This window comes from Methanobrevibacter sp., assembly GCF_017409525.1.
Classification (GTDB): domain Archaea; phylum Methanobacteriota; class Methanobacteria; order Methanobacteriales; family Methanobacteriaceae; genus Methanocatella.
This window is the reverse complement of the sequence record NZ_JAFQSO010000003.1, coordinates 57672-114427: the sequence shown is the minus strand read 5'-3', so window position 1 is coordinate 114427 and position 56756 is coordinate 57672. Positions and strand designations below refer to the sequence as shown.

Genomic DNA, 56756 nt, shown 5'->3' with positions numbered 1-56756 from the left:
AATGGAGGATAATCTTATATTTTTTAAAAATTCAGGTTTAGATTTAGTGTTCTAGCAGTGTTTAGAGACAATCATATTAGAGAATATCAAAGTCAAAAAAAAGAAATTAAAAGCTATTAAAAAAAGGGTAAATGAGAGAATGAACTCTCATTGTTTTTTAGTCTTTTTATCCTGCAGCCGCAATGTCAGAATAAATACAATTCCCATCAGGATAGCCGTTACCTGCATTACGAATGCCATGGCATCCTGAATGATGGTATCTACAATTTCCACAACAGTATGGTTCGCTTGAGCATCGTTTATATTGCCCACTTCTTGAAAGTGTTCATAGACTTCCAGCTGGAATGTTTCATTTCCTGAATAATCAGGGGCATATATATCGACAGCATGAGAGATACCTCCAAATACTCCAAGAATTAGAATCACACCAATGATTGCTGTACCCATAGATTCACCTAATGACTGGCCTGTTGAAGTGAGACCTGAAGCGTTATTTTGACCTTCAGGAGGAATATTGATCAATGCAACATCCACACTTAAAGCCATTGCAAAACCAAGTCCTGCTCCCATTATGAACATTCCAGGCAGCAGATCCATCATTGTTGTATCCATCTTGAACTGATAGCTTAACATCAGACATCCGATGATTGCTATTATACATCCTATTGCCATGAGTTTCTTATGGCCAAGTTTTGCAGATAAGCTTGGGGCTGCCACTGCAAAAATAAGCAGACCTACAGTCAATGGAAGTGTGGTCAAACCTGTATTGAATGCATTTAACTGCAATACGCTTTGCAAGAACAGGGAAACTGCAAACAGTGCCCCACCCATTGAAAGATAAGCCAATAACATGATGATAGTTCCAACACGCAGATTTCTGTCTTTTAACAATTCAACATCAAACAATGGCACTTTGCCTTTCCCTTTTCTTTTGAGTTCAAACCATGCAAATCCTGCTAAGGCAATTATGCCCGCAATTATTACGGCTATGCTGGTGTTGAAATCTTTTGTCAGTGACAAAATACCGAATACTAACAAGATAAGACCTATAAATGAAATTATAGCACCTGTAATGTCCAAATCGCTTTTGGATTCTGTAGGTGAGAAATTAGGTATTTTACCTTGAAGTACTAAAATAAGGATAACGACTATTAATTCACATGCAAATCCATATCTCCAACTGAGAAATGTTGTCATGACTCCACCGAAGAGCGGACCGATAGCGGCTGCAATTGCGCCCATGACACCAACGATTGCCAAAGCGACTGTACGTTTTTCGCCGGAATATGTTCCGCTTATAATGGAAACGGTAGCAGGCATCATCAATGCTCCAGCAATACCTTCTATTACTGCCCATCCGATAAATAATATTTCAGCACTTGGACTTATTGCTGCAGTGAATGTACCGACACCATAAAGTGCAGTACCAATTAAAAACAACTTCTTTTTACCGACTATATCCTGAAGCTTGGCGCTCAGCAGCATGAATGCGGCCGTGATGAGAGTATAAAACGACATGGTCGCTTGAATGGTACTAACATCAGTATGCAAATCGGCAACAACCTGAGCAATACTCACATTCATGAATGTAGCGTCCAAAGCTATAATAAAGGAAGCCAAGGCCACAATTATCAGTGGAATCCATGACTGTTCCTTAACTGTTTCATTCATTATTATTAATCCTCCAAATATTGTTAATTTTAAGTAGCGTATTAGTAAAAAAACTAATAGGGCATATCTAAAAATTTAATATACTTAATATTATTTTTTCTTCTTGTTGTTTTATATAGTTTGTGACTTCTATGGGATTTAATATAAAATTATCAACATGAAAAAAGCCAATTCAGCTAAATTCTATTTTAATAACTTGAAAATGTTTTCAATCACTTCATTGGCATCATATTGGCAACTTTCCGGTGTATCTCTCTAGTTCATTTTTTAAATCATCCAGATCGAATCCTGTCTTTTCTTCCACATCGGATATGACGTTGCTTAAGTTGGTGTCGTTTACATAATCTTCTGCTCTTGACAGCAGATCTCCAGTCATATTTTCTGCAGAGGAAATGGTGCTGATCTTGTACTCCACTGATTTGGCCATGTGAAGTGCAATGTCCCTGTCGTTGCAGCAGATTATGATATTGTCGTGAGTGGTTTCATTATATAATGGAATGCAATAGAATTTGCCGTTATAGTTCACTTTAATGATGTCAAATATATGGATTTCAAGTAATTCGTCAGCATTTATCACGTAACATGTGAAGCCGTCAATCTCCTGCTTTTCTCCATTTTTAATCAGATCGTTTAGGGTGCTGAAGCCCACTTCAGACACATTGATGATGCTTCCGTCCTCATGACTGTTGTATGTAACCAGGATTCCATTGTCCCAATTCCAAATCTTAACTCCCGCAAGTTCCCCATCAAATTTAGTTTTATTGGCCGGAACTTCCATGGTTGTCCCGTTCGGAGTTATTTCAATTCTCTCATAGCTAACTGAAGTTAACATCACTAGAATAATGACAACTGCAATGATAAGAATTATTATTCCGATTATAGCTATTTTCCTATTCATCCATGAATCACGCCTTCATCTTTATCCAATATGTGCAAGAGCGCCCCGGCATCTTCAAGCCTATTCTGAACTGCACAAAAAAGTGCGGGCATGATTGCTTTCCATGCCCTTACTATTCTTTAATATATTGCAGTTAGTTAATAATTGTTATTATTCTGCAGTTGGCAAACAAGTCTATTATTGGCATTGAAAATTTAGCTTTTGTTGGGTCTTTTTCAAAGGGCACCGTTTAATTACATTCTTTTAAAAAAAAAATAGTCAAATTTATATAATATTTTAATAATAATGATTATACAAGAGAGTTACTTTAAAGTAAACCTCTATGGAGATGTAAAACATCGATAAATTTTAATGTCTAATGCTGATTGTAGAGATTTTTTCTCTGCAATAGACATTAAATTTGACTTTTTTTATATTAAGAATTCTACTGATTTTCGGATATTTATTAAACAATAATTATAATTTTAACACTAACAAATTATGTGGCAATATTAAAAAAAAGGTTTATAATTTAATAAAAATATAATTTAGTTATATGAAAATGCGCACACAGTTTGCGGCATTGCTTTTGGTGGTTTTTATGAGGAATATTATTATTGTTCAATGCATGTCAACAGGTAAAAATTATGTTCAGGACATTATCGATAGGAATTGCAATCCTATCGTATTGGAAATGAAACCATTCGGCGATTCAGATGATGCAATGGATTATCAAGAGGAAGTTAAACACGAATATGATCTAATCGAAAATGAATTTGACTTGATATATGAAAGGGATACCTATGAGGATACCCTTGAAATGGTTAGAAAATACGACCCTCTGCTGATTGTTCCCGGAACTGAAGATGGAGTGATACTGGCCACAAAACTGGCAAATGACTTGAATCTGTTATGCAACCCTATTGAAAACATCGATGCAATGACATTGAAAAATGAAATGCAAAACAGATTGGCCGAAAATAATCTTCGTTCAATCAAGGGACAGGTTATCAGGTCTTTGGATGAAGCCATCATATATTATGACTCTGAAAATCTAAAGGAAGTTGTTGTAAAGCCGGTGTATAGCGCCGCATCAGTTGGCGTGAGACTATGTTCAAACAAACAGGAAATGATTGATGCGGTTAATGAAGTGTTTAACTTGACTGGAGTTTATGGAAATGAACTGACTGAACTCGTAATTCAAGAGCGCATAAAAGGACAGGAATATGTTGTAAACACCGTTTCATGCAATGGGACTCATCGTGTGACAACAATCTGGAAATACAACAAGATCAAAACCTCTGAAGGAGGCAATATTTATGATAATGATGAAATCGTTTATGAATTGGGAATTGGCGATTCTGAAATTGTAGAATATGCATATGATGTTGCGGATGCATTGGGAATAAAATACGGCCCTGTTCATGGGGAGTACATGGTTGACGAAAAAGGCCCTGTTCTAATAGAAGTCAATTGCCGCCCACATGGAGGAAATATGGATGCTAGATATCTGGACTTGATTTCCGGTCAGCATGAAACAGACAGTTCCTTGGATTCCTATTTGAATCCTGAAAAATTCCATCTTGAACGTAAAAAAGGTTATCATCAAATTGCATATGGATGTATTAAAGAAATCAATGTTCCAAAAGACCTGATTGCAAAATCCTCTCCAATGGAATCCATAGGGGTTAATTTAAAAAGTTACTTTAAAACAAACATAAGTCCAATTGAAACTCCTCAAAAGTTTTCTAAAACTCAAGATCTGGAAAGCAGCGCAGGAACCGTGTATCTTGTTAATGAAGACCCCCACCAGCTTCAAAAGGATGTTGAATTTTTAAGAAGCATTGAAAAACGCGCTTTTCAACTGGTCCTTAGTGAAGATTTGCATGATGACGGAAATATTGAAGAGGATAAAATTTCTAGCGAAATCGAGTCTTTGATAAATGACATCAAAGCTTATGGGAATTGCCTTTTAGTTACCGAAAGCATATTTGATAATTTAGAGATATCCCAGGTTTTAGTTGAAAATCTCGATGACATCAAAGGGAAATTCGATTGCGTGGTGGTGAATTTAAACAGAAGCATTTCAAATAAAAAAGACGATGAAACTGTCAAGTTACTTTTAAATATATTTGATTTAGTAAAAAAGAGTGGATTGATTTTCATTCCTCAAACAACCTATGATTTCATGCCTAACTCAAGATTAGGTGCTGAAGCATTACTGACTTTACTGGATTTTAAAATCGAATTGCCGATACATAAATTGAATAGAATGGTTATTGCATCTAAAGGATAGTATTTGGATATCATGACATATGAGCGAAACTTTGATTTATTGAACAGCAAGTTCAGGGAATTGTTTTTCCCAACATTAATGGCTTCAATAGCAGGCAATTTTGCCATTCTTGTAGATGCATTCTTCATCAGCATGTTCTTGGGTTCCACATTTTTGTCTGTAGTTCAAAGCATTGAACCTTTCGTTGCTTTCATCAATGTTATCTACTGGCTGATTGGTTTGGGCGGAAGCATCCTATGCACCATGGCCCGAGCGGAGTTCAATAATCAAAAGGGAAACGCTTATTTCACGATTTCACTAATCGCAATCATAATTATCGGGCTGATCATTACCCTTTCAGCCATAATCTTTCAGGACCCCTATGTTGAATTGCTATGCAATTCCGCTCAACTGAAACCGCTTGTCGCCCAGTATTTCTTTTTCTATGCTCTGGGCATTGTTTTTGAATGTTATATGGTGTGTTTGGCATATTTCATAAAAACCGATGGTTTCATCAATATGCAGTTCAGGGCATTTCTGCTTTGCAATGTCGTCAATATTGTTTTTGATGTCATCTTAATGAAATTTTTCAATATGGGGATTTCCGGTGCTGCAATCGCAACAACCATTGGCCATATTGTATCTGCAATATACATCACATTCTATTTTGTAAAATCAGAGAGGACATTAAGATTCATAAAGATCAAATCTTCAAGAATAATCGGCTATTTTTCAGAAATCTGCAAGGCCGGATTTTCCGGTTCTTCAATCCCATTGTATACCACAATCAGACTGATACTTTTAAATGCTTTAATTGCTGGAATTTTAGGGGAACTGGGATTATCTGCATATAATATGTGTTACAATGCATTGTATTTAGTGGATATCTTTATTTTAGGTACTGTTCAATCAATCCTGCCGATTTCTGCAGTATATTATAAGGAAGAGGATTTCCATGGTGTGGACTATGTAACCAAAAGGTCTCTCAAAATTGTAGTCGGTTTTGGTCTGTTCTTTTCTGTTCTGTTTGTTATGTTCCCTCAGGCGGTATTGTTCCTATTTAATGTCAATAACCCTTCAGACATTCCTCTAATCATGAATATCATAAGAATATTCTCCATCAGTTTCATTGCATTTGCAGTCAACAGTCTGTATATGTTTTATGCCGAGTCCGTGCAGTACAATAAATTGGCAAATGCGATTACCCTTCTTCAGGGGCTTATTTTCCCAGTATTGTTCGCATATCTATTTACCTCATTATGGGGAGCTGACGGATTTTGGATTTCACTTGTAGTCTCTCAATTTGCAACACTGCTGTTCATTTTCCTGTATTCAAAAGTCATTGCCCGCAGAAGCGATGGCGAATATTCAGGATTTTTCCTAAACAGAAGACATGAGGGAGTATCATTATTTGAATATACGATTACAGGCAATGTTAAGGATGCCGTTAACCTGTCTGAAAATATTCAAAAACAATTCAATGACGAAAGGCTATCCATAATGGTCAGCATGGCAATCGAGGACATGATTGTCCAAATTATCAATATCAATGATGAGATAGTAGATTTGATTGACATAATCATCAAGGACAATGAGGATTACATTCTTATTTCTATTAAATATTCCGGAATCTGCATAAATATAACGGAAGATGAGGATATGGAATCAAATATTGCAATTTTAAGAAACGTTTCAGAAAAAATCGACTATTCTCAAATATTGGGTTTGAACAATGTTACAATTACAATCAAATGATGTTTTTTTAACAGTCCAGGTTTCTAAAAACATCTAATTGAATTCACTAATTTCTAAAAAAAAGATCATCGGGAATAGCTTCTGAATTTCTCCAGAAAATAATTCAGCTCCTCTTCAATTTGAACCAATGTGACAATTGGCCTGTAGGTCACAAGGGAATTTAAAGCTATCAAAAGCGGAATTGCCTCACCCACATTGACGCCGTCAAATGCGATGTCCTGATAGATGATCCTAAAGTGATTTTCATCAATCTCTTCTATCTTAAGACCTGCCGGTATGAAACCAATCTGCTCTTTTTCAATAAGCTCCTCCAAAACCTTTGTGCCTTCCAGAATGTCCTTGAATTCGACATTTTCCTTATCCAGAAGGGGATTTATGAACTCAAAGCTGATGTCATAGTCATACTTTGACCTGTTAGAGCGAAAATAGCTGTCTACAATCAGGTAGTTGATGAACAGCTCATGGTCTACAATCGAATATCTCTTGTTGTTGAGGACGAACTCCATAATTAATAGTTGTAAAAAAAAGTATAAAAAAATAATCCCCTAGGGATTATTCTTTTTGTGGCTCATATTTTTTAATTGAAATCTGCTTGAATTTCCTTATGAAGAATTTTGCCCAAAGGTATCCCAGTGTTCCTCCAACGAAACATCCGACTAAAATTCCTACATAGATTCCTGTAACTCCCCATCCGAACATGAAGCAGAATATGTATGCAAATACGCTTTCAAGGATGAGTGACCTTGCCAATGTAATTATAAGTGAGTATGTTCCTTTACCCACTCCCTGAAACATCATTGATGACATCATACCGTGAGGGACTGCAAGCACAAAGAGTGTCAGGACTGACAGCGCTGTTGCGATTTCAGGCGCAAGGGATGCACTGGCTGAGGTGTATGCAAACACTGATGCAATCTGCGGTGCGAATATATACATCACCGCTCCAAGAGCGATTGATATTGCAAATCCTACTTTGATTGAATAGGAATGTGCAGTCTTCAAGTTATTATAGTTGTGTGCGCCGTATGCAACGCCTGCCACAGTAAGGACTGCTGTTCCAAGACCTATCAACGGTATCATGCACATCTGCACAATCCTCATTGATGCAGTGTAGACTGCCACTGCCATGGTCCCTGAGGCAAGCACCAGCATGCCGTTGATGATTATTGCCAGGGCTGAAAACACTATGTTTTCCAGTGTTGAAGGTATTGCAACCTGCAGTGTGTCAATCATCATTCTTGACGAATAGCTGAAGTTTTTAAATGACAGGTCAAGGTAGAGGTCCTTTTTGCCCCACATCCAGTAGCTCATTACCGCACATGAGAGTGTTGCCGAAAGCACTGTCGCCCAAGCTGCCCCTGCAATTCCAAAATTCAAAATGTAAATGAATATCGGATCCAGGACAATGTTCATGATTGCAGTTACCGCAATTGCAATTGTTGCACGCCTCATGTCTCCTTCAGACCTGAATATAGCTGAAGCGACACCGGAGTATACGAAGACCAACAGGAATCCGAATATGATGTAGCTGTAGTCCATCGCATATCCTATTGTTTCGCTTGCACCCATGAACTGAAGGATAGGAACCATGAACGCCTCAATCAACACTGTGAATACCACTGACACGATAACTGACAATACGATACCGTGCAATGCGGCATTGTTTGCACCAGCATGATTTTTTGCGCCGATGTTTCTTGCAATAAGTGAGTTTGCGCCAGCGCCTATACCGTTTCCAAGCCCTATCAGCACCATGAACAATGGAGTGATGAATCCTATTGCCGCTAAAGCATCTGAGCCTAGTCCCGCTACCCATATACTGTCTGCAAGATTATATAGCATGATTAAAAGCATTGAAAGCATCATTGGAAGGGCCAATTTGATTATGGCCTTTTTAGGATCTCCTGTAATCATTTCTATGTTTTTGCTTTTTGCCATTTTAGTACTCCTCCTGATTCATTTCCATTGTCTTTACGGCTATTTCCTTTAGGATTTTCTTGAGCAAATCCCTTTCGATGTAACCCTTATCAAGGATTACCTCATCTTCCCATCTGTTCAGTATTTTGCTTGCCTCCTTTAATGTCTCATCACCCTTTTTTGTAAGTGAAACCTTGTTCTGGCGGCGGTTGTTCTGGTCGATTTGCCTTACGACCAATCCCTTATCTTCCAATTTCTTTATCGAACGTGCGACAGCTCCCTTGTTGATATTGCATCTGGAAGCTATCTTCTCCTGATTAATACAGCTTTGATTTGATATCTCAAAAAGCAGGTGAAGCTGTGTCGCATTTATGTCATATCCCTCAAGGTGGTGGTTGACATAAACCGTATGCCCCCTCGATATCATAGATATTAGCCCTCCAACCGGAAGGGAAGATGCATCAACGTTTTTGAAATCTTCCAGGGACATCTTAATCAATAAATGAGTCCAATTCAAAATCGTCCTTTTTGACTTGCTTGGTTGTCAAGGCCAAAGTCGCAAGGGGCTTTTTGGTGTTCTTTTCAAGCTGCTTTAAGGTGGAATCGAATCCTGTGCCTCCGGCGGTTATGAAGAACTTGACCTCATTGAAATTGCCTTCGTTTTGCTTGACATAGGAAAGCAATGGGGTCGCTACCTTTCCTGCCCATACCGGACATCCAAGATAGACCACCTCATAATCCTGAGGGTTGAATTTCAGCTCTTCCAGGTCTATCACCTTTTCCTGAAAAGCGTGCTTACCACCTCTGGCATAGCCTAGCTTTCCCTGATAGTTTACCTTAGGCACGATTTCCTCAACATCCGCATTGACCTTGCCTGCGATTTCATCCGCAAGCTTTTTTGTAATGTTTGTTCTTGAATAATAAGCTACTAATGATTTCATTATTATACTTAATATCTGATAGTATATAAATGTTGCCATGACAACTATTGCAAAGACAACAATTACGTTTCCTGAAAATAATACGATAACCAAAAAGAATTATTAACAATAAGATAAATAATTAACTTTATGTCAAATGTGAAAGCAAGAATAAACAAATATGATAATCTAAAAGGTCTGGCTATTTTCTTCATAGTATTATGGCATTTGGATGTTGTAAGAAGCGTGAATCCTGTCATGTACAAATTCATTTACTTCGCATCCCTGCCAGTGTTTTTCTTCGTTTCCGGATACTTCTCAAAAATAGGACCTGACCAGCCGTTGAAAAGCTTTAGAAGACTGATTATTCCCTACATAATATTTACAATAATCACAACACTATATTGTCATTTCTTTATGGGAGACCCGCTCATTCCCAAAAACATGTTCCTGACCGGAACCTCCATACTGTGGTTTCTGGTAGCGCTGTTCTTCATGAAGATGATGCTTCCTATCGTCGACAAGTTCAGATACCCGCTAATAATCTCCATAATAGCCGCATTGCTTATCGGATTCATCAATATGGAAAACAACATCCTAGGAATCGTTCGCGGTGTTGGATGCTTCCCATTGTTCTTGCTCGGTTTCTACTACAACGACTACAAGCACAAGCTGGAAACAGAATACGGAAGATATGTCGAACTGTTCAAGAAACACTCAAAATTGATTTCAATACTTGCCATCCTATTCATGTTGGTCATTGCATTCACCATAACCGATGCAAGGTTCTATCTCTTCAGGGTGGGATACAAGGGCAACCTGCTTTATGAGATGATCAAAAGGGTGCTGATACTGATATGCGAATTTTTGGCTGTCCTTCTCTTGAACAGGTACATGACAAACTCAAAGAACCTGCTCACCACCTTCGGTATAAACTCAATGGCAGTGTATGTACTGCACTATTACGTAAGGCTGATAATCAAGCCAACAGTCATGAAAGTATTCGGCCACAGCTCATGGGTTTACTTCCCGATCGTGCTGGTATTGGCTTTCATCGTGACATTTGTGCTTTCAAGAGACATAGTAACCAAATACTTCAATAAGTTTACGGATAGTTTTTATTATCTCCTTGTCAGGAGGAGCGAGACCTGACTATCCCTCACCTTATTTTTTTTCTAATTTTAAATCCGCCATCCATTTCAAAATACTTATTAATTCAAATGAACCATACATAACAACATGGACAAAGTAAAAATAGCCAAGGCAATATCCACAATAACAAACCCTCCGATAATTACAATCCCACTATTTCTGATAATATGCTTAGCGCTTTCCTTTGAAAACGGAGCGTTTGACTTAAACAAGTTCATTGTCTTGGAGCTGATTTCACTTATATTCGCTTCAATCCTGCCGTTGGTGATCATACTGTTCTGGGCCAAGAAGCTGAATACCGACAAGGACATATCCAATCGGGAGGACCGTTACATGCCGCTGATTGTCGGAATCATCTCCTACCTCATAGGATTTTTCATATCACTTGCGCTCAACATCGACAACTTCCTGACACTGCTTCTTTTATGCTACAGCGTGAACACCGGCGTTGTCCTGCTGATCACTACAAGATGGAAAATAAGCGTTCACACAACCGGATTGAGCGGACCTGTCGGAGCCCTCATCTTACTTTTAGGCCCTTGGGGAGCGTCTTTCGGAGTCCTGTATCCTCTGATAATCTGGTCAAGGGTGCTTTTGGAAAAGCATACTCTCTCCCAGGCAATCTGCGGAGGCGTTCAGGGATTCTTCCTGACAGTTATTGAGATATACCTGTTCATGTTCCTCTTGAACATGCCGGTTATGGGAATAATTTCCCTTAGAGCTTCCATACTCTATATCCTGGCCATCATAGCCACCCCGGTAATACTGGGCATATTGAGCTATTACGAATTTGAAAATCAGATACTGGCATTTTTTGCCCTGGAAATAGTGGCTTTTTCAATGCTTTTGGTTTTCGGCTATGAAAACATATTAAAAATATTTCTCTTCATCACAATTGTTTGCGTTTTAATCGCATATCTTGCCGGTGAAGATTTCATCTGGAATAAAATATTTAAAAATCAGGACCCCAAGAAATCATAATCGAAAATCCAGTTGACTGTTTCGTTGTCCTCAAATTCATCGCGATTATCCTGGAAATTTTTTTGAATATTTATCCAATGGTATGGCCTATAATTATTTTGACGCCAACCTTTCTTCTCTTTGCCGGTTTTTAAGTAATCCAGATTATGTTTTATTAATTTTAGTCTGTCCTCATCTACATTAAAACCATATTCATTTGGATCTTCACCCATGCTTATCAATCCAAATATTGATCTGGCGCATTTTTCACAGATACTGCAGTTAGACCCATCCCTAGATGTGAAGCAAACCCTTAATTTCAAAGTTTCATGAGATCTTGAAAAATCAACAATATTCTCCAATTTATCTATTCTTCGATATTCATAACCGTCATGGACAATTTTACAACTTGCAAATTTAAATTGGTTATCTATTATTGGTGATGAAGCGCATCGAACATAATCAAGGCCTAATGAATTTGCATAAGATTCAGAATGAGAACTTGCAATGTAAATGCATTTTGATTTTTTCAGATATGCCATTACAACAGCATGGCTCAAAATGCCTATTCCATGTTGCAGTTGATGCCACCAGCTATCTATCATTGGTTCAGGCAATGATTTATCTAACACCTGATAATTCATGCATCTTCTAAAATTAGACCTGATGAAGGAGTTTTCACAATTATACTTTAATGCAAACTCATCAATTTGTCTTGAAAGATAATCAAACCCTTCTGTTTTATCCAACGGAATGTCCGATCCATGTATTGTTGTTAAATGCAAGTTTTCATCAATGTGATTTACAAAGGAATTTAAAGAATCTAGACCTTGCGAAAACAATAATATGGAATTATCTTGAGAATCATATGAATAATCAATAATGTTTTTTACAACAATTTTTCCATTAAAATCAACGAACGGATACATTTGCTGATATCCTTTTTTTATCTCATCAATGCTTTCATAAAAATTTTTATCCAATTCGTCAACAATCAACTTTAAGTCAAAAAACCACACAATAGGAAGAAGATTTGAAACTGCGGGGATGACACAAACGCCATCAGGACAATTTCTCAAATCAAAATCAAATTTCAGATACTCAATGAAATGATACTTTTCTTTTAAAAATCGATTAATATCCTCTGAAGTTTTAAATTTAACGTCTAGAATATTTTCCGTTTTGATGATGTCAGTGATTTCAATGAAAGAATCCTTAGAAAAATATTTTGATATTAATTTGAACTTTTTAAACATAATTATTTATATATTCTTAATTAATTTAATAACTTTTTGTATTCCTGAAAATCGCTTGCCTTAAGGACATCACTAAAAAATTTTTTCTTTTTAGGACCCATATTATCCATATAATCATGATAATATTCACTCGATTTAATTGATTCATAGTCCTTTTTAATTAATATGAATAACTTCTCTTTGCATTTTTCTTCAATGCCCATTAAAGCATATCGAGGTCCATTGATTTTAAAGGCAATCAAATCAAAAAGATACATATCATACCATTCATTTTCAATGAAAATGTCCATCAGAATCTGGCCTGCCCTGACAGTGTCTAGGAACTTGCTGTCGACAGACTCCGTGATGGACCCATGGTGCTTGCGCCTAACATAGAGATACTCTTTTATAATTGAAACCCTTTTGGCATTAAGAAATGTGTAAAAGAAAAAAGGCATATCTTCAAAATAAATTCCTTCCGGAAATCCTGCATTGATTTCAGCTAAAAATTCCCTTTTGAAAATCTTTTGAGGAACGCTTACCGATATGTCAAAAAGGAAATCTCTGCACTCATGAGGGTTGAAAACGCGATTTTCAAATTCTTTGGGAAAATTGCTTAAGCTGAACCAGTCGTTCTTGCTGTACTTGCCCTGATAATATTTAATTATTTGAAAAATGGAAATGTCCGTGTCGTTTTCATTTGCTTGATTGTAAGCTATCCTTAAAGCATCAGGACAATACCAGTCATCACTGTCCAAAAACATCACGTATTCACCGGAAACAACCTTTAGGGCATTGTTTCTGGAAGCTCCAGGACCCTGATTGGATTGGTTAATAACTTTAATTCTTGAGTCGGAAAAGCCGTTTATGATATCCGATGTGGCGTCAGTTGAGCCGTCATTTACAACAATCAGCTCAAAATCCGATAACGACTGTGACAGGACGCTTTCAATGGCTTTCGCTATGAATTTCTCCCCATTGAAAACTGGAAGAATAACAGACACTTTCATGTTAACCGATTAAATGGTTTTGATGACATCCATATATGCGTTCATGGTCTTTTCAACGCTCGCAAGCTGTTTCACGTCTTCTTGAGCATTGCACCTTATCTTGTAGAGCTCTTCTGGAGACATGCCAACAACCTCTTTTATCTTATCAGCCAACACCTCGGGATTTTCAGGCTCGACCACAAATCCATTGACGCCATCGGTTATGATTTCAGGAATTGCTGAAACTGATGTTGTGATTACCGGAAGCCCTACTGCCATTGATTCAAAAAGCACTGTAGGAATGCCGTCCATGTCACCGCTTTCGGCAACCTTGCAAGGAGCTATCAATAACTCTGATTCCTTGAGCTTATCTTCAACTTCCTCGGGAGTAAGCTCGCCTTTAATTGAAATGTTTTTGCAATCCAAATCACTAATTTGGCTTTCCAAATCATCCTGCAAAGTCCCGAATCCATAGATTTCAAAGACAAGATTCTCATCTTCGAGAAGCTTGGCTGCGTCAATCAAAACGTCAAGGCCCTTCTTTTCGACGAATCTTGAAATGGCTACAACATTGCTGATCTTTTCGTCGTTTTGGCTGAATTCGGAAAGCTCATAGCTTGCGGCCTGCTTTGTTATGACGATCTTGTCCTCATTCACACCGTGCTCGATGAGATAGTTCTTGTGGAACTCGCTCAAGGTATAGATTGCAAGGCACAGCTCGCAGTTGCTTATCTCTGCAATGTTGTTGTTTTCAATGCTTTCCTTTTTGAATATGTCAAATGCATGGGCAAAAACCGTGAATGGGATATTCAGCTTTTCGGAAAGGGGATAGGTGTATTTTGTTGAGATTGGAAATGCGAAGTGTGTGTGCATGAAATCTATTTCATAGTCAACCAGAAGCGCCTCAAGCTGGCGTTCGTTCTTAAATAGGACATATTCGATGTCAAAATCAGGCTCTATGGGATTGAAAGCCTCCCTTCTGTGGAATACATAAACGTTGAAACCGTTTTCCTTAAGCCATCTGAGCTCGCTTAGGATGAATGTTTCTGAATGCTCCGGAAATCCGCTCAACACGTAAGCGATATTAAGGTCCTTGATGTCCTTTTCATCCCTTTCTAATTTGGCATATTGCTTTTCAAAAGCGGCGGTTATATCCCTGTACTCCTCAAGCTCCCTTTCATTTTTGGAGTTGACCTTTTTAAGGTCAATAAGTTCCCTTTTCAAGTCACTGATAAGCTGGGCTTTTGCTTCCATCTCTTCGAGCTTTTTTTTGATGAATGCGTCCTTGCTTTCAATTATGTGGTTTTTGGACTTGATTATCTCCATCTTGTTCATGTTCTTTTCATGGGAGTCCTCGTATTTCTTCTTGTACTCCTCATAACCGTTCTTGTAAAAATTATAGGTATCGCTTTTGCTTAACATTTTTTCCGAAAAAGACATGTCAATCCCCTGATTAATGTAATTGTGATTAAATATTTGCCGTTCATTCTATATAAAAATGGAAGTCATTACTTTTTGAAGGAATTTTTGACCTTCCTTAGAGGTGAGGTCATCTTCCAAGAATTGGAATCTGTTAACTTCTCCATCTGCTTTTCCTGCTTTTCGATTAGCTTTTTCTGCTTTTTGATTTCCTCTTTTTGGGTTTCTATTATGTCATCCCTTCTTTTGATTTGCCTGTCCTTCTTGTCCATTATCTTCTTGTCCTGGATTCTCAAATCCTTATATAATTGAAGGACATCCCTGAAGTATTGCCTTGTCTCGATTGCATTTCTTGAAAGTATCAGAGAGCTTTCATCAACCTGCTGATTGTATGTGACGTTCGAGTAGCATGAGTCGTTGACGCATCCTGTGAAATCCTCGCATTTCCTGATTAAATCCTTTCTGATTTTAAGGTATTCATTTGAGTTCTCGGGAGGATTGTCTACATCAAACATGCTATAGTGCTTTTGATATTCTTCGAAACTGGACTCCAGAAGGAGATTGGAAATCCCGTCAAACCTTTCCTTCATGTTCCTTTCATTGAAAAGCATTACCGGAGTCTTGAATGCAAGGCAGGGCAGTGCGCAATGAAGCCTGTCTGTGATTACGCATGAGGCGTTCTCATATATCCTCAGCAGGTTTTCTGCCATGAAGAATTTCTCCTGCGATGTGTATTGGGAGGTCAGGTTATACAGCCACTTCGGCATTTCGCCCGGAAACGCCTTTTTAAAGGATGGCATCATGTTCTGATATATCCTGTAGATTTTTTTGTCTGTTTTTTGCCTTAAAAATGAAATTATTTCATCAGCTTCTTCCATATTAACAACAATGTAGTCATTGCCATCATCTAAAGGAGGCTTTTGGGAACCTGAATCGAGCGTCAATGTCAGGCATCCTGTGAAATAGGCATCAATGTCATTGTCGTTTAGAAATTCGACAGTGTGCATGTCCCTGCATCCTACCTTTCCGTGTTGGGCAAAATACTGCTTGCTCTCATCGGAGAGGATTGCATCTATCCTTTCCTGTTTTGTGGATGTGTTGAAGTGCATTGAGATAAGAAGCGGATCGATTTTATCTGACGGAGGCCATGCAGTCGGGCAATCGACATACCAGCCGTTCATGATTGTCTTCACATTATCATCGCAATCGAAACTGTCAAGCTTCTCATGCTCGATATAGCAGTCGACCTGAGGAAGGAAGCGCCTGGCGGCAATGCTTTGAATCTCATTGCCCAAGTTTGTAGTATAATCATAACTTATTAAACCGTATTTCATGCTATCACTAAAATGAGTTAATTAACTATATTGAATTCATTGCATTTAAAGATTTAAAAAAAAGAAAAAAAAAGAAGTGAAATGATTAAAATGTTTGAGTTCCACTGTTTGCAGAAAGATAAACGGTCTGTGTATCCAGAAGATTGCCGCTTGTATCATACAGATTGATTACTGCAGTATCCGGATAATATGCAAATGCGTTTGCACTTCTCACATGGATATAACCGCTGGAATCGACAGTTTTAGGAACCATATTTCCATTGTTGAGTGTGTCGCCGTCATTATAGTACCATATCTGTATCTTGACATCCTGGCCTGAATACTGTGAACCTACGTAAATCGAAGCGTAGGTCCGATCCGACAGCGAAGAGCCAGTTTGAAAACTTCCACCTAAAATCTGCATGGACGATGCCGAAGGCTGTGACGGAGAGGCCGTGGACGGGGATGAATCATCAGGAGTTACATCATCGGTGTCTGCATCCACAACATTAACATCAGAATCATCACCGGAATCGCCATTTAACCACAGGTACACGAATGCACCGGCCAATACAATGGCAATGACAGCCAATGCAATGATAATGATTTTAGTGGTATTGTTATTCGAACTGTCGGCCTCATTCATAGAATTGATCATGGTCTCATGATTGATGACCTTTTTTGCCAGAGGCGCTCCGCATTTCTTACAGAATTTAGCGGAATCCGAATTATCAACTTGACATTTAGGACATTTCATTATCAACACCAAAATTGTATTTCGTTAATAATATTATATCCACAATGTTTAATATATTTAATTGAAAAAAAAATAGAAAAAAATGAGGAAATTAATCGTAGAACTTACCCAAGAAGTCCTTCATCCTTTGGTTATCGGAAGAGAACACTTCCTCAGGAGTTCCTTCCTCAACAATTACTCCATCATCCATGAAAATGACTGAATCAGCCACATTACGTGCAAAAGCCATTTCGTGGGTGACGATAACCATGGTCATGTTGTTTTCAGCCAGCTCCCTGATTACTTCCAGAATCTCGCCTGTCAATTCAGGGTCAAGTGCGGAAGTCGGCTCGTCGAAAAACAGAATGTCGGGATTCATCGCCAGCGCTCTTGCGATTGAAACCCTTTGCTGCTGACCTCCTGAAAGTTCACAAGGGTAAGCGTCCTCCTTGTCTTCAAGGCCCATCTGCTTTAAGAGACTTCGAGCATGGTCAAAAACCTCTTCTTTCTTTCTCTTTTGAACACGGATAGGAGCATTTGTAATGTTTTTCATTACGGAGTGATGCGGGAACAGGTTGAAATTCTGGAACACCAGACCAAAGGTTCCCTCAAAATCTATTATTCCGCCGTCCTGATGGTCCAGGCCTGTTATGCATCTCAGCAATGTGGACTTGCCTGATCCGGAAGGGCCAATGATGGCCAGCACTTCCCCTCTTTCAACATCAAGAGAAATATCCTTCAGGACTACATTGTCACCAAAACTCTTTTTAAGATTTTTAATTTCAAGCAAACTCATAAATACTCCTCCCTATTCATAATAATCCAATCTTTTCTCGAGACGTGCCATTACAAATGCAACAAGTATGTTGAATACATAGTAGAATACACCAGCCACCAGCAAAGCGGCAATTGATGAATCAGCAGCTGCAATCTGTTTGGCCACTGTAAACATTTCCGGAATTGCAATTACAAATGAAAGAGAAGTATCCTTTACAAGAGTAATCACTTCATTAGTTACAGAAGGAAGAATTATCTTGGTTACCTGAGGCATGATGATTATGAAAAATGTTTCGATTCTACTATAACCCAATACCTGAGCAGCCTCATATTGTCCGCTGTTTATTGATTCAATTCCGCCCCTATAAATTTCAGCAAAGTATGCCGCATAATTTATAGTGAATGCGATGATTACCGCAATGAACCTGTAGTCCGGAGAAAGACTCCATCCCAGCACATAATACGGTGCGAAGAATACAACAATCAGCTGCAGCATCAATGGAGTACCTCTCATTATTGAAATATACAATTTTGAAATCCACCTGAGCGGTGCAAACTTACTCATCCTTCCCCCGGCTACAAGTAAACCGAGAGGAAGGGCGAATAAAAGAGTAAGCAGGAATATCTCAACGGAGGTAACCATACCGCCAAGCAACTGTTCAATAACATTACTCAATATCATATAGCTAATTCTCCCCTCTCAATCTAATCATGTTTATGGATGGATTAATGCGTCTTCAGAGATACCGTACCTTTGAGCGATTTCAGCTACAGTACCGTCTTCAAACATTTCATTTAAAGTTTTTTGAACTTGGTCTCTTAAGTCTTGATTGCCTAATTTGAATCCAATACCATATTTTTCAGTGGTGATTGACTGATTCAATATTTTGAAGTCATCGGAGTTGTTCTTGTTTTTAATGTCGTATTCTGCAACACCAATATCCATAGCTACAGCATCACATGCGCCTGATTCCAAGTCCATGAATGCAGTGTTATAGTCAGCAACTTGGTTTAGAGCTGCGAATGTGTCTGCAATGGTCTTGTTGTCTCCTTCAAGAGCTGCTAATGCAGATGAGTCTTTTTGTGTTTCTACTGTTTTGTTTGCTAAATCAGAAATGGAATTGATTCCAGAATCGGATTTTACAACAAATATCTGTTTGTTGTCGAAGTAAGGGTCGGACCAGAGGTAGTCGTTTTCCCTTCCGTCAATTGTGAATCCGTTCCAGATGCAGTCAATTGAACCGGAATCCAATTCAGCATCCTTTGCATCCCAATCGATTGGTTGTGCCTTGAATGTCCAATTGTTTCTTTCACAAACTTCTTTTGCTAAGTCTAAGTCGAAACCAGTGTAGTTTCCACTATCGTCTTTGTATCCGTATGGAGGGAATTCTGCATCAAAACCGACAACGAGTGTTTCATTGTCATTTGCGGTTTGATTGGAATCGCTGCTTCCTCCAAACATGTCAAATAAACCTGCGCTTGCGGTACCTACCATCATTAAAGATACGAGGACCAAAGCTAAAATTAAACCTATCTTTTTATTCATTTTAAAACACCAAATAGTTATAACTATATTAAATCTAGTAGAACATTTTCTACAATAATAGTATATAATTTTTAACTTATTTATTTGTTTATATTATAGGTTGAAAATGAGTGGGAAATCTGAATAAATAATAAAAATTAAATGAAAATTATTAAAAAAATATAAAAAATGGATTAGCATCCGATTTGATACAGTTCAAATCCTCTGTTGCGGATTTTCCTGTCATAGATGTTTCTTCCATCAAAAATAACGTTCTGATTCATCTTTTCTGAAAGCAAGTCATAGTCAGGGTTTCTGAATTCCTTCCATTCGGTAATCAGTATCAGCGCATCAGCATCGTCTAGAGCTTCGTACCTGTTTGCCTTAAACTCGATTGAAGGCAGGCATTCATCATCGATTGCCCTGGTGAATTCCTCGGTTGCCTGTGAATCGTAAGCCTTGATTTTGGCTCCTCTCTTGATGAGCTCGGATATCACGACAAGTGATGTCGCTTCCCTCACGTCATCGGTGCCCGGCTTGAATGCAAGTCCCCAGACTGCAAATGTCAGACCTGTCAAGTCCTCGCCGAACCTGTCCACGACCTTGTTTACCAGAACCATTTTCTGGTTCTTGTTGACAAGCTCCACATTTGAGAGAATCTTAGGCTCGTAGCCGTTTTCCTGTGCGGTGTTGATCAATGCCTGAACGTCCTTTGGAAAGCAGCTTCCCCCATATCCGCATCCTGCATAAATGAAGTCGTATCCAATCCTTCTGTCGGACCCGATACCCAGACGCACGCTTTGAACGTCGGCTCCTGTGACCTCGCAGATGTTTGCAATCTCGTTCATGAAGGATATCTTTGTTGCAAGCATTGAATTTGCAACGTACTTTGTCATCTCGGAACTCTTGATGTCCATGAGAACGAACCTGTCGTGATTCAGGACGAATGTGGCATACAAATCCTTCAGGGTTTCGAAGACTTCCTCGTCTTCAGCGCCGATTACCACCCTGTCAGGGTGAAGGCAGTCCTCAATTGCATGGCCTTCCTTTAGAAATTCAGGATTTGAAGCTATCTTGATGGTCACGTCACTATCCCTTTCATCAAGTATGGCGTTGATATGGTCCCTTACCTTGAATCCTGTTCCGACAGGGACGGTTGACTTTATCACGACAAGGGAATCCCTGGTGATGTTGTTAGCTATGTCAGAAGCCGCCGAGAATATATAATCCAGGTTTGCGCTTCCGTCTTCCGCCATCGGGGTTCCGACGGCAATGAAAATGATGTCGGTGTTGTCAAGCGCTTCCTTGATGTCAGTTGTGAAAATCAGATCCCCCTTTTCCTGGCTGGTCCTTACCACCGTGCCCAGATGGGGTTCGAAAATAGGTAAAATATTATTCTTAAGTCCTTGTATCTTTTCCTCTACAATGTCTACGCAATATACCTTGTTTCCCATTTTAGAAAAACAGGCGCCTGTTACAAGGCCTACATATCCAGTTCCAATAACAGTAATGTTCATATTCTTTTTCTCCGAATTCTTAAAATATGATTAACATATATCAAAACTAGTATAAAAAGCTATTTTTTGAATGTCCTCAAAACCTTCCTGACCCCTTTCTTGAAAATATTGGGATTGTTTGCCTTGGACATTTTCAAATCGAATTCGGAAACATTGTTTGATGATATGCAGTTTTCGAAAATCGCCCTGTTTTTCCAGTTGAGAGCTGAGATGAACTCTCCGTATCTCTCATGGCCAAGCATTTTCGAGAAGTCCTCCTTCATTTTTCCAAAGAAGAATTCCTTGTATTGCTCCTGGATGTTTTCATATCTCATGTGAATCCAGAAGACCTTCTTGTTGTAGAGGATGTCCTTGAAGCGCTCGAACTGATTGTATTTCATGAAAATGGACACGTTAATATTTATGATGGTTATGATGTTTGCAAAGCGCTTGTCTCCGGCCTTTGTCGATGATGTCGAGTGCCTTCTTCTTGTGTATAGGAACTCATCGAGAAAATAGAGTCTTTTGGAGTTGAAAAGCACTTCCCAAAAAAACGGGTTGTCGTGAAATATCATGCCTTCAGCAAACTGGGCCCCTGAATCCTTTACGAACTGGAGGTTATAAAACTTGCTCCACGGGGTGACAGTGATGTTGAAAATCAGGTCTCCCAAATCCTCAAAACTGAAAACGTTTCCTTTTGAGAACTCGGCAAGCTTTTCCATCGAATAGTCAGGAGTCTCATAATACCTGCCTGTGTCATCCTCATAGTTGATTGCCTTAAAAATAGTGAAATCTAGGCTTTTCTCTTCGCATAAGCCATATAGCCTCTCAAGGGCATCGAGTTCCAGCATGTCATCGGCATCCATGCAGTAGAGATACTTTCCAGTTGCATGAGTTATGGCCACGTTTCTTGCGGCCCCTCCGCCCCTGTTTTCCTGATGAAACACCTTGACACGGCTGTCCTTTTCAGCGTAACCGTTCAATATATCCAGTGACGAATCCACAGACCCGTCATCGACGCAGATTAGCTCCAAATCCTTTAAGGATTGGTTTAGGATGCAGTCGATTGACTGGCAAAGATAGTCCTCACCATTGTAGACCGGCATTATAACGGAGACCTTACACATTCATTAAACCTCTAAAAAAAACGATAATTATTTGAATTTCCTCAAGACCTTTTTGACTTTGGACTTTAAGGATTTTTTATTTTTGGAATTGCCCTTTCGGTTATATCTCTTTTCAAAGTCCTTGAAATCCCTTGACTTGACGACATCATTGAACCTTTTTATGTTGTGGTCATAGGCAAGCTCCATGAACTCGTCATATACGCTGGCGTCAAGCAGCTTGGAGAAGTCCTCCTTCATGGCATCGTAGAAATCCGGCTTGTACTGGTCCTGAACCTCGCCGTACCTTCTGTAAATCAGGCTGATTTTCCTGTTGTAGAGATGCTGCTTGTACCTGTCGAACTGGTTGTTGTCTATGAACCTTTGAATGATCATGTTGTTTATCGTGATTGTGCTGATGTATCTCTTGTCTCCTGCACCAGTTGATGATGCGATGTGCCTTCTTCTTATGTATAGGAATTTCCTTAGGAAATACATCCTCTTGGCCTTGAATATCAAGTCCCAATAGAATATGTTGTCATGGAAAATCAGGCCTTCGGCAAACTTGGCGTCAGCGTCCTTGACGAACTTTGTTCTGTAGAACTTGCACCATGGGGTCACTGATATCTTGAATATGTAATCGTCCAAATCATCAAAGCCGAACACCTCATTGCCAACGAAATCGGCCAGCTCCTCCATGTCATAGTAAACATTGTGGTAATACTTGTCGAGCTTGTCGTCGTAGTTTATTGCCTGGAATATCACCATGTCCAAATCCTTTTCGGCTGACAAATCGTATAGGATTTCCAACGCATCAAGCTCAATCATGTCGTCGGCATCCATGCAGTAGATGTACTCACCGACAGCATGCTCTATGGCCACATTCCTTGCGGCCCCACCTCCACGGTTTTCCTGATGAAAGACCTTGACACGACTGTCCTTTTCAGCATAATCGTTCAGCATCTCCAGTGACGAATCCACAGACCCGTCATCAACGCAGATGAGCTCCAAATCATCCAGTGTCTGATTGAGAATGCAGTCTATTGACTCAGCTAGAAAGTCTTCAGCATTGTATACCGGCATTATTACAGAAACCTTAACCATGTCCACACCTTATTTAAAAATCTTTTTGAACGCTTTTTTGAATATGCCCGGATTGTCCTGTTTTTTGGGCATGGTCTCGCCCATTAGCTCATCGAATTCCTCATGATTAGTGGCCTTAAGCGTATTTAAAAAAATGTCCTTGCTTTTCTTAGATATTTCAGGAACGAAATTATCGCAAAACTCCTTGTCTTCAGCTATCTTCTCATAGTCTTCCTTCATCGCCTGGAAGTATTCCTCCTTGAGGTCCTCCTGAATCCTGTCATACCAATGGAGCACCTTGTCAAACTTTCTCATTCCCAGGCCCTTCCTGTAATTGTCGAACTGGCCGTATCTGAAGAATATGTCCCATATCATGTTGGATATCGGAATCGCATCAAGATAGCGCCTGTCTCCGGCTCCGGTCGATGACTTTGAGTGATTGTTCCTTGTATACAGGTATTTCCTGTAGAAGTAAATCCTCTCACCGTTCAAAAGTATTTCCCACCAGAATATGTTGTCATGGAAAATGAGCCCTTCTGCAAACTGAGCACCTGTTCTTTTGACGAAATCGAGATTGTAGAACTTGCACCATGGGGTTGAGGACGTATCGAAAATCAGATCGCCCAAATCGCGATAGCTGAATATGCTTTCGCCGACCTTATCGGCAATGTTGTCCATCCTGAATATCCTGAAGTTGTTGTATGTGTCTGTGTCGACGTCATAGTTGTTTGCCTGGAAAATTATGAAATCCAAATCCTTTTGGGTGGCTATCTCATAGCACTCCTCGAGGGCATATGGCTCAATCGAGTCATCGGCATCCATGCAGTAGAGATACTCTCCAGTCGTATGGGTCAATGCGACGTTTCTTGCAGCTCCTCCGCCCCTGTTTTCCTGGTGATAAACTTTTATTCGACTGTCATTTGAGGCGAACTCATTCAAAATCTCCAATGAGCTGTCCGCAGACCCGTCATCCACGCAAATCAATTCCCAGTCATCCAATGTCTGATTTAGAATGCCTCCAATAGCATCCTCCAGATAGTCTTCGGCATTGTAGACCGGCATTATAACTGACACCTTAACCATAAACCTAACGCACCTTAAAAAACTGTATTAAATTCAATCACTAATGAAACCCGTCATCAATGTTTATTGAAGATGAGATTTTTGATGCATGATTGAACAATGTTCCATTATAATTGCAATGGATGGTGTAATTTCCATTTTCAAAAGTCATCAATTCGACTGTGGCTATTCCGTCCTCATTTGTCACAGCCTGATACTTATGAGCCCATCCGGAATCATCAAGAATCTTGACGTCAATTGTCTCATTAGGATATGTGTTCCTGTAATCGTCTGTGAGCTTTATCTCCACCAGATCCCCGTTTTGCAATGTGGAATTGCTTATTATCTCAAGCTTTGTGTCATGGCCGTTTGCGGAAATGAATGAAAATGAGACAACGGCAAGAATGACCACTGCAATCGCTGCTACAATCACTGCTCTTTTCTTATCCATGATGAACACCCTTAGCTGTTATGCACAAGAAGCACGTCGATATCGGCAGTTTTGAGAACCTCTTCGGTCACGCTGCCTAGGATGAACCTGTGCAGTCCGCTTTTACCTGAAGCGGATATCACTATCAGCTCAACGCCTTCCTCAGCTGCAACCTCATTGATGGTTTCAGCGGCAAATCCTGTCCTCACTATCTTTTTGACGTTAAGTGATGAGTCGAATTTATCTGCCATATGCTCAACGGCGTCTTTAGCTTCCTTCAATAATCTTTCATTCATTTTCCTGACTTTCCTTCCGCTTTGAAAAGCACTGGAAGTCAGTTTTCCTGCAACTGACAAGACGATTATTTCGCCTCCATCAGCTATCAGTCGGGAGACTCTTTCAACTTCCTGCTCCGCATAGTCGGATCCGTCGGTGGGCAATAAGATTTTTTTATACATAACTACACCTTTAATATCAAGTTATATTTTTGGATTTAATAGTTAATAATGTTTTCAGATTTCAGCTAAAAAAAGTGATGAAAATTAAAAAAAAAAATAAAATTAAAGGAGGTCTTCGATGGCCTGCCTCACGTCATCCAAATCTTCAGTGGGCTCAAACCTCCTAACCACATTGCCGTTGCGGTCAACTAGAAACTTGGTGAAGTTCCATTTGATGTCATCATTGTCCTTGTAGTGCCTGTCAACAGCTTTCAGGACAAGCTTCAGTTTGGTTGAGCCTTTTCCTGTGATGCCCCTGAAAGGTTGCTGGGATTTCAGATACTCATATAGTGGAGAGGCATTCTCGCCGTTTACATCAATCTTTTCAAAGATTGTATACGGAACTAGCCATTTTGAACGGCATACTTCTGTTATCTCCTCTGTTGTGCCGGGAGCCTGGCTGCCGAACTGGTTGCATGGGAAATCCAAGATTTCAAAGCCCTGATTGTTGAATTCCGTATAAATTTCGTTTAATTGTGTGTATTGTGGTGTGAATCCACATTTGGTCGCTGAGTTAACGATTAAAAGCACCTTGTCCTTGTATTGGCCAAGAGAAACTGGGTTTCCTTCGCCGTCATTTACTTCAAAATCATATATTGACATTTTATTGCCTCCATGAGTTAATAATATAATAATATTGTTAAAGTATTTAAATTTTAGTAAAAATTCATTCAATAATATTATATAATTGCTAAAAATAATATAATATCATGACAAGACAGGCAAGAATCGTTAAAACAAGCATAATCGGAATCGTCGTAAATCTTATTCTGGTCGCCTTCAAGGCCACAATAGGAATACTAGTGAATTCAATAGCAATCACATTGGATGCAGTGAACAACCTGACCGATGCATTATCATCAATAATAACAATAATCGGGACAAAACTGGCCGGAAAGGCACCTGACAAGGAACACCCATATGGTTATGGTAGGATAGAATACTTCGCCTCAATCATAATTGCGGCAATCGTTCTTTGGGCGGGAATAACTGCGCTCATGGAATCCTGGCCGAAGATATTGAATCCCGACGTCACAAGCTACACTACCGTGTCACTCGTGATCATTGCCGTTGCGGTCGTCGTCAAGTTCATGCTCGGAAGATACGTGAAAGGGGTTGGCGAGGAGATCAACTCCCCTGCCCTTGTAGCATCCGGAAGCGACGCCTATTTCGATGCGATACTGTCGTTTTCCACACTGGTGGCAGCAATAATCTCAATATTCTGGCACATATCCCTTGAGGGAATACTCGGTGTGATAATATCAATCGTAATCATCAAGGCAAGCCTTGAGATGATAAAGGAGACTGTCGACAGCATGCTCGGAGAGAGGGTTGACAGGGCCCTTGCAAAAAAGCTCAAGAAATCAATAATGGAAGTTCCAGGAGTCTATGGGGTTTATGACCTCTTTATCCACAACTACGGGCCTGAAAACATTCAGGGATCTGTCCACATCAAGGTCGACGACAGCCTGACCGCAGTCGAGATACAGAAGCTGACAAGAATCATATCGACAAAGATATATGAGGAATATTCCCTCATCATGACCGCCATCGGAATATATGCAAAGCATGACCAGCACAAGGACATCCAGGATGACCTTGCTGAAATCACATCAAAATATCCTGGAATCCTTGAAACACATGGATTCATAGTCTATGAGGAGGAAAACCTCATCACGTTCGACATGATCGTTGATTTCAAAGAGAACCGTGAAGAAATAAAAAGCAAGGTGCTTGATGAAATCAAGGAAAGGCATCCCCAATACAATTTCATGATAATAGATGACTATGACACAAGTGATATCAATATATAATAGAATTGACAAACATTAACTACGGTGATATAATGGATAACAAAAATATCATATTGATTGCTATTGTCATATTGGTTGTTGCCCTTGCAGGCGTTGCGGCATACATCATGACTTCCAACAGCAATGCCAACACCAACACAACAGCAAACGACACAGTCCAAAGCAATGATACAAACGTGACCGTTGTCGGCGACAATTCAACCCTAGACAATAACACTAACGATACAAATCAAACATATAAGGTATACAACCCTCAATCAGACTCATATGTAGAGGTAATCGGCGAAGCATACGATTCAGACGTGAACAGATGGTATACATATGACGCTGACGGAGTAAGATACTACAACACAAGAATTAATCATTAAATTAATTCTTTTTTCTTTTTTTAATTTTAAATAATAGTTTTAACATAATATAGAACAGATTATGGAGATATAGATATGAAAATCAGTGTTTTAATGTTGACATACAATGCACCCAAATACGTCCTGAAATCTATTCGAGGGGTTCACAAAACAAAAAAAACACACAAATCTCGAGCTCGTTGTTCTAGACAATGATTCAAAAACACCAACAAAACTGCTTTTAAGAATACTTAAAAAACTCAATTTCATCGATACATTAATCCTGAACCCTCAAAATGACCTTTTCGCTCGTGGAAACAACCTTGCAAGCTACAAGGCAAGTAAGGATTCGACACATTACCTGCTTTTGAATTCAGACATCAAGGTCAATGACCCTAACTGCTTCAACAGGCTGCTTGAGATACATCCCGAAAATGGAGGGATTTCATCATTCGGAGCTGTGCTTTCTGACCCCATCAGGGCAGACGGCTTCTGCATGCTGATTGACAGGGACCTGTATGACAAGTACAAATTGGATGAGGACTTCGAATGGTGGTGGGGAGTTACAAAAATCCAAAGCCAGGTCCTGAGGGAAGGCCTCAAGATACGTGCGGTAAAAAATCATGAGAAATACATTCACCATTACGGCGGAAAGTCAGGGGACGCATTCAAGAATGCAAAAGGAATGAAAACAAAAAGGAAAGATGTTGTCGCATGGTTTGACGACAAAAAAGAAAGCGTTGAGATAATTGAAAATGCGGATGATGCCTAATTTTTTAAAAAAACCTCATTGATGAGGTTATCCCTGTAGGTGGTTTCGTCCTTCAGGCTTTCGATTGCATGGATGACGTTAAGCTTCAAGTCCTCTAATTTTATTCTTGTTTCAATGTCATTGAAATCCACTTCAAAGAAAAACAGGTATTTAACATCCATTTCGTAGGTGTATATAACCCAACTGGGGCCGTTGATGTCAAGTAGCCTGATTGACCACTGTGACATGATATCTATTATCCGTGAGGACACCTCCTCAACGTCAAAGTCAGAAGATATGAATATTTCCTTCATTGATAGAAGTCCTCTGGTTCAGTTTTTGGCAGAATAAGTTCAATCTCTTCACGGTTGAAAATGCCGAACATGGTTATCTCGCTTTTTCTGATTGACATCATCTGGGCAATGTTTTCATCCTCAATTGAAACCATTGCCACATTGATCCATTCCTCATCTTCTGCCAAATACCTGCATGGCTCGAAAAGCTGGTATTTTGTTATTATCGTTAGCAATACGTCTTCAATTTCGATAGTCTCGTTTGTAAATTGCTGGTTCAGCTCTATAATTCTTTGTTTGATGTTCATTTTTTCATCTCTTTAGCGTAATCTTTCAAGGTGTCAACGTTTCCCATGGAACTTGAAAATCCATCGACCAGAATCATTTTTATGGCTTGAATCATTCCTGTATCGTTCAAAAGCCTGCAGTTTTCCAGATAAAGATTTTTGTAGTCGGGCTCATCCAGGACATCATTTCTGAACTGCTCCTTTATGTCCTCAAGCAGGTCGTCATCGATGAACGATTCAAGGATGTCCTTGATTAGGGTCGCAAAGCTATTTCCTATAGTCTTGATCATCTCTATTTCTTCTTCAGGAGCGTCGATTGTCTTTTCTATGCTCAGATACGATGAGTAGTCCTGATATCCGAAAAGCGTGAATCGTCCCTCAACAGTATGGGCGCAATACTCATCAATCAACCTGTTTACTGGCGAGGATGATAGGATGAATATTGCAATAGCCTCGATTTCAGCCGTCTTGGTGCAGTCAAGGATTTCGCATATGATATGTGTTAAAATCTCCTTTATCAGAAAATGAGACAGCTCATGGAGTATCGTGGTTATTTGAAGTCCCTGAAGCTGCCTGTCATCAACATAAATCCTGTCGAATTCAAAGTATCCAAGCTCATAGCCGTATGATTTGTATTCAATCCTTGCAAATGATTTGGCAAAAAGTGTGATCTTGTCGAGGACGCTCAGCGAACCTAAAAATATCTCATTTTCTTTGATGGTGTTGTCAAGCCTTGTAAATGCAATCCTCTTGATATTTTTCAGTATTCCCGTCAGCTGCGGGTATGTGAAATCGAATTCAACTATCTTATCCAGATTGTCATCTGTGAGGATTTCCTCAAAGCTATCCGGATTATTGGATTTTGCAACTTCAAAGACAGGGTCCATTTCAATTTCCCTTACATTGACCTCTTTTAAATCCTTAAGAGACACTAGGCAATCAAAGCAGAAATTCTCCCTATCAGGATACCTGCGTCCGCATTCCGGACAGTACTTGCTTAAGGGAATCTTATCATACAACACCTCAGGTTCGACAGAATAATCTGAATAATCCAGGGAATCGCATTTCAAAGACACTGCACTTGCCTCTAGAACTTCCCTGATTAAAAGCAGTTTCTGCCTGTCTTCATATGCATATTTGGATAGGTCTTCAAAGCTCATTTTAATACATCAAAACCAATATTATGAATAAGATCTCAATCACGAAAAAGATCAATCCTACGCTCATCACGACAATTCCATATGTTTCGTTTTTAGGATTGAACTGCCTTTTGGAGTATACGTAAGCTCCGATAATCATTCCCACAATCGGACCTATGACTGCAATGATGATTGATAGGATAATTCCGACTATAATCCATACTGTATAATCTTTTTGAGCCATTTGAGCCATGTATGGATTTTGGCCAGCGAAAGTCTGCTGAGCCTGTGCCGCATTCGGGTTTTGGGCCGCAAATGTCTGCTGTGTCTTAGCCACATTCGGGTTTATTGGAATAGGCTCTATCAGGTGGCTTACGTCACATCCGCAGTTCTTGCAGAATTTGTTGTTGCCTATGACGGCCGCACCGCAGTCCGGGCAAAATCTTGTCATGTTGTTACACCTCTTTGAATAGTTTTTCGATTAATTGCTCTTCAGTCTTGTAGAAATCAAGCTTAAGGACTTTCATCAATATGTCCGGAGCCCCGACGAGCTGTGTCATCGAACTCCATGGAAGATATACGTTTTTGGCCTTTTGCTGGTAGCACACCCTCAGCGTTTCGGGCAAGTTTGTGCAATTTTCAATTGACAGTATAACTGTCGAGTCTTCCAGACTTTGATTTCGTTTGACAGATTCATTAGCTATCATTTCCTGCAGCTTAAAGTTATCAGTTTGGCCGGAACCTGCAATATTATCAATCACGGTTTCATTATTTTTGATAGATAATCTGAAGATGTCCGTGCCGTCAAGGAAATACACCTCACCCGCCTGCGGAGAAGTCACCAGATAGGCCGCATCGGGAAGCTCTTCGGTTTGCCCAGCTCCCATAGGCGGGACATATTCCCAGTCATCGCCGTCATCCTTCTCGCCGGCAATCACTTTCAAAAGGCGAATGATTTCCCTGTTTTGATTTTCAATGTTTCTGTTGATTTCAATTAGCTCGGATAATTCTGACATGATATATGGTATATTGCTCTTGATTATTAAAAATTTAGATTTTGAAAATGTAGTAAATTGAGTTGGAAAGCCTCTCGTCATTTGCATATCTCTCAAAGCCTAATGAATATTTTAGAAGCTCTGATCTTGGAATGAGGACATTGTCGGTGCCTGGATTCAGGACTATCCCGTCCATGTCCTCGCTTAAGACAAAATTGACAAGGGTTGCGAGATTGATGAGCTGGGCATACTTATGCTTAGGAGCGTTTACGGAAGTCATCTTCTCCCTTGATGAGAATATTGTCGCATAGGTTCCTCCGACATTGTCCATGTACATGCCTGCAACCGGGCCTGTCCTCTGCATGTCTATGATTTCATCATCAAAAGCAATGTCTGAAAGCATGAGCGCCAGGATATCTGAATTTGAGAGCCTTTCAAAAAGGCTTTCGTAATCCCCGATGTTATGCCCTTTTTCTATGAATTCCTCAAGACTTGCGTTGTCGATTGAGTCGAACATTGCCTTGAGCTCCTCTTTCGAGTATGGGTTTGAGGAGTAGAAGGAGGTCTTCGGAACGTTTTCTATTGAGAGGATGAACTCCTTTTTGAAGAGGTACTTTTCCGAAGCTGGATTGAGGATGTATCCCTCAATTTCAGAGGTCTTCAGGACGTTTCGGTACAGTTCAAACGAGTTGCTCAAGGCCTCGATGTCCTCGCCCTTGAAGAACTTGCGGAACTCGTCAAGGTCAGTGAAAAGGGGAGTGATCTTTATGCCGTCATCCTCATATATTATGAAATTCAGGGTGCCGTCCTCCCTTTTGGCGGGGATGTAGAGATTGGAATACCTGAACTCATTTATAAGCTTCAAAAGCAGGCTTTCAGTGATTTCATTGTTGTTGAGGTAGATGTCCTCGATGACAACCCTCAGGTGCTTGTGCATAATCATTGGAGTTATTTTTGTTTTGGACGCTTATATACTATTTTATTAAAAACACAATTGTGCTTTTGTGATTTTTTGCAGTTCAACTACTTTTATGCATATTTAATTCCTAGTAATAATATGAAAATAGAATTCATGAATTAAATTCTCATCCCATTGTTTTAAAACAGCTAAATAAAAAGATAGGAGGGATATGATGAAAAAACATATAAATAACCCTTATGACTACGCTTTTGGGATATTATATACAGAATTTCCAAAAGAATTGCATGAACTATTGAACATTCCTGGAAAATTCAAAAGAAAGTCGAATGTTAAAGTACGGCTGAAAAATGGAAAAGTATTAGAAATGGATTCGTCTTATGTTGTAGATTCAGATTTTGATGAATTATATGAACCTGCCGTAGTGAATTTAGAACATCAATCTACACCTGTTGATGAAGAAAAAATCAAAATTATTGGAAATTACAATATTCAACAAATAGCGGACGAAAGGCTACCTCCATTTAATGTGATAGCCACACACATTGATAAGGAGAAATCATTGCAGAAATATAAAAGAACACCTACTAACACCACTGAATTATATTTCATTGACCTAGGAGAAAAAAACATTCAACAAAGATTAAATACTGTAAGCAACATAGTTAGAACTAATGAAAAGCATTTAACAATTAAAGATGCTTTAAATTTAGGAATAATAGTATTATTTGCTCCAAGAGATAATGCGCGCAATATAACCCGTAAAGTATTGGATTTGTACATGCAAATTAAACATATGCCTAAAAAATTAGAATTTACATTATATAGTGTGATTAGCGCAATGATAAATGCATATTTTGATGATGAAAAAGAATATGATGAGTTGATAAATATGATAAATTATGAAACAGAAGATGAAATAATAGATAAATTTGAAACAGAAATACGTACACAAAATAAAATGAAAGAAGTTGAACAATTTGCTAATGATGCAATAGAAGAAAACAAACAACTAAAAGCTAAAATTAAAGAATTAGAAAAAAAATTAGAATCAAAATAAGAAAAAGGATTTGCCATATGACAAATCATAACTTGAATGCGTATTCAAGGCAATCTTTCAGGCTGCCGTCACCGACAATCAGCTCTATGCCGCTTGCCTGTGATATGATTTCTGACCTTGGAATTAGAAACTCATCGCCGTTCGGATTTATGATGACGCCGTCCATGTCGCTTCTAAGCACGAACTCAAATAGAGCATTGACGTCTGTAATCTGGGCATAGTAGTTCAGGCCGTCATCGTCTGAGATGGCATCTGAGATGGCATCTTTTGAAGTGAAGAGAATCGCATATCTTGATGTGTCATCCTCCATGGCGCATAAGCTGAATCCGTCAACATCACTGGCTTTGATGATTCCATCCTCATCATCGAAAGCCTCATCGCTTACGACAAGATTCATGACATTGGCATTTGAAAGCTCGACCATTATGCCCTCGAAGTCATCCTCATTCGCCTCATCAGCAATGAACTTTTCTAAATCATCATTTGAGATGCTGTCATAGATTTCCTTTATCTCCTCGCCGCTCAAAGCTTCGGCTTCCTCATATGCAATGCTGTAGTCGGCTTCGGCAATTTCAAGCATCTCCTTTGTGATTTCAAATGATTCTGTTTCCACATTGATGATTATTCCATCTATTGCCTCGTCGTTTGCAATTCCTGCATAGATTTCGAACTCGTTTTCAATCGGCTCGTACTCGCTGTCCTTAGCGTAATGCTTGTAGAACTCGTCTGCGTCTGTAAACAGCGGCAAGAAAGTCAGGTCGTCCTCCTGTGAGATTAAAGTTTCATAAACCAGCTCATCACCGTTGTCAATTCCAGGTATCAGCAAGTTTGACATTTTAAGCTCGAAAATGAAATTTGACAATACGTCAGATTCCACATTGTCCTTGAGTTCTTCGATTTCTTTGATTGCTTCTTTTAGATATTTGTTGGTTACATTTTCCGCCACTGTATCACTCGCAAAATTTTCTTTATTTTAATATTTAAATTCATTTTAATTAAACTTAATCAAAAAATCACTTTCGCTATCACGAATTCACCCTGGAATATGAAGAGGACTTCAGCTTTTGATGTGTCCCTTATGCTGGCCTTTATCTCGGATGCACTCTTGACATCGTTGATTAGGGTATAGTCGCTGTTTGCAACATATCCGACTATCCTATCATCCTTCATGACGGCTATTGCATCAGGGTCATGCTCGTTTTCACTATCTTTTGAAAGCTTCAGGACCGCTCCCCTTACGAATGGCTCAAGTCCTTCGTAAAATCCTGTGCCTGTGATGTTGATTAGAGTGTCATCCTTATGGATTTCAAACTGGTTGAGCTCACCTTCAAGTGCGTCAAGCTCTTCAAATCTGCCTTCAGCCTTTAAAAAGCATCTTCTTGCATTGATGTGGTCTTCCATTGACTGATGGATTTCTCCTTTTAAAAACCAGATTTCTGAAGCGTCAATCCCCTCTGGAATTGTCTCCAGTGCATCATCGGCCAGTTTTAATGCCTTTTGGTAATCGTTTTCTGGAAAATAGCAGATTCTCGCCCAGCTGTAGAGCGCATCGGCCTTCCTGATTAACAGATCATCATCGCTTTCGATGGCCAATGCCTTGTCTAAATATACAATAGATTTTTTAAAATCCTTTATATCTGCCAGCATTTCAGCCTTGAGAGTGTAGACCTCAACCGAATCTGCATCATCAAGCAATTTCAAAGCACTTTCAATATCGCCTTTTTTCTTAAGCCTTAAGGCTTCGCTAAAGTTGTCATTCGGCTTGATTTCTAAAGTTGACTGGTAAGTGTCCTTCATGCTATCATAGGATGTAGTTTAAGATGAATATAATTACTGATAATATGAACAGGATGATTACAATCATGCTGTTCTTTCCCCTGTTCTTGTATATCAACAATGCCAAAACGACAATCAGGGTTATGTTTATTAGTCTTAGGATTAATGAAATCATTCTTCACCCACCATGAAATCCTCATATGTTAAGGTATTTAATTCTTCATCTGTAATGTCCTCTTTAGGAGCTAGCCTGTTTGCCTGTGCAGTTAATACCTCCTCAAAGAAGTTTCTAACAGACCTTCCGTTTGCAAAGTTCTTGGATCTGGTCTCATACATCTTTTTAAGGTACTCCTTCAGATACTGCTCTGCAGGCTCGTCAAGCTTGAGGCTTGCCTCATCGGCCATCAGCATGAATATCTCATACAATTGCTCGTCGTCATAGTCATCGAAGTATATGAACTTGTTGAACCTTGACTCGAGGCCCGGATTGGAGTTTAGGAAATTGTCCATCAATGCAGGATATCCTGCTACGATGACAATTAAATCGTCACGGTTGTCCTCCATCGCCTTTAAGATGGTGTTTATCGCTTCCTGGCCGTAATCGTTTTCGCTGCTTGATGCCAGCGAATATGCCTCATCGATGAAAAGTATTCCTCCCAATGCCTTCTGAATGACATCCTGGGTCTTTATTGCGGTCTGGCCGACATATCCTCCCACAAGGGATGACCTGTCGCATTCCACCAGATGGCCCTTTGAGAGGAGTCCTATCTCATGGTATATCTTGGAGAGAAGCCTTGCAACGGTTGTCTTTCCGGTTCCGGGATTTCCAGAGAAAACTAAATGAAGGCTCATCGCAGGCTGGGAGATTCCCCTTTCCTCTCTGATTTTCCTAATTTGGACAAGGTTTATCAGTGAGTTGACGTCCTTTTTGACCTTCTCAAGGCCGACCAGCCGGTTGAGCTCGTCGAGATACTCATCGATTGAGTGTGATTCCTCTTGCTTTTCTTCTGCAGCAGTGGTTTTTATCTCATCAAGTATCTCGTTGGCGCTCTTTGTCATGAGGACCCTTGAGTCAATGTTGAGTCTTGTCTTCAGGTATGATATGAACTCGTTGAAGCGGTTAAGGGTTGTGGCATCGACATCTGTTCCGTCCACGAAAACGAAAAGGCCTCCGCACATCCTGAAGCACTCGAAGAGATTCTCAGAAAGTGACTCCCCGATTCCGAACTCGGATGTGAACTCGTCGATTTCCAATGCGTACCTGAATGATTCGGGAAGTTCACGGTCCATCCTGATGTCTGAAATGCTCAGGATGTCCTCTTCATCATATGAGCAGTCAAGAAGCTCGTTTATGAACTCAAGCTCATTTTCAGTTATTTTATTGTCTCCCAATCCGAGATAGCTGAACCACTTAAACAGATCATCGAAAACTACCTTTTCGAAATCTATTTCCTTAATCGGGCGGTAAAATCCCTTCAGGCTATCTATCGTGTTTATCAAAAACAATGCGCTTTTGAAATAGTCCTTGACAAAGTCAATCCCGTGCTTGTCAACCTGCCCTCCGCAATTCGGACAGGAGGTGTTGGCATTGTCTACAACGCTCTTGCAATCCCTACAAATAGTCCACTCAATCATATGAATACCCGAAACTTTACTTATATAATATTATTAACTTGTTACATTAATATAATTTTGTCTTGTCCCGAATCAATTTTTCATGGAGAGAGCGACATTTACCTAAATAATTCCATCATCAACTTGGAAATGTCTGTTTCATCAACCTTTTCTTCAAGCATTGATTCGATGACATCAGTCAATGGGATGCCGGTTATATTCACAATGAGATTCAGTTTCTTAAGAAGCTCCCCTTCGAGTGTGAGGGTTACCTGCTTTGGAATGTCATCCAGGGTATAGCAGGAGCTGTCTTTTCTTGCTGCAAGCTCAAGCTGAAAATCAATGACCTCATTTTTAAGCTTATCATCAAAAATCACGTCCTTAAACTCTGTGACTAGCTCATCAAACTGCAGGGATCTTCTAAGCAAATCGGCCTTGATGAGTTTCAGGTTATCCCTTTCATCATCAGATTGGGCATCGAATTTGCCGATGGACTTCAAAGCCAGCTTTCTCATTTCGACTGCAAGGCCGTCATTGGCATCATCGCATTTCCATGCGCAGTGCAGAAGTGAGAAAAATTGGGACCTGCAATCCCCATTGGCTTTTGATATTAAAGAATGCCTGAAAAATCTCTTGGCCAGATCTGATTTGAACTCATATCCTTCGCAGCTTAGATATTCATCGCTTTTCACAAAATCAGCAGAGACATTAGGTTCATTTTCAATGTCGACAGCAACATATCCGCAGTGCGGGCATTCCTGAAGCCATGCAAACATGCTACTTCTTTTCATTTCGGATGGTCTTAAGTCCAAATCAGGATATCCTCCAGTACTGGTACTTCCCAATACTGGTTGCGGTGAGGTTTTAGTGCAAACTGCACATTTTTTATCAAAATTTCTAATAGTGGTCATACACTAACAATGCTTTCAGGCAATATATAAAGTTTATGAAAAAAGAATTATTTAACGCATTGCTCTTTAGCTATCTGATTGGGCATCATCACATCTTCATCAATTGCAGTTAAAGCCATTACACTATAAGATGACCTCATAACTAAATCATCAAATGATTTAACCATTAAATTTAAGTTTAAGGAATTTCTGGAAAAAATAACTGCATATCCGTATGAAGCAATCGATGATGACTGTGTTGTGGCTTTCACAGGAAGTTATGAAAAACTAGCTACAGAAAAGCAACCTAAAAGAGTTAATGTGGATAAGTATTCGGCATAAAAAATAAATTAAATTTGGATAATAATTTATTTATTCTCTTATTTACAGATTGTAATATGATAAATTAAAAAAAGGAGGATTTGGATTTTATGAATGACATAATATTTAAAGACTGTGACTTCCGTTATCTTGATGATAACGATGAATTATGCTGTAAAAACAAAGAAGGTACTGAAATTGGTTGCGATAACTGTCAGGAAAATATTCATTTAAACTGCGATAATTTCAATGCAAAAAAAGATTTCTGCTTAAAATTCTTTAGAGATAACATAAGTGAGTTAAAAGAATGTCAAGAAAAAACTGTATTTAATGACAGTGACTTAAGCCGTAAATGGTCAAATTAACTTTAATATAGAAAAGTAGCAACAAAGAGTTAATGAGGATAAATGGTATTCCACTTAATATCTATTAACTCTCTTTTTTTCGTAATCTTCACAAAAACCTCCAAGACGATGTCTTAAATCACAGGACCGAAAACAATTACCAGTGGCCTCAGCAACTAGCTCTCCGTCATCATCCCAATATTCTTCTCGGTAATGTATGCATTTGTTATCACAATATCCGCCAGATTGACTGCGGGAGGGTTCTTCATCAACAGAGTCACTTCTTTTACTAGCTTCAGCTCTTTTTCTATATTCCTCTTGTCTTTTTAACACATTTTCTATTTCTATTTTTTTAGCTAATTTTTTTTCCAATTCTATGTTTGTTTGGCTCCTAATCTCTTCTAGGCTTATATTTTCTTTTTTACTGGAGTAAATATTATTTTGCACATTCTCCTTAATAGCCAACAATTCTTCTTGAGAAACATAGTATTTTTCTATTTTTGGTTTAATTTCCTCTGATTCAAATAACTTTTCAACTTCCCTTCCAATTGCTCTTTCAATCCCTACTTTATATCTGTATTCCGATAGCAATTCCTTTAATCTTCTTTGTACATCATTACTTTTAATTTTACTGGAGGATATTTCATTTTCCAATTGCGCAATGATTTCATTTCCATCTTCAGGTGACAGATCGTTCCTATGTAACTCATTTGAAAAAGCATCACTGGATTTTATTGCTTGAAGTATTTTTTTAGCTTCCAACTCTTCATAAATGGTACTTTTTAAGTAAGCAGATGAATAATGCACCTTTACTTTAGCGCCACAGTTCCTGCAAAAAATATCAGCATCATTTAATTTAAACCCACACTTAATACAAAAATTAGCCATATCCTACACTTCTTAAATACTTTTTCTTGAACCTCTCCTGCTTTAAAGAAGCCGGAGAATTCTTGCACAATAATGTTAAATAAAATTAGTCTAAAAAAATATTTATATCTTTTGAAAAATATCTTCAGAATATTTTACCAACCAAAATCAATTTTATTGAGTGAAAAATTAAAAAAAGTGCAAGTGCATTATGCACTTGCCGAACAGCAATTTTAATGCTATTTATAGCAATCTGACCTCAACCTTGCTGATGTCAACATCGTTTGCTACAGGATACTTATGCAATGTTGAGTCCTCTTCGCCGTCATCCCAGTTGCTCCATTTCCAGCCGGTGCCGTCATCGAAGTATGCCCTAGACTGATATGAGCTCCTGTCCATGAGCTGGCCGTTCTTATATAATGAAACCTCAAATCCTCCGACTGAAGTTCCTCTCCACTTTTGCGCTTTAAGCGTGTAATCGCCGACTGTCTTGGTGACTTCCCTGTCGAATTCTGTCAGCTCTAGAGATATGGTGTCCGGGGTTTCATCAACGCTTTCGGATTCCGTCCGGTTGGTTTGAGAGCCCGTGCTGTCATCGCTTCCCTGCTTCAAGATCAGCATTCCCAAGACCAATGCCAGAATGATGATTATCAAAACCAGGATTGTTATTATGTGTTTCTGCTTCATTTAAATCCTCTCAAATCCATAAATTATCAGTTTTTCATGCTCCATCTATCTAAGTGCGGTAACATCCCGCCGCAGGGTCATATGCGCAGGATCGTATTCGGGATATATCGAACCGTCTGAAGCGCAGTTGCTTGTGTTCGTTGCAGTCTAGGTCTACTTCTCGTTTACCTTGAAGATTGCCTCAGCGGAGCTTGATTCATACTTGCCGTTTCCATCGAATTTTACCTCAACGTCATAGTCTCCTACTTTCACCAGCGTGAGCTTTACCTTTCCATCGGAATCCGTGGTCCCATTTATGTTGGTTCTTGTCCCATCATCCTGGTCCTTGAGCCTTATGCTGACATTCTGGTCGGCTATCGGATTTCCATTGCTGTCAGTGAGGTTGACAGTAAGTGAATCGCCGGAAAAAATAGTCTCGTTTGAAACTTCAATGATTGTTTTTTCCTTAGAAAGAAACATCGCCGCAAAGCATATTGCGATGATTGCGATTATCACGCATAAAATCAAAATAATCTTTCGATTGTCCATAATATTACCTCCAGTATTAGTTTAATATTTCATCATCATAATCTTTTCCATTACATCTCCTTAAATAAGGAAATGATGAAGACATGAATGTCTTCAATGTTTACCTAATTCTATAATTTGCAGTCAAATATTCCCAATTACCCGTATTTTCACCATCGAGTCCAACGAACTGCACTTGAGGATAATTTACATATTTTCCACCGTTAATTGCGCAATATGTAGTCACGACAGCATACACTGGAAGTTTCTTGTATTTATACCCGCTTATGACTTTTTTTGTAGATGTGTATTTGACTTTCTTTTTCAGCTTTGCATAGGATTCATATCCATCACTATAATCCACATCATACCAACCGTATAATTCCCAGCCCTGATTATAATAACTGGTCAAATCATAGGAATATGAATCATAATAGTTATTGCCATAAAAGGATTCGTAAGATAAAACTTTTTTGTACTCCCACTTATATTTGGTTTCCTTGACAGTTTTGTAAATCGGTTTTTTGGATTTGCAGTATTTGCCTGTGTTTACCTTAAAATCGGCATATGTGTCCAGATACCCATCATTTTCATGGTCGATGACATATTGGATCTTATCATATTGGCTTTTAGTAACGGTGAACTTATATTTTCCGAAAGTGTATGTATGCCATTTTTTAGCATCCTTAACTATTATCTGTGATGAAGCTGACTTGGAATTGTAGTTTTCGGAAGAAAAGGAAGCCTGGTAGGTGTAGGTCTTTACTTTCGATAGCTTGATTTTAACTGATGCAACCCCCTCATTTACTTTGGAGGAATATGTCTTTCCATTGACCTTGAACTTAACTGTTCCCTCATCAACTACAATATTACGCCCATCAGTAACCTTCGCTTTTAATGTCAAATACTGATTACTGGGAGCGGTTATCTTATTGACAAATAGCTTAACCTGTGCTTTAGCAATCTTTACATTAATGTCAACAGGTTCGGCAACATAATTCGGGTCATTCAAACTAATTGTGGCCTTATAGGAACCTGCCTGCTCATCAATATAAAAAGAGCATTTTCCATTGCGATTTGTGTAGTCACAATATTTATAGCCCCTGTCAAATTTCATGTCAACGCAAACATCCTCCAAGACATTACCGTCCAAATCCTTTACCTGAACATATAACCGCTTATTGGAATTATAAGTCGATTGGAAATCATCTGCAATAATTTGCGCCTGAATAGGATGAATTTCATCATTATTTAAAGTGTTTGAATCATCATTGATGTTTACAATATCATTTTCTTGTGGCTCATCAAGTGCTGTGATATTTTCATTAGCCGAAACTGCTGAAACACTTATCAAAACAAGAAAAAGCAAACTAATGATGAAAAATTTCTTTTTTGAATACATTTACTGCCTCCACAATTTTTTATCTATAATACAAATTGTGTGTAAGTTAGTATTTATTGGTTTCTATTTTAATGCAAAACATGATTCGCAAAAATCATCAGCATCAGCCAATTGCATCAAAAGCATTGAAAAAAAAAGCCAGAATGCAATGCAAGTCTATTATCTTGTAAAATCAGACAAATTTTTTATTTGCATTAACCTTATATCATTCAAAGTCAAATAGATTAATTGATGGCGAAAAATGGATGGTGACTAATATGGATATGGAAAAAATTATCATGTTTCTAATGGTGTTTTTGCTGTTTGCGCCTGCAGCATATTCCGATGAAAGTTTAGATATTCCCCTTGGCGATGCCCGCTGGATAGTGGCAAGCTTCGATAACTGCACTCAAATAAGCCAGGAGACAATCGGCCCTGGAAGCGTCACCACCATTCACAACACCACGTTTCACTGGCAAAACGCTTCAAAAATCACATATGTAAATGATGAAGGAAAACAGGATTACGTCATCGTCTGGCAATCCGACATGAATGACGAATATATGTTTTTATCTGAGCTTCATTACTTGACCAATCACTATTCTGATTATGCCGACGACAACAGCGTCGTTTATTTGGAGGCAGATGATGAGATGGCCTACGGAATAATTGTCGATACCCAAAACATAAGCTATAGCGAAGAGGAACTTGTCCATCAAATCCTGGGAAAATACGATTATGAACTGACGAACTCAGGCTACCACTACAATCCTCCGATTGATGTTCATGATGCATCATCGCCAGAAGTCCCCTACACAAGCCCAGAAAGCGACCAATGGCATATGGCAACAAATGACCCCGACTGGTATTACGACCACTACGATTACGGGGACAACGGATACATAGATGACTACCTGGATGAATATTACTACTGGTGATATCTGCAATTCATGAAAAAAATAATCTTAATAGAAATAATCATTATTTTATAGATATCTGGCTATTTCACTTCCAGTTTGAGTTATAATGCACATTAACTTCATCACACACATCGAGAGAAATATGTAATCTGCACCCTATCTGTGGTGGTGCTGCAGGTCGGTCTGCTCTCCGACCCATTCCATATTGCTCGGATATCCGCAGCGATAGCAGCAGGCCCCATGGAAGTTTGTAGAGCCGCATGAAGGGCATCTTTCCACATCATCTTCGTCGCCACCTTCGTTATAGCAATACGGACATTCCCATTCATGTCCTTCACAGTCCAAGATAGAATCACAGCCCTCACATCTCCAAAGTCCATCATTTTCTATATAATCTCCGCAAAAAGGACACTCATAAAAGACATCGTCCTCATCAATCATCTCACCGCACATCGCATTCTATCATTTTATCACCTACTCGTAGAAATCCTGGCCAACATGGCCCAGCTTTTCGCATCATCAAAGTTCATGTTGTCATCATCGAACTCATCATCGTCATGGACACTTAATTCAATATTACTATTAATCCCATCACCGCCATTGCAATTATAATTACGGTCATCCACATTGAATCCTTATTATTATGTGTTTCTCTCCATGTTTTTTCACTATCCGCAGATAACATTCATCATTCCTATCTGTGGTTGTGCTGCAGGTCTGTCTGCTCTCCGACCCATGCCATATTGGTCGGATGTCCGCAGTCATAGCAGCAGCCCAGACGGTAGTTTGTAGATCCGCAAATAGGACATTTTTCCTTTTTATCCTTCCTGTCGTCCGCATCGCATTCGAATACAACTTCATTGGTTCTCTCATCAATAATCTTCAGCTTTCCATTCACCTTTATTACCTTTTGGTCGTTCAGTCCCATGGCTCATGCCTCCTTTCATGTGAAGCAGTCCATCTCAGTCCTGCTCTCCGACCCATCCCAGGTTGCTTGGATATCCGCACTCATAGCAATAGCCGTCTTCGTAGTCTGAAGAGCCACATGAAGGGCATGTTTGCTCATCATCATCTTCCTCTTCATCATCGCCCTGGTTACTGCAATACGGGCATATCCATTCATCACCCTCCCAGTCCAGGATGGAATCGCAGTTTTCACAACTCCAAAGTCCGTCATTGTCTATCTCCCTTCCGCAAAAGGGACACTCATAAAAGACATCGTCCTCATCAATCTCAAAGCCGCATACCTTGCATTCTATCATTTAATCACCTACTCGTAGAAATCCGGGTCAACATAGCCCAGCTCTTCGGCATCATCAAAGTTCAGGTTGTCGTCATCGAACTCATCGTCGTCATATACATCCCAGTCAGGGCTGTCTGAGAGGTCAGAACCGCACTCTCTGCACACCCTGTTTGAAGGGCTGTTTAGACATCCGCATACGTTGCATGTTATCATCTTTTATCACCTTAAATATTTGCAACTCGTCTTCATCAAACAAACTTTTTTTAAAGCTTATGATTTGCTACTGCCTATATTAATCTCCTTAATATATTTTAATCATCAAATTAAAACATTGCAAGATAAGCTTCACTTCAAGTTTTATTACTTTATTTACTCATGATTTTTGAGTTTCTAAATTTTTCATATTATTTTATGGATTGCAAGTACGACAAGGAGTATAACCCGCATCAAGGGCATCTTGCCTACTTGAAAATGTAATCTTATTTGCTTCTTTAATCTTTTTAACATGAGGACAAGACAGTTCATGGAATTTATCAGATTTTACACTACCAACATAAGTATGCCCCGAACTGCTGGGTTGAGAATCATCAGAAGAACTTGCGGTTGTATCCTGATTATCATCTACTTCATCTACATCATCATGATTGCTGTCAACTATTACTTGTCTAAAATTATTATCATCATAATCATTATTATCCCAGTGGATGCTGCTAAATACTAAACCACCCTCTAAAACAATGATAATAACTAATAGACCGATACAGATATACGATAACTTCTTATCCATTTCTAATCTCCTCAAATAAGAAATATTATGCGATTCATACCAATATTATTTTCTTGATTTAAGATAACATCATTAAACCAATATTTATATATAATTTTGTAATTCCTAGTTAATTACTTAATCTATTCAAATATAATAGTTATAATATAATTTATTATGTAAGAAGTTCATAAGTGATAGTATGGAATTATCAGATGAAATGTTAATAGAAATCAGCTATGTGAAAATCTCAAAGTATAGAACCGAAGCAATGAAATCTTTGGATGGGCAAGTAAAGATACCTTCTCAGATTGCAAAAGATACAGATATTAGAACAAATCATGTTTCAAAAGTTTTAAGTGAATTAAAAGAACATGAACTTGTTGAATGCATTAATCCAGAAGTAAGAAAAGGTAAATTGTACAGGTTAACTGATAAAGGAAATGAATTAGTTAAAAATTTAGAATAAACTAGTATATGGAAAAATAAAGCAATGAAATGAATTTAATTAATTTTAAAATATTATCCTAAAAAATTTAAAACGTTCATTGAAAGTATCAAAACATATACAAGATGGAGAAAGGGTAAAATTTACTTTAAATGAAACAATTTTTCTACGAAATAAATCTGTTGATAATTTTATTAATTTGATAGTTTCAGAAATTATTGGAATTAATATAATCTCAAAGACACACCACCAACTTCAACTGCAAAAACCTGTGTGACTTTCACTTGAAGTTTTAGTATAATTTTTAATCGAGTGATTGAATCAAAATGTAACTAAAAGATTAATCTGGAAAGTAAAAAGTATTCATAATTATTTGTTGAGGTCGAAAAAACTTATCACGACCAAATTTTCCTTATCTGACTTTTTCGACAAAAATCCCATTTATAACATCTTTATGAATATTATTAAGAACTGAAATCCGATTTCTCTTTTAAATAAGCCTGAAGCATCATATCTTCACAGTAAACATAACATCCTTTCATTCCACGGGTCATCAATGTCCTATAAGTGTTTTTGATTATCTCATCAGCCAACTGCAAAGCTTCCTCTGGATTTTCTTTATATCTCTTTTTAATTCCTTTAAGAGACTGGTCTGTTTTTGCACGTTGTGTAAAATCAGTTACAATATGTTCACCGTCAAATCGCATATCATTTCCAATTATTACGCCAACATAATCAAACTCAAGACCCTGCGAGGTATGGATACAACCTATTTCATTTATAGAATCCTCATCGATTGCCCATGTGTCTGAGTTTCCCAGATTCCAGCTCATAGAAAAGTCATCGATTACGATATCATGAACATCAGAATTGTTTTTTCCTTCCTTTATCCAGTTCCAGCAGTATCCTGCAAGCAATCTTGCATTATTATTAGCATTTTTCTCAAATATCAACTTTTTCAACTCAACTGGAGAATCAACAACTCTAAAATCATAGTCAAAGTCAAACCCGTCAAAGTTTGCGGTCTCTTCAATTTCAAGTACATCATTCAACCATGACAGATACCCATCGGATCCGTTGCATCTAAATTGAGATTCCAGTTTAATCTGTTCAACTTCGGCATCAAAATAACCTGCAAACTCGCGAATGGCTTCGATGCTTCCATAATCCTTTAGGCTAATCCTTTGATGTTTATCAATGAAAAACACACAAAATTTAGAAGCATTTATAATTTCTTTTACTTGATTTTCGCCCAAATTGGAAAATAAACCTGATTTTTCATTCAGACGATGAGCCTCATCGGCAACAATCGCATCGAATTCATTTGACTTGGACTGTGTAAATGAACCTGAACCTTTAAATAAGTTTTTTAAATAGCATAAAGAATGCCTTCCTCCCCTTAATTTTTCATAAAACACGTTTCTCGGAGCTGAATTTTTAGTGACATACACTGAAACCATATCATCGGCCATCAAGTCAACAAGCAGATTTATGGCTACAACAGATTTACCGGTTCCAGGGCCCCCTTCAACTATCAAAACCCGTTTTCTATCATCCAAATAGCTTTCACGAGCCATTTTAACAGCCAGTTCATAGGCAATCTTCTGCTCGTCAATCATGATGAATTCCCTGTTTCCATCAAGCATGCTTGAAAGCGTATCCTGAAGCTTTTTGGAAGGCCTGATTTTACCGTTGTCAATCCTGTATAAAATGTCTGAATTATCACCATACTTTACATATTTTTTAATGAATTCACGCAGTTTCAAGACATCCCTTTTGCCATATAACGGGGCTTTGTCATAATAAGGCCTATATATTTCATCTTTCAGAGGGTCATCGGAAGTGAAATCATAATTGTGCAGATATGCACATGGAAAAAGCCCGATTTCATCCTCTTCAACAGTCTGGTTGAAGTTTTTGATAAGGGATGCATATGACCAGACCTGATAGGAAGGATGGGTGGTCTCCCTTATGCCTCCTCCAAGATATGTCCTGACAACACCATCCTTGCCGTCAACCTTTTGGGCAGAATCCCATTGCTTTAGTTCAATTATAACAACTGAATCATCATGAAACTGGTTTAAACCAGTCAATATGAAATCAATTCTTTTTGAAGTGGTTGGAATTGTAAATTCAATAGCTACACCGCAATCCTGAGGAATTTCAGTGTCATTCAATACTTTATACATATATTCCATAGAGTTTTCCCAAGACCTTATCTGCGATTTGGCTGATCTGCCAATCTTTTCCTTGTAGACATCATATATCTCATCGGTGATTGAACCAACTAAAACTGAATCACAAAACTCACCTTTAGTGGCTTCATAAACAATCATATTTACAACTCCGTATACTTGGTTGCATTGCCTTTTGCTTTATCAATTGGGTATTTTATGGCATTTTTCTGCATTTTATTTTGAATAATTTCTTTAATATCAAAATCCATTGCATCTGCCATGTATATGCAATATATTAAAACATCTGCAAGTTCATCTGCAACTTCTGATGAATCATATTCCTTTCCCCATTGGAAATGCTCTAGAAGTTCAGCCGCTTCAATGGAAATTGATTTTGCAAGATTTTCAGGAGTGTGAAATTTTTTCCAGTCCCTTTCCTTTTGAAAATTAATAATTTCAGCTTTTAGTTCTTCCATAAATAAACCTTCTAAGTTAGATACAATATTATATCTTCTTAGCAATATTTACTTATTTCTAAAATAGATTTTTCGACTCTTTCAAAAACTTTGTTGATTTTCAAAATCCTTTTTTCTGTTGTCATTCCAAATTAGATCTCTGCGGTAGATTCGTTTTAAAACACCTCGTGTGGTCTTGAATATTCGTTTTCTGGATTTTGGCATTGTTTTTTGAAATGCATTTTCTATTTTGTTGCTTGTTCTTTCAATTCTTTTGTCTTTTAAGTGATAAATGAAGCTTTTATATCTTGGAGAGATTGATTTTCTAATTATTTCATAAATTGATGGATGAAATTCATCTTTACGAAAAATTAAAGACTGTAATTCTTTTTCAGCTTCATCATAATTATCTAAATCAAATAAATCTTTTATCATTATCAATTGTTGATGACATTCTTCAAATTCTTTCTCAGAAAGATGATATTTATCTTTAAAAACTTTTAATTGTTTATTTAAACTTTTTTTAGCATGAAAAATACATAATTGATGTTTAAAACCTAATTTTGTGATAATCTGAGGATATTTACTGTCCAAATCTGTCGTGATTACTTTTTTATTTTTATTTGCTGTTGATTCTTTTAAAAACTTCTCAACAGTCGTTTCATCTTCTGTATCATAAATTACATCGGCCACAATGCAATTAGAAATTGCATCTAATAGAGTATGACGATATTTCCATTCTCCATTGATTTTAATCCATTCAACATCAAAGACATAATAACCCGAACAACGACCTAAATCAAATTCTAAAATGTTTTCATTAACAAAAAGCCAATTTTCAATCGTTTGATGTGAAACACTAATTCCAAAAAATTTTTTGAATGATTTACAAACATTTTTTAGACTTCCCAAATAATCTGAAATTAAATGTTCAGATTCATTTTTCAATTCATTAGTAAAATTGCTATTTTTATCAACAAGACTTGTTAAATCAGTTTGAAAGGTTTTATCACAACGTTTACAAATATAACGCTGAACCTTCACCATAGTTTTTCCTATTTCTTTAAATACTAATATTCTATTGGTAAAACCATATTTTACAACATGACGAGTCCCACAATAGGGACATCTAGCAACACTCAATTTAAAATAAGGAACATCCTTTTTAAAACTCAAATCAAAAGATTTGAAAACTTCTTTGCAGGAATTAAATAATTTCACAAAACGAGAATCTGACAAGACGAATCCATCATCAAAATCACAAAATATATATTGTTTAACATCTAAAATACTATTTGGAGTAAATTTTTTTTGATTTGGCATGATAAAAACTTTTACTCCAACTCTTTATTAAATTTAACTATTTTTAAACAGAATTAAAAATTCAGAGATAACTTTCATCAGAAAATTTCAAATCAACAAAGTTTTTGAAAGAGCCGATTTTTCCTAATTATATCAAAGCCCTATTTTTTTTAAAAAAAAACAGCGAATTAACTTGAATATGATTTCATGTTATTGCAGAGGAATATTATAACAATCAATTAAGAGCTGGTTGTATCATCATATATCACTTAAATATCAGTTACTTATGTGGTTTCACTTACCTTTTTTACAATAATCTTTTGATTGCGATGCCCAATTAAATTTGTGGATGAAGTCCCATTATTAGTTGGTTATAACATTTCAATAAAAAGTTGCTTAGGTGTATATCAAAATGATGATTTCCATAGATGCAAAATAATATGGTTAAAATAAAAAAGAAATTAAAAACTTATCAATTATATTCTAAGCCATATTGAAACTTAATATTTGTAGTGGATTAATATAATGAAGTTTGTTGAATCTCATCAGCAGGTCAGGTTGTCAGTTTTCCACATTTCATATTCTTTCAAAAATTTCTTAACTTCAAATACATCTTTTATTTCATCATAATTTTCATCTATCCGTTCTTTAATTATTTCCATATCTGAAAAATGAGATGCATTTTTAATTTCAGATTCTAAAAACTGATCCATATCTGGATACATATATGATTTTAAAAAGTCCATCAATCCTTCTTTTGTAGAAATTAGATTATTAATTGCATTTTTAAATTCATTTTCTAATTTTAAGTTTGTTCCTAATTCGAACACAGTAAATAAATTGTTTATAACGTAATTTAAATGTTTTTTAAGCATTATTATATATTTGTCTTTTATGATATTTTCTAATTCAGTTATTTCAGTTTCAGTTAAAATCGCTTCATTTTTTAAACCAAGACCATTATTATGTTTTTTAACATGAATTAATAATTCAAAAAGGAAATTAAGGTTATCCATATTATAATATTCATTTTTTAAAATTTCAAATCTATTTTTTGAATTAATCTTAATAATTAATATTAAACAGATTTTTTTTAATATAAATCTACTATTATTAAAAATCTTTTCATTTAATTTTTTATCTAAAGAAAAAATTAATTTTAAGAAGAATTCAGGTTCTTTAATATTATCAAGTCTATTGTGTAATACTTCAAAGAAAGTATTTAGTTTATCTTCTTCATCTAATTTTTTAAATTCGTCCAATATTTCTTGTTTCTTTTTAGAATTTATATAAATTGTAATTAATGAAATTTCGTCTTCAGTAATTTTTTTAACAATAGGATTTAATTTAAAGTATGTTTTAAAATGATTTGGATGGCATATTAATAATTTTTCATCATATTCTGAAGAATAATCTGAAATGAATCGAATGTTATATATAAAACGCATTTTTGGAAACAATGTTTTTAAGATATGATTTAAATTATCATTATCTTCAACTATGTTTTCAAATTCTTGTTGTTCAGTTTTAGCAATTTCGAGGTTAGATGAGTATTCATTTTTTGAAATTGAATATTTAACAAGTAATGATTCATTATATTTGATTTTCTCATATATTTCAGGTTTAAAAATTTGAATTGCGGTTATTCCAATAAAATCTTCAAAATTCACTTCATTTTTTATTAATTCAATGTTAAATTCTAAAAGATTATTAAATCGTTTGATGTCCCGTATTGTTTTAAAAAAATAGAGTATTCCGTATCTTTTTTTGGTTTCATAATCCCATTTATCTAAAATCTTATTTAATCTATCTTCATCTAATTCAATCTCATGTTTTTCAGATAGTGTAGTCAAACCATCAATTAGTATATTTTTTAATTCTAAGTCTGTTGCTAATGGAACGTCTAATGCCATATTGATAATTTTTTCAATATATTTTTCACCATCAATATACTCATCGTCTAATGATTTTGCAATTATTTTTTTGTCAAATGAAAGAATGTAAATTATATTATTAAAATCAGCCATTATTTTAATTAATTTAAACATTTCATGAATCTCTGTAGTGCTTACTCTATCTAAATCATCAATAATACAAACAATTTTATAATCAAGAAGTTTGGTATTAATGTCATTTTTTAGTTTTTCTAATGATTTTTCTTTTGAATCATATTTAAATAAATCATTTAAAATATTAGCAATTGTATTGCTCTTTGAGGCAATTAAATGTATAAATGTTTTCTTAGCTAAATCAGATTTATTAATCTTAAGCCAATACTCTCTTATATTATTTCCTAAAGTAAAATTTTTTTCACTATAAAATTGTTTAATAAGCTCATCAAAGAATTGTTCTATTAATTGATTGTATGAGGAATAAATCCATGGATTGAACTTCATCACTTTAACATCACTATTTTCAAGAAATTTTTCGGTTAAATTTAATATTGATGTTTTACCTGAACCCCATTCTCCCATTAAACCTATTGTAATACTATCTTGATTGTATTTAAAGTAATTTTCAATATTCTTCGCCAAATATTCTGCATAATTATTTATATTTAATCCTTTTTTATCCTCTGTTACGCTTTCAATAGGCTTTTCGTTTGTAAATGTGAAATCAATTTTTTCACGGGGGTTGGGTTTATTCATATTGGTGATTTTATTAACAAATTCATATATATTTTCCTATGATTCTTAAAGAAGTGAAAATCATTAATTATCATTATTTGAATATATGTCTAATTTTAGAACCAATAATTTATTATAAATTTTATATAAATAATATAATAAATAACATAATAAATATATGTTTATGTAAAAATTAAAAATGATGGGAGAATTAAATGGGACTTACTGATTATATTAAAACCAGATTACTGAATAATCGTGTGGAACAGTACAACACTAAACGCAACTATTGGGAAGAGGATGAAAGACAGCCTAGAACTGATGGAACAAATACGGGTCTAGATCTTCCAGATGCACTTCCTCCTGTAATCAACAAGACAATAGCTAATGCGAAATATGCTGTTAAACTTGACTGTTATACTTTAGTCATCTTGAAAAACAGAATTGATAAAGCTAATGTTAATATTGTACTTTTAGATAAGGATAATAAGCTATCTCAAGAGCAGAAACTAACTTTAATTTTATGAGCCAGAAAAATTGACATCAGCCAGATTGTTAAAAATATTTTGCAGGACGGAATGGTTGATGGAGAAGACCTAATCAAACCTGTGCAACGCTGGGATAAAAGCATTGGCAAATAAATTAAACCTATATTTTTAGAAATAGAATCACACGGTTACAGACTGAAAAAAGAATTTAATGACGATTGGTGATGTTGATATGGAATTAATGGAAAAACTAGCTGAAAGAAGAATTAAAATTGAAGCTAGTAATGACGGTTCAACTCAAGGAGGTCGCAACCCTACAAACTCCGGTAATCTATGCCCAACTAGTATTGCCTAACGGCTTTTAAAGCTCATTGAGTATATATTTGTTTATTTCTGCATCAAAACGTGACACAATAAAAGTTCTATCTTACTCTTAAGCAATAGCATCCCGGATGTTTAATATTTGATTCGCGAGCCAATTCAGAATTCTCAGGGTCAATTATTATTAAAAGACCGCTCCAATTATCAGAAGTTGGATTTCCACATCGTTCACAATAATCATTATCTGAAATATATTTACAAACAGTACAAGCTTTCATTTTTAACCCTCTTAATTTTTTCCTTTAGGTTTTGAATATTACTTAATGTAACATTCAATTTAAACACTTGCTATTTTTTCTTTTTTACTTATTTAACATATTTATTTTCCTTTTTTAAAAATTTTATTCTATTCCCAATGATGCTTTTATATTTCTTTTTCTAAACTTCTTTTTAATATTATATTTTTTATTATAAATATTATATAAAATAGATAATAAAATATTACTCATGACACGTAGAAAAAATTACAAATCAATATTGTCATGGGCAATTTCAACCAAAGGAGCAGTATTCATCAAGCTATGATTATATCTTCTTGGATAATTTAGCAAGCAGTTCTTTCTCCAATCATTTCAGAAGTGATTTGAAAAACCTGAAGATTAAAACCTCAAACAATAAAGAATGTCAAGTATTATACATTCCAGATTAGGGGTCGCAAGGCGCAGCAATACTTGAAAGAGTTCCTGTTGGCCAGATTTCACAAACCACAAAGCTATTGCTGGACGTCCATGATACAGGAACAATATTCTCAAGTACTTTGTCAACTGGTAATGAAGTGTTAATGTTTGATGCAAATTCTGATACATACTCACAATTTTTCATGAACTACTCAGGTTTATCATCAAACAATGACTCAACAGATGGAAGCCATTTTCTTAGAGCTAGATTTGTTCCTAACCTTGAAGGAACTTCTCCAACTGATTGGTTTACCCCATTTTCCTCAGGTCAACCATTAACCAACAATCGTGTTGTTGTAGCCAGATTCAAATATATTAACAGAAATGTTTTTGTTAATGATAATGAAACATATCATGGTTCAACCATTGGAGGTATCATGATGCAAATTGATGGAACACTCTCACCTGATGAGTCTAATGTAAAAGCTACTGTCAACTATTGGAGTGGGGAAAAAGATTATTGTATGTTCACTAGTGCTAAGACTTTAGTATTAGCCAGTTTTGATGCTTACAATCAGGGAAGTGATGAAGAGGGAAACTGGAAACAATATCATTTTCATGATTGTGTGGGAACAGGAACATCTAATACATCAGATTATCTTGAAGAATTCAGCAGAAATAATCCAACTAAAATTTATCAATCCAATTATGCAGCGATTGAAGTCTCTCCAACATTGTCTGCTACAACGGACTTTGAATATTTCAATTATGTTGATTTAAAATGGTTAATAATATTTCCATCACCATTATTCGTAGCTAATGGAATTCCTCAAGTAACAGTAACCAAAAGAGATAAAACCAGCACTCGATTATATAAATGAAATCATGAATACAATAAAGCTTACAAAGGCTCAACGTTAATAGGGGACGCTAATGATGAAGATATGGATGATACTGGACTTCATATTCCATATAAAATAATTAACCATAATTTGGGGGGGTGTTTTAAAATGATTATAAATTATGATGTTAATTCAACAATTGGACATGGCCGTGGATATCCAACAGGCCTTGAACATATAGAGAAAATGGATGTAATAGCTTGCCTTTTAGATGAGGACGAAAGGACATACGTTAATGATGAACATACGGCTTGGATTTGTTCCAATCAATGTGCAATCGGCGATATGGTAACTTTAGATATGTCCTAAACTATGGAACATACAATTGTTAGAAAAGCTCAAGCAGGAGAATTGGCCTTTGGTTATCTTTTAGGTAAAGTCTAGGTTAAAACATCAGGATTAACATTAGTTGCTGTGGCCGTATTAGGAGATGTTTTCAGATTGAAACTCAAAAGACCAATAGCTGAAGACATATTGCCTAATACAAGAATCTACATTGACAATGACGGTGAATGCAATCCAGTTGAAGGTCATGGCTTAAGACGATTATCAATCGTTAATCTTCAAAATAATGAAGATACTGATTACATTAGAGTCTATAGGCAAATGTCTGAAGTGGAAATGTATCCTGAATCTCAGAACTGCATAGATTTTGGAGATTGTAATTTTGAACAAGATGAAATAACACATGTCGTTAATATGATTGTGCCTTCAGAGTCAAACATCATGGTACAGGCAACATATGATGCATTAAGTAGCTATGATAACGATACAATTTATTTTGTAAGAAGTTCATAAGGGATATCATGGAATTATCGGATGAAATGTTAACAGAAATTAGCTATGTGCAAATCTCAAAATATAGGGAAAAAGTGATGAAGTCTTTAGAATGTGATGTTAAAATACCTGCTGCAATAGCTAATGATTCTGGAATCAGAACAAATCATATTTCATAAGTATTAGCCGAACTGAAAGCACATGAGCTAGTTGAATGTATTAATCCCGAAGTTAGAAAAGGTAGATTGTATAGACTAACTGATAAAGGTGATGATGTAATAAAAAATTTAGAATAAATATTTACTTTGATAAAATTTAATTATTGAATATCACAGAAATCATCAATGAACTAACTTAATTCCGTGTTCTATTCAAATGTTTATTCACAAATTTATTAAAATAACCCGGATTGACTAAAAAACATTTTTTAAAAACATTAGCTAATTCTAATCTAAAAAAATGTTTTTCCAATCTATATTCATAAGAACCGGGAACCATAGATTCAACATCTCTATTCCAATTAGGAACATTTAAGTCACGGTTTACATTAGGCATGCTTAAACGCCTGATATGGTCTTTGACTTCATTGGGAGCAGTACATGTATACACAACAGTCCACAAATATTTCTCAGAATTATATAATAATTCAAAAATATCAAATTTTTCTCCATCTGTAATATTCTCATCATCACAATATTTTTCATAAATTACTGGTAAAGCTTCAAAGATTGTTTCAAATGATTTAATTCTAACACCATATTCCAAGTCGTCAGCATATTTATCATAGATTTGTTCTAATTTAATTTTATTTTTTTCATTAATTATTTTATCTTTATTTAATTTTTCATTTCTTCGATAAATAAGATCCAATAATTCTCTAAAAGCTTTTTTACCTTTTTTTACTTCAAATTTATCTCCTTTAAATTCTATAAAATGAATTATTAAATTCCCATTCTTATCTATTTTAGAAAATAATGCATCCGAAGTTTTAGGATTTTTTTTACCATCATTATAAAATAAGGTACAATTATCACATATCTCATCTAGACTATACATTGGAAAATCAGAATTCACTAGAATTCTGTCACCTTCATTATCTTTAGAAATTTCTGAAATAGGTTTGTGAAATTCTTCAAAACTTTCAATAAATAAAATGAATTTTTCTTCATCAGTTTTCATTTAGATCATCATCCACAGGACCAAATTCCAATTCCAATCTAATGTCATCTAACATGTCATAAGGTTCACCAAGATTCCTGTAAATAACATCAAGATTATCATGAGATATCGGGACAAAATTGAATTTGCCATTATTAGGTGTAGTTAAAAAAAATCGAGTATTCTCAATTAAACCATAATATGATGAATAAAGATCCAATGCTTCAATGAAAAATGGACTATGCGAATTAACATAAAGAGTTAAATTCAATTCTTTTGATAATTTTACTAAAAATTTAGCTAATTCAACTTGCCATATAGGATGTAAATTGACTTCAGGTTCATCTAAAATAAAGAAACTATCCTTATCTATTGCACGATGAGATAATAATATTTGAATAATGCCCAATTGTTTAATACCTGAAGCAGTATTTTTCATAACAGAAATTTTTTCATATTTTGATTTGAATACTAATTTCTTACCATCAAAAATGAATTTACCGCCCATAAGTTCAATAATTGATTCTTCCAACTCTCTAAGTTTAGGATTATCTTCTTTATCATAAACATCAGTAGATTTATCTGATTCTGGACTTAAACTTTTAGCTAAAGAAGAAGCATGGTCGGTATTTTGCAATCCTTCTTTTTGTGGTAAATCAATTATGGAAAAAGAATCCATATAATAAACTTCTTTAACACGGAACCATCCAACAGGATTAGATAGAACACTACCAATATCAAAATTAAAATCTTTATTCAAATCAACAACATATTTAAATTCAGAATCATTATACTCTCCAGTGAACGTGAAACATCCTTCATTTAAATGGCCCAAATCTAAACTTAATTCTCGTTTTAAAAGAGTTTCCATTACTGAAAAATATATTTCCTCAGGTTTAGTTTCGGCTTTTTCAATGTAATTATCAATTTTATCGATTTGATCTTCAATATCCATTTTAAGAATATTTTTAGAAACCAACTTATCATATTTTCTTTTAACTTCATCAAAAACTTCTTTTGCTTCATCAAATTCATCTGCACTAACTATTTTTTCTAATAAAGCGAATGCATCTTCTTTAAGTTGGGTTTGTTCTTCAGTATCCTCCATGGATATGCGATTACTACGAGAGTAATCATTTAAATCAAAAACTAACTCTGCAATTTTTTTCATGATACTCTTATATGCTACGTCTTTATTTTTTGAAGAATTAGCTCTTAAAATAGAATACAAAAATTTAGTTGCTGTGGATTTACCGGTAGAATTTTGGCCACCAATAATATTTATCTGGGCAAGATTCATATCTGCTTTCC

Annotated in this window: 67 protein-coding genes and 1 pseudogene (1 of these 68 only partly in view); 17 read left to right on the top strand and 51 right to left on the bottom strand. The window is 36.8% G+C overall.

What is annotated here, in order from left to right; all coding sequences use genetic code 11:
- Positions 1-147: 147 nt before the first annotated feature.
- The gene (locus IJE64_RS01575) at positions 148-1671 is read right to left on the bottom strand and encodes an MFS transporter (protein WP_292781047.1); all 1524 of its coding nucleotides are present in this window, start codon (positions 1669-1671) and stop codon (positions 148-150) included.
- Positions 1672-1897: 226 nt separating this feature from the next.
- A complete protein-coding gene (locus tag IJE64_RS01570; protein ID WP_292781045.1) occupies positions 1898-2569 on the bottom strand; it encodes a hypothetical protein in 672 nt (223 codons plus the stop codon).
- A 580-nt stretch (positions 2570-3149) separates the two neighbouring features.
- On the opposite strand from IJE64_RS01570, the gene IJE64_RS01565 reads away from it, so the two are divergent.
- Both IJE64_RS01565 and IJE64_RS01560 read left to right on the top strand, forming a co-directional pair.
- Positions 3150-4844 (top strand): ATP-grasp domain-containing protein, encoded by a 1695-nt coding sequence (locus IJE64_RS01565; protein ID WP_292781042.1) that lies wholly within the window; start codon positions 3150-3152, stop codon positions 4842-4844.
- 12 nt (positions 4845-4856) lie between these two features.
- Positions 4857-6578 (top strand): MATE family efflux transporter, encoded by a 1722-nt coding sequence (locus IJE64_RS01560; RefSeq protein WP_292781039.1) that lies wholly within the window; start codon positions 4857-4859, stop codon positions 6576-6578.
- A gap of 65 nt (positions 6579-6643) precedes the next feature.
- Here the strand turns inward: IJE64_RS01560 and IJE64_RS01555 are convergent, their stop codons facing one another.
- Genes IJE64_RS01555 through IJE64_RS01540 form a run of 4 tightly spaced genes read right to left on the bottom strand, consistent with a single transcriptional unit; the run spans position 6644 to position 9529 of the window.
- Positions 6644-7084, bottom strand: a complete 441-nt coding sequence (locus tag IJE64_RS01555; RefSeq protein WP_292781036.1) for a hypothetical protein — start codon at positions 7082-7084, stop codon at positions 6644-6646.
- Between the two features lie 46 nt (positions 7085-7130).
- Positions 7131-8516: an MATE family efflux transporter gene (locus IJE64_RS01550; RefSeq protein WP_292781033.1), complete on the bottom strand. Its 1386-nt coding sequence runs from the start codon at positions 8514-8516 to the stop codon at positions 7131-7133.
- Position 8517: 1 nt separating this feature from the next.
- The gene (locus tag IJE64_RS01545) at positions 8518-8985 is read right to left on the bottom strand and encodes a MarR family winged helix-turn-helix transcriptional regulator (RefSeq protein WP_292781079.1); all 468 of its coding nucleotides are present in this window, start codon (positions 8983-8985) and stop codon (positions 8518-8520) included.
- 1 nt (position 8986) lies between these two features.
- Positions 8987-9529, bottom strand: coding sequence for a flavodoxin (locus tag IJE64_RS01540; protein ID WP_292781030.1), 543 nt, complete (start codon positions 9527-9529; stop codon positions 8987-8989).
- A 36-nt stretch (positions 9530-9565) separates the two neighbouring features.
- Between IJE64_RS01540 and IJE64_RS01535 the strand changes: the two genes are divergently transcribed.
- The gene (locus IJE64_RS01535; RefSeq protein WP_292781027.1) at positions 9566-10567 is read left to right on the top strand and encodes an acyltransferase family protein; all 1002 of its coding nucleotides are present in this window, start codon (positions 9566-9568) and stop codon (positions 10565-10567) included.
- 59 nt (positions 10568-10626) lie between these two features.
- Here the strand turns inward: IJE64_RS01535 and IJE64_RS01530 are convergent, their stop codons facing one another.
- Positions 10627-10878, bottom strand: coding sequence for a hypothetical protein (locus tag IJE64_RS01530; RefSeq protein WP_292781024.1), 252 nt, complete (start codon positions 10876-10878; stop codon positions 10627-10629).
- Between the two features lie 22 nt (positions 10879-10900).
- On the opposite strand from IJE64_RS01530, the gene IJE64_RS01525 reads away from it, so the two are divergent.
- On the top strand, positions 10901-11548 hold the full coding sequence (locus tag IJE64_RS01525; RefSeq protein ID WP_292781021.1) for a hypothetical protein: 648 nt from the start codon (positions 10901-10903) through the stop codon (positions 11546-11548).
- Here the strand turns inward: IJE64_RS01525 and IJE64_RS01520 are convergent.
- The 15 genes from IJE64_RS01520 to IJE64_RS01450 form a co-directional block, all read right to left on the bottom strand.
- Positions 11527-12783: a hypothetical protein gene (locus tag IJE64_RS01520; RefSeq protein WP_292781019.1), complete on the bottom strand. Its 1257-nt coding sequence runs from the start codon at positions 12781-12783 to the stop codon at positions 11527-11529. The genes IJE64_RS01525 and IJE64_RS01520 overlap by 22 nt on opposite strands.
- A 20-nt stretch (positions 12784-12803) precedes the next feature.
- Entirely contained in the window at positions 12804-13772 is a 969-nt protein-coding gene (locus tag IJE64_RS01515; protein WP_292781016.1) for a glycosyltransferase family 2 protein, read from the bottom strand.
- A 9-nt stretch (positions 13773-13781) separates the two neighbouring features.
- Positions 13782-15191, bottom strand: a complete 1410-nt coding sequence (locus IJE64_RS01510) for a glycosyltransferase family 4 protein (RefSeq protein ID WP_292781013.1) — start codon at positions 15189-15191, stop codon at positions 13782-13784.
- Positions 15192-15259: 68 nt separating this feature from the next.
- Positions 15260-16504, bottom strand: coding sequence for a polysaccharide pyruvyl transferase family protein (locus tag IJE64_RS01505; protein ID WP_292781010.1), 1245 nt, complete (start codon positions 16502-16504; stop codon positions 15260-15262).
- A gap of 85 nt (positions 16505-16589) precedes the next feature.
- Complete coding sequence (locus IJE64_RS01500) at positions 16590-17240, bottom strand: zinc ribbon domain-containing protein (RefSeq protein WP_292781006.1); 651 nt, start codon at positions 17238-17240, stop codon at positions 16590-16592.
- Between the two features lie 91 nt (positions 17241-17331).
- The gene (locus IJE64_RS01495; RefSeq protein WP_292781004.1) at positions 17332-18015 is read right to left on the bottom strand and encodes an amino acid ABC transporter ATP-binding protein; all 684 of its coding nucleotides are present in this window, start codon (positions 18013-18015) and stop codon (positions 17332-17334) included.
- A 12-nt stretch (positions 18016-18027) separates the two neighbouring features.
- Entirely contained in the window at positions 18028-18678 is a 651-nt protein-coding gene (locus IJE64_RS01490; protein WP_292781002.1) for an amino acid ABC transporter permease, read from the bottom strand.
- 33 nt (positions 18679-18711) lie between these two features.
- Complete coding sequence (locus IJE64_RS01485) at positions 18712-19542, bottom strand: amino acid ABC transporter substrate-binding protein (RefSeq protein WP_292780999.1); 831 nt, start codon at positions 19540-19542, stop codon at positions 18712-18714.
- Between the two features lie 173 nt (positions 19543-19715).
- Complete coding sequence (locus IJE64_RS01480; RefSeq protein WP_292780997.1) at positions 19716-21038, bottom strand: UDP-glucose/GDP-mannose dehydrogenase family protein; 1323 nt, start codon at positions 21036-21038, stop codon at positions 19716-19718.
- Between the two features lie 59 nt (positions 21039-21097).
- Complete coding sequence (locus IJE64_RS01475; protein WP_292780994.1) at positions 21098-22144, bottom strand: glycosyltransferase; 1047 nt, start codon at positions 22142-22144, stop codon at positions 21098-21100.
- 27 nt (positions 22145-22171) lie between these two features.
- Entirely contained in the window at positions 22172-23203 is a 1032-nt protein-coding gene (locus IJE64_RS01470; RefSeq protein WP_292781076.1) for a glycosyltransferase family 2 protein, read from the bottom strand.
- A 30-nt stretch (positions 23204-23233) separates the two neighbouring features.
- Positions 23234-24286, bottom strand: a complete 1053-nt coding sequence (locus IJE64_RS01465; protein ID WP_292780991.1) for a glycosyltransferase family 2 protein — start codon at positions 24284-24286, stop codon at positions 23234-23236.
- 40 nt (positions 24287-24326) lie between these two features.
- On the bottom strand, positions 24327-24716 hold the full coding sequence (locus tag IJE64_RS01460; RefSeq protein ID WP_292780989.1) for a hypothetical protein: 390 nt from the start codon (positions 24714-24716) through the stop codon (positions 24327-24329).
- Between the two features lie 11 nt (positions 24717-24727).
- Positions 24728-25153, bottom strand: a complete 426-nt coding sequence (locus IJE64_RS01455; RefSeq protein WP_292780986.1) for a universal stress protein — start codon at positions 25151-25153, stop codon at positions 24728-24730.
- A gap of 102 nt (positions 25154-25255) precedes the next feature.
- Positions 25256-25795 (bottom strand): glutathione peroxidase, encoded by a 540-nt coding sequence (locus IJE64_RS01450; RefSeq protein WP_292780983.1) that lies wholly within the window; start codon positions 25793-25795, stop codon positions 25256-25258.
- A 107-nt stretch (positions 25796-25902) separates the two neighbouring features.
- Between IJE64_RS01450 and IJE64_RS01445 the strand changes: the two genes are divergently transcribed.
- The 3 genes from IJE64_RS01445 to IJE64_RS01435 all read left to right on the top strand — a co-directional run bounded on the left by IJE64_RS01445 (position 25903) and on the right by IJE64_RS01435 (position 28125).
- Complete coding sequence (locus IJE64_RS01445) at positions 25903-27006, top strand: cation diffusion facilitator family transporter (protein ID WP_292780981.1); 1104 nt, start codon at positions 25903-25905, stop codon at positions 27004-27006.
- Positions 27007-27038: 32 nt separating this feature from the next.
- Positions 27039-27374, top strand: coding sequence for a hypothetical protein (locus tag IJE64_RS01440; RefSeq protein ID WP_292780979.1), 336 nt, complete (start codon positions 27039-27041; stop codon positions 27372-27374).
- Between the two features lie 346 nt (positions 27375-27720).
- On the top strand, positions 27721-28125 hold the full coding sequence (locus IJE64_RS01435; RefSeq protein ID WP_292780974.1) for a hypothetical protein: 405 nt from the start codon (positions 27721-27723) through the stop codon (positions 28123-28125).
- Here IJE64_RS01435 and IJE64_RS01430 read toward each other — a convergent pair.
- From IJE64_RS01430 to IJE64_RS01405, 6 genes are all read right to left on the bottom strand, one after another.
- Positions 28122-28352: a hypothetical protein gene (locus tag IJE64_RS01430; RefSeq protein WP_292780971.1), complete on the bottom strand. Its 231-nt coding sequence runs from the start codon at positions 28350-28352 to the stop codon at positions 28122-28124. The two genes, IJE64_RS01435 and IJE64_RS01430, sit on opposite strands and share 4 nt — an antisense overlap.
- Positions 28353-28414: 62 nt before the next feature.
- Positions 28415-28705 carry a hypothetical protein gene (locus tag IJE64_RS01425; RefSeq protein ID WP_292780969.1) on the bottom strand — a complete coding sequence of 97 codons (291 nt, stop codon included), beginning with the start codon at positions 28703-28705 and terminating at the stop codon, positions 28415-28417.
- On the bottom strand, positions 28702-29844 hold the full coding sequence (locus IJE64_RS01420) for a hypothetical protein (RefSeq protein WP_292780967.1): 1143 nt from the start codon (positions 29842-29844) through the stop codon (positions 28702-28704). The genes IJE64_RS01425 and IJE64_RS01420 overlap by 4 nt, the downstream gene beginning before the upstream one ends.
- A 1-nt stretch (position 29845) precedes the next feature.
- Positions 29846-30274: a zinc ribbon domain-containing protein gene (locus IJE64_RS01415; RefSeq protein WP_292780964.1), complete on the bottom strand. Its 429-nt coding sequence runs from the start codon at positions 30272-30274 to the stop codon at positions 29846-29848.
- A 4-nt stretch (positions 30275-30278) separates the two neighbouring features.
- The gene (locus IJE64_RS01410; RefSeq protein WP_292780962.1) at positions 30279-30839 is read right to left on the bottom strand and encodes a hypothetical protein; all 561 of its coding nucleotides are present in this window, start codon (positions 30837-30839) and stop codon (positions 30279-30281) included.
- Between the two features lie 34 nt (positions 30840-30873).
- The gene (locus IJE64_RS01405) at positions 30874-31761 is read right to left on the bottom strand and encodes an SseB family protein (RefSeq protein ID WP_292780959.1); all 888 of its coding nucleotides are present in this window, start codon (positions 31759-31761) and stop codon (positions 30874-30876) included.
- A 187-nt stretch (positions 31762-31948) separates the two neighbouring features.
- Between IJE64_RS01405 and IJE64_RS01400 the strand changes: the two genes are divergently transcribed.
- Positions 31949-32797 (top strand): hypothetical protein, encoded by an 849-nt coding sequence (locus IJE64_RS01400; protein ID WP_292780955.1) that lies wholly within the window; start codon positions 31949-31951, stop codon positions 32795-32797.
- Between the two features lie 25 nt (positions 32798-32822).
- On the opposite strand, the gene IJE64_RS01395 is transcribed toward IJE64_RS01400, so the two are convergent.
- From IJE64_RS01395 to IJE64_RS01370, 6 genes are all read right to left on the bottom strand, one after another.
- Complete coding sequence (locus tag IJE64_RS01395) at positions 32823-33743, bottom strand: SseB family protein (protein WP_292780953.1); 921 nt, start codon at positions 33741-33743, stop codon at positions 32823-32825.
- 59 nt (positions 33744-33802) lie between these two features.
- Complete coding sequence (locus IJE64_RS01390; protein WP_292780951.1) at positions 33803-34594, bottom strand: HIRAN domain-containing protein; 792 nt, start codon at positions 34592-34594, stop codon at positions 33803-33805.
- 4 nt (positions 34595-34598) lie between these two features.
- The gene (locus IJE64_RS01385; RefSeq protein ID WP_292780948.1) at positions 34599-34748 is read right to left on the bottom strand and encodes a hypothetical protein; all 150 of its coding nucleotides are present in this window, start codon (positions 34746-34748) and stop codon (positions 34599-34601) included.
- A complete protein-coding gene (locus tag IJE64_RS01380; protein WP_292780946.1) occupies positions 34745-35632 on the bottom strand; it encodes an AAA family ATPase in 888 nt (295 codons plus the stop codon). Before IJE64_RS01380 ends, IJE64_RS01385 begins: the two co-directional genes overlap by 4 nt.
- 674 nt (positions 35633-36306) lie before the next feature.
- A complete protein-coding gene (locus tag IJE64_RS01375; RefSeq protein WP_292780943.1) occupies positions 36307-37098 on the bottom strand; it encodes a hypothetical protein in 792 nt (263 codons plus the stop codon).
- A 47-nt stretch (positions 37099-37145) separates the two neighbouring features.
- Positions 37146-37349: a hypothetical protein gene (locus tag IJE64_RS01370; RefSeq protein WP_292780940.1), complete on the bottom strand. Its 204-nt coding sequence runs from the start codon at positions 37347-37349 to the stop codon at positions 37146-37148.
- A 159-nt stretch (positions 37350-37508) separates the two neighbouring features.
- Between IJE64_RS01370 and IJE64_RS01365 the strand changes: the two genes are divergently transcribed.
- On the top strand, positions 37509-37763 hold the full coding sequence (locus IJE64_RS01365; RefSeq protein WP_292780937.1) for a hypothetical protein: 255 nt from the start codon (positions 37509-37511) through the stop codon (positions 37761-37763).
- Between the two features lie 54 nt (positions 37764-37817).
- On the opposite strand, the gene IJE64_RS01360 is transcribed toward IJE64_RS01365, so the two are convergent.
- From IJE64_RS01360 to IJE64_RS01345, 4 genes are all read right to left on the bottom strand, one after another.
- Complete coding sequence (locus IJE64_RS01360; RefSeq protein WP_292780934.1) at positions 37818-38630, bottom strand: zinc ribbon domain-containing protein; 813 nt, start codon at positions 38628-38630, stop codon at positions 37818-37820.
- A 222-nt stretch (positions 38631-38852) separates the two neighbouring features.
- Positions 38853-39296 carry a hypothetical protein gene (locus IJE64_RS01355; protein ID WP_292780931.1) on the bottom strand — a complete coding sequence of 148 codons (444 nt, stop codon included), beginning with the start codon at positions 39294-39296 and terminating at the stop codon, positions 38853-38855.
- 153 nt (positions 39297-39449) lie between these two features.
- Complete coding sequence (locus IJE64_RS01350) at positions 39450-39824, bottom strand: carboxypeptidase-like regulatory domain-containing protein (RefSeq protein WP_292780928.1); 375 nt, start codon at positions 39822-39824, stop codon at positions 39450-39452.
- Positions 39825-39924: 100 nt separating this feature from the next.
- Positions 39925-41205 carry an Ig-like domain-containing protein gene (locus IJE64_RS01345; protein WP_292780926.1) on the bottom strand — a complete coding sequence of 427 codons (1281 nt, stop codon included), beginning with the start codon at positions 41203-41205 and terminating at the stop codon, positions 39925-39927.
- Positions 41206-41450: 245 nt separating this feature from the next.
- Here IJE64_RS01345 and IJE64_RS01340 point away from each other — a divergent pair, with 245 nt between their 5' ends.
- A complete protein-coding gene (locus IJE64_RS01340; protein WP_292780923.1) occupies positions 41451-42122 on the top strand; it encodes a hypothetical protein in 672 nt (223 codons plus the stop codon).
- A 138-nt stretch (positions 42123-42260) separates the two neighbouring features.
- Here the strand turns inward: IJE64_RS01340 and IJE64_RS01335 are convergent, their stop codons facing one another.
- The 6 genes from IJE64_RS01335 to IJE64_RS01310 all read right to left on the bottom strand — a co-directional run bounded on the left by IJE64_RS01335 (position 42261) and on the right by IJE64_RS01310 (position 44134).
- The gene (locus IJE64_RS01335) at positions 42261-42545 is read right to left on the bottom strand and encodes a hypothetical protein (RefSeq protein ID WP_292780920.1); all 285 of its coding nucleotides are present in this window, start codon (positions 42543-42545) and stop codon (positions 42261-42263) included.
- Between the two features lie 29 nt (positions 42546-42574).
- Positions 42575-42730: a hypothetical protein gene (locus IJE64_RS01330; protein WP_292780917.1), complete on the bottom strand. Its 156-nt coding sequence runs from the start codon at positions 42728-42730 to the stop codon at positions 42575-42577.
- A 68-nt stretch (positions 42731-42798) separates the two neighbouring features.
- Entirely contained in the window at positions 42799-43032 is a 234-nt protein-coding gene (locus IJE64_RS01325) for a hypothetical protein (RefSeq protein WP_292780914.1), read from the bottom strand.
- Between the two features lie 34 nt (positions 43033-43066).
- Positions 43067-43366 (bottom strand): hypothetical protein, encoded by a 300-nt coding sequence (locus IJE64_RS01320; protein WP_292780911.1) that lies wholly within the window; start codon positions 43364-43366, stop codon positions 43067-43069.
- A gap of 8 nt (positions 43367-43374) precedes the next feature.
- Positions 43375-43560 (bottom strand): hypothetical protein, encoded by a 186-nt coding sequence (locus tag IJE64_RS01315; protein ID WP_292780908.1) that lies wholly within the window; start codon positions 43558-43560, stop codon positions 43375-43377.
- Between the two features lie 196 nt (positions 43561-43756).
- Complete coding sequence (locus IJE64_RS01310) at positions 43757-44134, bottom strand: Ada metal-binding domain-containing protein (RefSeq protein WP_292780905.1); 378 nt, start codon at positions 44132-44134, stop codon at positions 43757-43759.
- A gap of 181 nt (positions 44135-44315) precedes the next feature.
- Here IJE64_RS01310 and IJE64_RS01305 point away from each other — a divergent pair, with 181 nt between their 5' ends.
- Positions 44316-44582, top strand: a complete 267-nt coding sequence (locus tag IJE64_RS01305) for a winged helix-turn-helix domain-containing protein (protein ID WP_292780902.1) — start codon at positions 44316-44318, stop codon at positions 44580-44582.
- Positions 44583-45025: 443 nt separating this feature from the next.
- Here IJE64_RS01305 and IJE64_RS01300 read toward each other — a convergent pair whose 3' ends face one another.
- The 4 genes from IJE64_RS01300 to IJE64_RS01285 form a co-directional block, all read right to left on the bottom strand.
- Positions 45026-46897, bottom strand: a complete 1872-nt coding sequence (locus IJE64_RS01300; RefSeq protein WP_292780899.1) for a DUF2075 domain-containing protein — start codon at positions 46895-46897, stop codon at positions 45026-45028.
- Between the two features lie 2 nt (positions 46898-46899).
- The gene (locus IJE64_RS01295) at positions 46900-47214 is read right to left on the bottom strand and encodes a nucleotide pyrophosphohydrolase (RefSeq protein ID WP_292780897.1); all 315 of its coding nucleotides are present in this window, start codon (positions 47212-47214) and stop codon (positions 46900-46902) included.
- Between the two features lie 81 nt (positions 47215-47295).
- The gene (locus tag IJE64_RS01290; protein WP_292780894.1) at positions 47296-48516 is read right to left on the bottom strand and encodes a hypothetical protein; all 1221 of its coding nucleotides are present in this window, start codon (positions 48514-48516) and stop codon (positions 47296-47298) included.
- Positions 48517-49040: 524 nt separating this feature from the next.
- Complete coding sequence (locus tag IJE64_RS01285) at positions 49041-51143, bottom strand: P-loop NTPase fold protein (RefSeq protein ID WP_292780891.1); 2103 nt, start codon at positions 51141-51143, stop codon at positions 49041-49043.
- A gap of 194 nt (positions 51144-51337) precedes the next feature.
- On the opposite strand from IJE64_RS01285, the gene IJE64_RS01280 reads away from it, so the two are divergent.
- Together IJE64_RS01280 and IJE64_RS01275 are read left to right on the top strand one after the other, a co-directional pair.
- On the top strand, positions 51338-51649 hold the full coding sequence (locus tag IJE64_RS01280) for a hypothetical protein (protein ID WP_292780888.1): 312 nt from the start codon (positions 51338-51340) through the stop codon (positions 51647-51649).
- A 172-nt stretch (positions 51650-51821) separates the two neighbouring features.
- Positions 51822-51965 (top strand): hypothetical protein, encoded by a 144-nt coding sequence (locus IJE64_RS01275; protein WP_292780885.1) that lies wholly within the window; start codon positions 51822-51824, stop codon positions 51963-51965.
- 67 nt (positions 51966-52032) lie between these two features.
- Here the strand turns inward: IJE64_RS01275 and spt4 are convergent, their stop codons facing one another.
- Positions 52033-52209: a transcription elongation factor subunit Spt4 gene (spt4, locus tag IJE64_RS01270; RefSeq protein ID WP_292780883.1), complete on the bottom strand. Its 177-nt coding sequence runs from the start codon at positions 52207-52209 to the stop codon at positions 52033-52035.
- Between the two features lie 497 nt (positions 52210-52706).
- Between spt4 and IJE64_RS01265 the strand changes: the two genes are divergently transcribed.
- From IJE64_RS01265 to IJE64_RS01250, 4 genes and pseudogenes are all read left to right on the top strand, one after another.
- Complete coding sequence (locus IJE64_RS01265; protein ID WP_292780880.1) at positions 52707-53489, top strand: hypothetical protein; 783 nt, start codon at positions 52707-52709, stop codon at positions 53487-53489.
- A gap of 129 nt (positions 53490-53618) precedes the next feature.
- Positions 53619-53819 (top strand): hypothetical protein, encoded by a 201-nt coding sequence (locus IJE64_RS01260; protein WP_292780876.1) that lies wholly within the window; start codon positions 53619-53621, stop codon positions 53817-53819.
- Between the two features lie 105 nt (positions 53820-53924).
- The gene (locus tag IJE64_RS01255; RefSeq protein ID WP_292780873.1) at positions 53925-54308 is read left to right on the top strand and encodes a hypothetical protein; all 384 of its coding nucleotides are present in this window, start codon (positions 53925-53927) and stop codon (positions 54306-54308) included.
- Between the two features lie 5 nt (positions 54309-54313).
- A pseudogene (locus IJE64_RS01250) lies at positions 54314-54583 on the top strand (transcriptional regulator).
- Between the two features lie 58 nt (positions 54584-54641).
- Here IJE64_RS01250 and IJE64_RS01245 read toward each other — a convergent pair.
- Positions 54642-55466, bottom strand: a complete 825-nt coding sequence (locus tag IJE64_RS01245) for a hypothetical protein (RefSeq protein ID WP_292780870.1) — start codon at positions 55464-55466, stop codon at positions 54642-54644.
- A protein-coding gene (locus IJE64_RS01240; RefSeq protein WP_292780865.1) for an AAA family ATPase crosses the window boundary here: on the bottom strand, positions 55456-56756 show its 3' portion. Its footprint extends 46 nt past the window's final position; only the last 1301 of its 1347 coding nucleotides appear in the window; its start codon lies off the right edge, out of view; the stop codon is at positions 55456-55458. The genes IJE64_RS01245 and IJE64_RS01240 overlap by 11 nt, the downstream gene beginning before the upstream one ends.

What these genes read in the sequence shown, in the direction of transcription:
- IJE64_RS01575 (WP_292781047.1), bottom strand. Translation starts at nt 1,671, where the DNA reads ATGAATGAAACAGTTAAGGAACAGTCATGGATTCCACTGATAATTGTG.
- IJE64_RS01570 (WP_292781045.1), bottom strand. Translation starts at nt 2,569, where the DNA reads ATGAATAGGAAAATAGCTATAATCGGAATAATAATTCTTATCATTGCA.
- IJE64_RS01565 (WP_292781042.1), top strand. Translation starts at nt 3,150, where the DNA reads ATGAGGAATATTATTATTGTTCAATGCATGTCAACAGGTAAAAATTAT.
- IJE64_RS01560 (WP_292781039.1), top strand. Translation starts at nt 4,857, where the DNA reads ATGACATATGAGCGAAACTTTGATTTATTGAACAGCAAGTTCAGGGAA.
- IJE64_RS01555 (WP_292781036.1), bottom strand. Translation starts at nt 7,084, where the DNA reads ATGGAGTTCGTCCTCAACAACAAGAGATATTCGATTGTAGACCATGAG.
- IJE64_RS01550 (WP_292781033.1), bottom strand. Translation starts at nt 8,516, where the DNA reads ATGGCAAAAAGCAAAAACATAGAAATGATTACAGGAGATCCTAAAAAG.
- IJE64_RS01545 (WP_292781079.1), bottom strand. Translation starts at nt 8,985, where the DNA reads ATGTCCCTGGAAGATTTCAAAAACGTTGATGCATCTTCCCTTCCGGTT.
- IJE64_RS01535 (WP_292781027.1), top strand. Translation starts at nt 9,566, where the DNA reads ATGTCAAATGTGAAAGCAAGAATAAACAAATATGATAATCTAAAAGGT.
- IJE64_RS01530 (WP_292781024.1), bottom strand. Translation starts at nt 10,878, where the DNA reads ATGTCCTTGTCGGTATTCAGCTTCTTGGCCCAGAACAGTATGATCACC.
- IJE64_RS01525 (WP_292781021.1), top strand. Translation starts at nt 10,901, where the DNA reads ATGCCGCTGATTGTCGGAATCATCTCCTACCTCATAGGATTTTTCATA.
- IJE64_RS01520 (WP_292781019.1), bottom strand. Translation starts at nt 12,783, where the DNA reads ATGTTTAAAAAGTTCAAATTAATATCAAAATATTTTTCTAAGGATTCT.
- IJE64_RS01515 (WP_292781016.1), bottom strand. Translation starts at nt 13,772, where the DNA reads ATGAAAGTGTCTGTTATTCTTCCAGTTTTCAATGGGGAGAAATTCATA.
- IJE64_RS01510 (WP_292781013.1), bottom strand. Translation starts at nt 15,191, where the DNA reads ATGTCTTTTTCGGAAAAAATGTTAAGCAAAAGCGATACCTATAATTTT.
- IJE64_RS01505 (WP_292781010.1), bottom strand. Translation starts at nt 16,504, where the DNA reads ATGAAATACGGTTTAATAAGTTATGATTATACTACAAACTTGGGCAAT.
- IJE64_RS01500 (WP_292781006.1), bottom strand. Translation starts at nt 17,240, where the DNA reads ATGAAATGTCCTAAATGTCAAGTTGATAATTCGGATTCCGCTAAATTC.
- IJE64_RS01495 (WP_292781004.1), bottom strand. Translation starts at nt 18,015, where the DNA reads ATGAGTTTGCTTGAAATTAAAAATCTTAAAAAGAGTTTTGGTGACAAT.
- IJE64_RS01490 (WP_292781002.1), bottom strand. Translation starts at nt 18,678, where the DNA reads ATGATATTGAGTAATGTTATTGAACAGTTGCTTGGCGGTATGGTTACC.
- IJE64_RS01485 (WP_292780999.1), bottom strand. Translation starts at nt 19,542, where the DNA reads ATGAATAAAAAGATAGGTTTAATTTTAGCTTTGGTCCTCGTATCTTTA.
- IJE64_RS01480 (WP_292780997.1), bottom strand. Translation starts at nt 21,038, where the DNA reads ATGAACATTACTGTTATTGGAACTGGATATGTAGGCCTTGTAACAGGC.
- IJE64_RS01475 (WP_292780994.1), bottom strand. Translation starts at nt 22,144, where the DNA reads ATGTGTAAGGTCTCCGTTATAATGCCGGTCTACAATGGTGAGGACTAT.
- IJE64_RS01470 (WP_292781076.1), bottom strand. Translation starts at nt 23,203, where the DNA reads ATGCCGGTATACAATGCTGAAGACTTTCTAGCTGAGTCAATAGACTGC.
- IJE64_RS01465 (WP_292780991.1), bottom strand. Translation starts at nt 24,286, where the DNA reads ATGGTTAAGGTGTCAGTTATAATGCCGGTCTACAATGCCGAAGACTAT.
- IJE64_RS01460 (WP_292780989.1), bottom strand. Translation starts at nt 24,716, where the DNA reads ATGGATAAGAAAAGAGCAGTGATTGTAGCAGCGATTGCAGTGGTCATT.
- IJE64_RS01455 (WP_292780986.1), bottom strand. Translation starts at nt 25,153, where the DNA reads ATGTATAAAAAAATCTTATTGCCCACCGACGGATCCGACTATGCGGAG.
- IJE64_RS01450 (WP_292780983.1), bottom strand. Translation starts at nt 25,795, where the DNA reads ATGTCAATATATGATTTTGAAGTAAATGACGGCGAAGGAAACCCAGTT.
- IJE64_RS01445 (WP_292780981.1), top strand. Translation starts at nt 25,903, where the DNA reads ATGACAAGACAGGCAAGAATCGTTAAAACAAGCATAATCGGAATCGTC.
- IJE64_RS01440 (WP_292780979.1), top strand. Translation starts at nt 27,039, where the DNA reads ATGGATAACAAAAATATCATATTGATTGCTATTGTCATATTGGTTGTT.
- IJE64_RS01430 (WP_292780971.1), bottom strand. Translation starts at nt 28,352, where the DNA reads ATGTCACAGTGGTCAATCAGGCTACTTGACATCAACGGCCCCAGTTGG.
- IJE64_RS01425 (WP_292780969.1), bottom strand. Translation starts at nt 28,705, where the DNA reads ATGAACATCAAACAAAGAATTATAGAGCTGAACCAGCAATTTACAAAC.
- IJE64_RS01420 (WP_292780967.1), bottom strand. Translation starts at nt 29,844, where the DNA reads ATGAGCTTTGAAGACCTATCCAAATATGCATATGAAGACAGGCAGAAA.
- IJE64_RS01415 (WP_292780964.1), bottom strand. Translation starts at nt 30,274, where the DNA reads ATGACAAGATTTTGCCCGGACTGCGGTGCGGCCGTCATAGGCAACAAC.
- IJE64_RS01410 (WP_292780962.1), bottom strand. Translation starts at nt 30,839, where the DNA reads ATGTCAGAATTATCCGAGCTAATTGAAATCAACAGAAACATTGAAAAT.
- IJE64_RS01405 (WP_292780959.1), bottom strand. Translation starts at nt 31,761, where the DNA reads ATGATTATGCACAAGCACCTGAGGGTTGTCATCGAGGACATCTACCTC.
- IJE64_RS01400 (WP_292780955.1), top strand. Translation starts at nt 31,949, where the DNA reads ATGATGAAAAAACATATAAATAACCCTTATGACTACGCTTTTGGGATA.
- IJE64_RS01390 (WP_292780951.1), bottom strand. Translation starts at nt 34,594, where the DNA reads ATGAAGGACACTTACCAGTCAACTTTAGAAATCAAGCCGAATGACAAC.
- IJE64_RS01385 (WP_292780948.1), bottom strand. Translation starts at nt 34,748, where the DNA reads ATGATTTCATTAATCCTAAGACTAATAAACATAACCCTGATTGTCGTT.
- IJE64_RS01380 (WP_292780946.1), bottom strand. Translation starts at nt 35,632, where the DNA reads ATGACAAAGAGCGCCAACGAGATACTTGATGAGATAAAAACCACTGCT.
- IJE64_RS01375 (WP_292780943.1), bottom strand. Translation starts at nt 37,098, where the DNA reads ATGACCACTATTAGAAATTTTGATAAAAAATGTGCAGTTTGCACTAAA.
- IJE64_RS01365 (WP_292780937.1), top strand. Translation starts at nt 37,509, where the DNA reads ATGAATGACATAATATTTAAAGACTGTGACTTCCGTTATCTTGATGAT.
- IJE64_RS01360 (WP_292780934.1), bottom strand. Translation starts at nt 38,630, where the DNA reads ATGGCTAATTTTTGTATTAAGTGTGGGTTTAAATTAAATGATGCTGAT.
- IJE64_RS01355 (WP_292780931.1), bottom strand. Translation starts at nt 39,296, where the DNA reads ATGAAGCAGAAACACATAATAACAATCCTGGTTTTGATAATCATCATT.
- IJE64_RS01350 (WP_292780928.1), bottom strand. Translation starts at nt 39,824, where the DNA reads ATGGACAATCGAAAGATTATTTTGATTTTATGCGTGATAATCGCAATC.
- IJE64_RS01345 (WP_292780926.1), bottom strand. Translation starts at nt 41,205, where the DNA reads ATGTATTCAAAAAAGAAATTTTTCATCATTAGTTTGCTTTTTCTTGTT.
- IJE64_RS01340 (WP_292780923.1), top strand. Translation starts at nt 41,451, where the DNA reads ATGGTGACTAATATGGATATGGAAAAAATTATCATGTTTCTAATGGTG.
- IJE64_RS01335 (WP_292780920.1), bottom strand. Translation starts at nt 42,545, where the DNA reads ATGATTGATGAGGACGATGTCTTTTATGAGTGTCCTTTTTGCGGAGAT.
- IJE64_RS01325 (WP_292780914.1), bottom strand. Translation starts at nt 43,032, where the DNA reads ATGGGACTGAACGACCAAAAGGTAATAAAGGTGAATGGAAAGCTGAAG.
- IJE64_RS01320 (WP_292780911.1), bottom strand. Translation starts at nt 43,366, where the DNA reads ATGATAGAATGCAAGGTATGCGGCTTTGAGATTGATGAGGACGATGTC.
- IJE64_RS01315 (WP_292780908.1), bottom strand. Translation starts at nt 43,560, where the DNA reads ATGATAACATGCAACGTATGCGGATGTCTAAACAGCCCTTCAAACAGG.
- IJE64_RS01310 (WP_292780905.1), bottom strand. Translation starts at nt 44,134, where the DNA reads ATGGATAAGAAGTTATCGTATATCTGTATCGGTCTATTAGTTATTATC.
- IJE64_RS01305 (WP_292780902.1), top strand. Translation starts at nt 44,316, where the DNA reads ATGGAATTATCAGATGAAATGTTAATAGAAATCAGCTATGTGAAAATC.
- IJE64_RS01300 (WP_292780899.1), bottom strand. Translation starts at nt 46,897, where the DNA reads ATGATTGTTTATGAAGCCACTAAAGGTGAGTTTTGTGATTCAGTTTTA.
- IJE64_RS01295 (WP_292780897.1), bottom strand. Translation starts at nt 47,214, where the DNA reads ATGGAAGAACTAAAAGCTGAAATTATTAATTTTCAAAAGGAAAGGGAC.
- IJE64_RS01290 (WP_292780894.1), bottom strand. Translation starts at nt 48,516, where the DNA reads ATGCCAAATCAAAAAAAATTTACTCCAAATAGTATTTTAGATGTTAAA.
- IJE64_RS01285 (WP_292780891.1), bottom strand. Translation starts at nt 51,143, where the DNA reads ATGAATAAACCCAACCCCCGTGAAAAAATTGATTTCACATTTACAAAC.
- IJE64_RS01280 (WP_292780888.1), top strand. Translation starts at nt 51,338, where the DNA reads ATGGGACTTACTGATTATATTAAAACCAGATTACTGAATAATCGTGTG.
- IJE64_RS01275 (WP_292780885.1), top strand. Translation starts at nt 51,822, where the DNA reads ATGACGATTGGTGATGTTGATATGGAATTAATGGAAAAACTAGCTGAA.
- spt4 (WP_292780883.1), bottom strand. Translation starts at nt 52,209, where the DNA reads ATGAAAGCTTGTACTGTTTGTAAATATATTTCAGATAATGATTATTGT.
- IJE64_RS01260 (WP_292780876.1), top strand. Translation starts at nt 53,619, where the DNA reads ATGATTATAAATTATGATGTTAATTCAACAATTGGACATGGCCGTGGA.
- IJE64_RS01245 (WP_292780870.1), bottom strand. Translation starts at nt 55,466, where the DNA reads ATGAAAACTGATGAAGAAAAATTCATTTTATTTATTGAAAGTTTTGAA.